Here is a 55,166-nt window from a genome sequence, read left to right as displayed (position 1 = left end):
GTGTTCCAATGCATTGTGACTTCCTCTGAAGATGAGCCGAGCGGATCCGGTGATCCGCTCGGTGTTGGGCTTCAATCGACGCGCGTTAACACCTGCTCCAGGTTTGCAAAGAACCCCTGCCAGCCCGCCCTGGCGCCCCCGTAGGCCTGTTTCTGATCGGGCCGGAAGCCCACCTGCTCCATGCGTAGGAGCGTCCCCGTGCTCGTTGGGGACAAAGTAAAGGTCACGACGCTTCTCAGATCAAAGGCCGGATCGTCGTGCGTGAAATTCCAAGTGTAGGACAGCATGCTGTTTGGCTCGACGGCGACGACCTCGCAATCCAGCACGCCGCCCCAGTCTCCGCGAAGATTAAAGCGGTGGCCCACGGCAGGCGCAAAGTCGTTTTTCATAAGCCACTCTGCGATCAGGTGCGGCTGGGTGAGCGCTCGCCAGATCTTCTCCGCCGGATGAGGGATCTCCCGCTCGACAACGACGGAGCGCGTTTCGGTCACCATTTCGTTCATTGGTCCATCCTTTTTAGCAGGTCTTCAAGGTCGTCGAACCGGCTTTGCCAGAAGCCGGCCATTTGGCTTGTCCAACTGATCAGCGGAGCCAAGGCTCGCGGCTGTGCGCAGTAGTGCGTCTGACGACCTTCGTGGCGGTCACGAACCAACCCGGCCTGCTTCAGGACGCCGAGATGCTTTGAGACGGCCGGCTGCGAAACACCGGCGTGGACCGTCAGGGCCGCCACCGTCTGGTCTCCGTTGCGGCACAGCCGCTCGAAAATGGCTCGCCGCGTCGGATCGGCGAGCGCTTTGAAAAGGACATCCTGGGACGATAGCATCGGAATTCATAACCTCCCGGTTATTGATCTAACCGATAACCGGGGGGTTATGAGTGAGTCAAGCACGAATATGGAGCGGCACCCTCTTGCCATCAGTTGTTGAGGTTCATCAATCCAGCAACGAAGTTCCGCTCAGTCCAGCAGTGCGGAAGCATGGCTAAGGTCAGCCCCGTGCCAACAAGTGACGTTCCGATGCCTCCGTGAGGGTGTTCCGCACCGCGTTCAAAGTCTCCTCCATCGAGCATTCGTCCTGCATGTTCTCCCCCTCGTCGCAGGTCTCGCAACCTGGAGCTGCCGCGCTATGCCTTTGCGTCTGGATTTACACACGCTCCCTCAAGCCCCACATCTTTGGAGAAGGAGATGCAATGGCTGACAAAAAGGATCTCACACGACCACCCACAACTGCTCGCAGTCCGGCCTCAATGGTCGACTTGTTCTTAGCCGAGGCCAAGCGTCTTGGACCATTGGCAGGTAATGGGTCCCGGGCGCGGCTCGTATTTGCTCTCGACGCCACCATGAGCCGGCAGCCCACCTGGGATCTCGCCTGCCAGGTCCAGGGCGAGATGTTTGCCGCAGCCGGCCAAGCTGGTGGCCTCTCAGTGCAGTTGGTCTACTTCCGAGGTTTCGGTGAGTGCCGCGCCTCCCGCTGGGTCGCTGATCCGCGGACCCTCACAGACCTCATGACGAAGATCAACTGCCAGGGTGGTCAAACCCAGATTGGGCGGGTGCTCCGCCATGTCCGCACTGAGGCGAGCCAAACCCCAGTGAAAGTGCTCGTCTACGTTGGCGACGCCATGGAGGAGCCGATCGACGATCTCTGTGCCGTCGCAGGCGAGCTCGGTCTCCTCGGGGTCAAGGCCTTTATGTTCCACGAGGGGCATGACCCTGATGCGGCTCGCGCCTTTCGGGAGATCGCCCGCCTGAGCGGCGGAGCCTATGCCCGGTTCGACGCGGGAGCCCCCCACACACTATCCGAACTCCTGCGAGCCGCAGCCGCCTATGCGACCAGTGGTGTCGAGGGTCTTGCCCGGCTGTCCGCCAGCAACGCACAGGCCCGTGGCCTGCTCACCGCCATCAATGAGCGAAAGCCGTGATGCTGCTGTATGGCATCGCGGCCGTTACGGTCCTATGGTTCTTCCTGAGCAACTTCGCGCATGCGAATCCAGCCGCTCTTGCGAAGCTTCTCAAGGTCGTCAGCGGGGTTCTGGCCTTTGGGATCGCGGGTCTGCTTGCGGTGCGTGGGCGGATCGACGTGGCCCTGCTGATCGGAAGTTTTGGAGCCTGGCTCCTCGGGTGGAGCCGCTTTACCTTCCCTGGTCTTGGCACACGCCCGCAGCGGACCTCCGGCAGTACTTCGCGTGTCCGCTCGCGACTGATTGAGATGACGCTTGATCACGACACCGGCGAGATGGAGGGCTCCGTGCTTGCCGGTGCTTTCGCCGGGCAGCAACTCGGGTCACTGGATGAGGCCTGCCTTCGGGATCTGCTGACGGAGTGCCAAGCCGGCGATCCGGACGGCGTCCGCCTTCTCGAGGCCTACCTCGACCGTCGGTTTTCTCACTGGCGTGAAGATACTCAGAATGAGGAACGGTCGCAGGCAGACGCTCAGCCCAAATCGGGTGTCATGACCCGAGAGGAAGCCTACCAGATCCTGGATCTCCAACCAGGGGCCACCCCCGATCAGATCAGACAGGCGCACCGATCCTTGATGAAGAAGCTCCATCCGGATCAAGGTGGCTCGACCTATCTCGCGGCTCGCGTCAACCAAGCCAAGGACGTCCTCTTGAGCCGGCATCAAGAGTGATCGGTGATGCCGCAGTCACTGCGATTTGTCTTGAATTGCTGATGACTCCATACTTGGTCTCGGCTGCCCAAATTACTCTCGCGTTCAAAGAATTGCTGGCTGACCAGCCATAGTGCTGATGCCGTTGACATCCCGCTGTGGACCAAACCAGGAGATGCCCTGCCCTTCAGAAGCGTGCGGTGCTCCCTCCTTCAGTAGATACTCGGCCTACTGTCTGGGTGCAGCCCAGGGCGAGAGCAGCAGATCTAAACCGCCACGACAATATCGAAGCGCCCGTGGAGTGCGCCGGGCTCAGGGACTTGCCCAGAAGCTAAGGGAACGATCACGCTGCGGCGGGCTTGAGGGTCACGGATGCGGTTGAGAACTCCATCCCGTGCGTTAAGGGGTTCGCCCTCAATATACATCTGGGTAACCAGACGTCCCTGCCCTGGCACATGCACGGCAAAGTGGATGTGGGGCGTCCGTCCGGGATAAGGCACCGGTCGGATCGTACGGAACCGGTATCCGCCCTGTTCGTCCACTTGGGTGCGGCCATAGCCTTGGAAAGCATGGTCGATGCGCCCCTGCCCAGCCGCACGAGGATGGCGATAGATGCCATTGGCGTCACACTGCCAGATCTCGACCACACTGCCGGACTTCGGCTGTCCTCGGGTGTCTAGCACCCGCCCCGACACGTGAACCACCTGTCCCAGAGCCTGAGCGGCCTGACCTGTAACGCGCACTAGGTCATTGTCCATATCAGGAGGAAATTCAACCGGGTAGAAGGGGCCCTCCGTCTGCCCCGGCGTTGGAACAAGCTCGGCCGCGACCAAGCTCCGCGGGATGATAACGGAGGCAGAAGTGATAGCAGCCCTGATCAGCAAAGAGCGGCGATCAAGATGGATGAGAGGATGGTAGCTCATGACGAAGCCCGGGCCTGGGTCACTGAATGGCAGCATAGACCACTAACCCCTACAGACCAGTTCGCCGCATCTCACATCGCATGAACGTGATGAAAGCCATGAGGTTACTGTTTCCGATTCAGGGCTGACGCAAACTGCCCCTGCAAGCGTCCGCGGTCCCATGGTTTTTCAGATCATCACGCAGTATCGGCTCCAGGTTACGAGACGATATTTGGCTTGTAGCCATGGGGATCCAGCACCCGGAGGATACCGTCATTGCCTTTGATGCAAGGGCATGTCGCCGGGCTAGAGCGTTTCAGGTGACCGTCTCAAGCCGGCTGAACCGCACGGGCAGGAGTTCCCGAATTTGCGTCTGACCATCCGCCCCCTTCTCGATGACTGTAAGACGCTGCATCTCTTCCGGACCTATGGGCATCACCAAGCGCCCACTTTGCTTGAGTTGGTCAAGCAGAGCGGCAGGCACCTTGTCTGCCGCAGCCGTCACTAGGATCTTGTCGAAAGGGGCGTGCTCGCGCCAACCGCGGGATCCGTCTCCCTCGCGGATCTTGATATCGGTATAACCGAGCTGTTGAAGGAGTTCACGTGCAACGCCGGCAAACTCCTCGACAATCTCGATACTCCAGACCTGACCCGCAAGCTCCGCCAGGACCGCCGTTTGGTAGCCCAGCCCAGTCCCTACCTCGAGCACCTTCTCGCTGGGCTGTGGAAACAGAAGATCGGTCATGAGCGCTACGATGAACGGCTGCGAAATCGTCTTGTCGAAGCCGATGGGCAGGGGCGTGTCCTGATAGGCATAAGGCGCAAGAGGGGCCGGGACAAACAGATGCCGCGGCACCTTCCGCATCGCGGCCAGCACGCGCTCGTCCAACACGGCTCTGCCAATCTCGTCGCTCGCCAGATCGGCGTGGATGGCAATCATCTCGACCATATGCCGCCGCAGGATTGCTAAGTGGCTTTCGTTCATTGGCTTCATGACGATCAGCTTTCAATCGAACCACTCTCTTGCCATTCTGCCCGCAAGCGATTGGCTCACCTGGAGTAACGCTCAGGATGGCTGTTAGGTCGTCCCGATTGACCGAGCTCCAAATCTCAGTTGGGCATGGGACCTTAGCCGTTGTCGTTAGTCAGCCCCTTAGAGCGCCTCGGCGGAGAGGGGGCGCAGCAAGCGGAGGGGACCATGCGGAGAGTAACTTCGTGGATGGTTGTGCTTATTGCGGCCCTCGCCGGAACGAGCACAGCCGTGGGAGCCGAGGTCCTCATTTCGGTCGACAAGACAACGCAGCGCATGACCGTGACGGTTGATGGCGCTGAGCGGTATTCCTGGCCTGTGTCGACGGCCTTGCCCGACTACAGCACTCCCACCGGGCCCTTCACGCCATTCCGTCTGGTGAAGGACCACTATTCGAAGGAGTGGGACGATGCCCCCATGCCGCACTCGATCTTCTTCACCGATTCAGGGCACGCCATCCACGGGAGCCAGGCCATCCGCCGGTTGGGCTTCCCGGCCTCTCACGGCTGCGTGCGGCTCGCGCCTGAGAATGCCAAGATCCTGTTCAGCCTAGTCATGACCCAAGGGCCTTGCAACACGCGCATCGAAGTGACCGGCGTTGATCGTATTGGGAGCATATCTGGGGGGAGTTATGGCCGCCTGACCAGCTTCGATCCGCTCGCCTCGAATTATGGCTGGCGGGCCTGCCCCTCGCCTACAAACAGAGACTCGCAGGCGCCGATAAAGACGAAGGTGTTGTGGCAGACATCGGCCGCTTAGGGTCAGGTTTTGAAGTTCGCCGACTTCGCAGAATGTCTGGTGTTCCCGGGTGAGCGGACAATTCGCCTACTTCAGGAATGTGCCAAAAGCTGCCATTCTGATTGTCCGCCTCAAACTCAAACTCTCTATTTTATCGAACTTAACGATCTATTTTATTCGACTTTTCTGTTATGCTGCATGATGGCTATTTTACTTCTGTCCACGGCGCCTTTCACAAACCGCGCCCTTTCAGAAGGCTCTACCGCCATGCCAAACTCAGCCGCTGTCCCTCACATCTTTACTCGTAACCCGTTGCCGTCGGCACTTGCTGATGCAGCCCCTCTCACCGGCCGCCTGTTTCTGAGCGCCATCTTTGTTATCTCGGGCGTCTCGAAGATTGCCGCTCCGGCAGCGACGATCGGCTATATCGAATCAGCAGGCCTGCCGCTGGCGCCTCTCGGGTTCGCCCTTGCGGTCGTCGTTGAGATCCTGGGTGGCCTTGCATTGATCGTCGGCTATCGCACGCGGCTCGTTGCGGCAGGGCTCACAGGCTTCACTCTTGCGACAGCGCTTGCATTTCACGGCAATCTTGCGGATCAGAACCAGTTCATCCACTTCTTCAAGAACATCGCCATGGCCGGCGGATTGCTTCAGGTTGTGGCCTTCGGAGCAGGCCGCTTCAGCCTGGATGCCCGCCGTTAACGGCTTGCCTTAAGATCATTCGAAATCACGACGAAAGGCCGCGCTCACTCCGCGGCCTTTATTTGCGGTCTGCCGCCCGCAAGTGAGCGGGCAGCATTTTCGTCGGCCCTTGCCGTCGGGCTCTCGGCTTGCTCCTGAAAGCGCTTGATCAGCCATGAACCGGCAGGCCCAGGCGGCGTATCCGTTCGATAGATCGCCTGCAGCCGGTAGGATCCTCCCCGGCAGTCGGGCATGTCGAGGGGGACGAGCCGGCCGGCAGCCAAATCTTCGCGCACCATCGGTTCCGGCATGTTGCCCCAGCCGATGCCCTCCCTCAGCAGCATGTGCTTTGAGCCGAGATCCGCCAGACGCCACGTCTGCGTTGCCACGACCGCCATATCCTGGCCTTGCGTGAAGGGCGAGCGGTCCGTGAGCACAAGCTGGATGTGATCACGTCCTGCACCCGGCGCATTCTGACCCGCACGGGCCAGCGGATGATTGGGCGCGGCCACAGGCACCAGTTCGACGCCGCCCACGCCGATCCGCTCGATCCCCGCGATTTCCGCATCGAGCGGCAGGCCTACGCCGATCGAGGCGGAGCGGTTGAGAACCATCTGGGTCACGGCCCCGAGCGCCTCGACGTTCAACCGCAGATGAACCGTTGGAAACTCGACGCGGAATTCCTTGAGTGCATCGACCACGCGCCAAGCCGGCAGCATCACGTCGAGCACGAGGTGGATCTCCGCCTCCAATCCCTGCAGCAGCCCCCTGACCTTCGCGCGCAGCCCATCGACTCCGTTGGAGACGGTCCTGGCTTCGGCCAGGACCATCCGGCCAGCTTCGGTCAGCTGAGGCTTGCGGGTGGATTCGCGGTCGAAGAGCGACACCCCGAGCTGCGCCTCCAGGTTGGCGATCGAGTAGCTGATGACGGATGTCGCCCGACCCAGCTTGCGGGCCGCACCTGCAAAACTGCCGACATCCACAATGGTGAGAAAGATCCGCAGCTGATCAAGCGTCGGGATCCCTGGACCGGAAGGCATATCGATTTCCTCGAACGTTACGGTTCATATTATGCCAGTTTTCAGGATACGGGAAATCGCCTTCAATGTCCTCACACAGCGCGCCGTTGCTGGAAAGGACAATGCCATGACCGTTCAGTCCTATGCCGCCGAAGTCGAACAGATCATTCTGCCGGCCGTTCGCGACCTCGGCGATGGCTTTCAGGTGCGCCGCGCTTTGCCGTCCATGCATCGCCGCATGGTCGGACCGTTCATCTTTCTCGACAGCTTCGGCCCTGTTGCCTTTCAGGCGGGCGACGGCCTCGACACCCGGCCTCACCCTCACATCGGGCTTGCAACCCTGACCTACCTCATCGATGGGGAGATCCTGCACCGCGACAGCGAGGGCTATGTGCAGCCCATTCGTCCCGGCGAGGTCAACGTCATGACGGCGGGACGCGGCATCGTGCACTCGGAGCGGAGCAGCGATACAACACGTGCCAGCGGCGGGACAGTGTTCGGCTTCCAGAGCTGGGTGGCGTTGCCCACGGATCAGGAAGAGACATCCCCAGGCTTTCAGCACGCCGATGCTGGCGACCTCCCTCAGATAGAGGGAGAAGGCATAAGCCTCAGATTGATCGCTGGCTCTTTGCATGGGCGCACCGCACCCACACGCACCTACTCCGATCTGTTCAACGCCGATGTGTCTCTCAACGATGGAGCGCGCCTGCGCATCGATGCGGAACATGTCGAGCGGGCGGTTTACATCATCAGCGGAGAGATCGAGATCGCTGGGCAGACCGGGAGCTTCGGCAAGGACAGACTCGTCGTGTTCAAGCCCGGTGCGGAGATCGTGCTGCGTGCAGTCGGTGCCGCTCGCCTGATGCTGCTCGGCGGCGAGCCGCTGCCCGAGAAGCGCTACATCTACTGGAACTTTGTGTCGAGCCGGCGCGAGCGCATCGAGCAGGCTGCGCAGGACTGGCGCGAGCGTCAGTTCCCCGGCGTTCCCGGCGAAACCGAGTTCATCCCATTGCCCGACACCCCGCCCTTCCGGCTGAAGTGACACATCCACGTCACGCTCTGTCCTGAAAAATTCACTGCCTTCCCAACCCTCCAGAAGGATCTCTGTGCCATGACCTATGCCATCATTGGCTCGGGCGCGATCGGCAGCGCTCTCGCCCGCCAGTTCGCCCGCAGCAACATCGACGTTCTGATCGCCAACAGCCGTGGGCCGGGGTCCCTTGCGGGTCTGGTTGCAGAGCTCGGATTGTATGTAACCCCAACAACCCTGGCCGAGGCCATGAAAGCGGATACGGTGATCCTCGCCGTTCCTTTTACGGCCGTCGCTGACGCTGTCCAGGGTTCTGCGCAATGGAACGGCCGGATCGTCGTCGACGCGACGAACGCCATCGACTTTCCGGCCTTCACGCCCAAGGATCTTGGAGGTCGCCCCTCGACCGCAGTCATCGCCGAAATGGTTCCGGGAGCACGGGTCGTCAAAGCCTTCAACACACTGCCGGCGGCCGTGCTGGCCAGCGATCCAACGCAGGATGGCGGACACCGCGTTCTGTTCGTCTCGGGCAATGACGCCGGTGCCAACGCTGACATCGCCAGCCTGATCGAGCGCCTCGGTTTTGCAGCGATCACGTTAGGCGAACTGGATCAGGGCGGCCTGCTCCAGCAGTTCGGCGGGCCGCTGGTCGCCCAGAATCTGACGAAGCACGCATGACATCGCCTTGTGCGTGCTGACAACCCTCCCGAAGAATCTCTCTTGAAAGGATGCTCCAATGATTACGTCAAAGCCTGTCAGAGTCGGACTAGACGCGATGCTCACACCGGACAATTGCGCCCTGATGCTGATCGACCATCAGCCGTTCCAAGTGAGCGGTGTCAAGAACATCGATGCAGCCCTCATGATCAACAATGTGGTGATGCTCGCAAAGGCCGCCAAGGCGTTCAACGTGCCCACATTGCTGACCACCGTGCTCAAGGACCGCGGCGGGAATCTCATCAAACCGCTCCAGGATGTCTTTCCCGAGCAGACGCCTATTGACCGGACGACGATCAACACCTGGGAAGATGAAAGCTGCGTCCGATGGGTGGAGAGCACGGGCCGCAGGAAGATCGTGATTGCCGCGCTGTGGACCGAAATCTGCCTCGCCTTTCCGGTCATTCACGCTCTCGGCGAGGGCTACGAGGTGTATTTCGTCACCGACGCCTCTGGCGGGACCAGCGTGGAGGCCCACGAGATGGGAATTCAGCGGATGATCCAAGCTGGCGCCATTCCGCTCACGGCCGGCGTGTTCATGGCAGAGCTTCAACGGGATTGGGCTCGCGAGGAAACGGCTGGCAAGGTGGCAGAGATCATGCTCGAGCATGGTGGCGCCAGCGCCACGAATCTAGCTTGGGAGCTCCAGCTTCTCGCCGGCCGACCCGGCTCTGGCGTCTGATCGCCCGACAGAGAAGATAGCTCAAAAAGGGGTCTATGCACGGAGCGGAAATCGGAGATCCCGGCTTCCGCTCGAATACCGGATAATAGGAAGCGATTTGATCCGGCATTCGGTGGCAACGACCACCAAACAACAGGTAAGCGCCTGGACGAGCGGTGGAATTTCCCGTTCGTGATCATAGAAAGCTTTGACACGTCGCTGAGCCCGCAGTTTCAGCGGCGCCGATCTGAGAGGGGAGGACGGGCCAGCAGGCTTGGGGGATGATGTGGCAACGGCAGGTGAGGCTGGGACTGCCCACCCCAGCCGGGGTGGGCACCAAATGGTCAGAACTTCAGGACTTCGCCGTCGGCGGGAATTCGCACACGATCCTGCATGCCGTTCTGCTCAACGTATTCCCGCAGGTCCTTGCGGCTTAACGCCATGTGGTTGATCGCATCCATGTGGACGGCCAGGATGGTGGCGTTCGGCGCAGCCTTGTACGCGCGGAGGACATCGTCCTTGCTCATGATGATCGATCCGGCAAAGCCCAGCATGCGGGCCTCGCCGGCGTTCAGGAGGATCACGTCAGGCTTGAACCTGGCCAGGCTCTGATCGACTTCGTTGCGCCAGATGGTGTCTCCGGCGAGGTAGACGGTCGGCGAGTTGGGCGCCTGGAAGACGACACCCATGGCCGCGCCCAGACCTTCCGCCAACTGCCTGTTGGCGTACATCTCGTCCGTGCCGATCGAACCCTCAACAGATCGCGACCATCACCCGGCACTCGCTCAAAACGGTGACAGTCATTCTCGACCGGTATCTCGCCCGCACGAGAGCGCTGGCAGATCAAGCAATCCTCAATTGGGAGAACTCGCCGAGAACAGAATTTGCAAACCGACTGCAAACCAGCACTTCAATGCCAGCAACCCCGAAGGGAAAAACCAATCTCTGACAAGAAGATAAATGGCGCGCCCGAAAGGATTCGAACCTCTGACCCCCAGATTCGTAGTCTGGTGCTCTATCCAGCTGAGCTACGGGCGCTTGGTCGGCAGGTCGTTGCGAGAAGCAGCAACTGCCGAGGCCGGTGATCTAAAGGGTTCTGGCCCGCTTGGCAAGCCTCCTTTGAAGAGATTTTGCACACGGCTCATTTTCAATCCTGGACGCTGGCCCGATCGGGGATCTGGATGCGGAACCGGGTATGGCCATTGCTCTCATCGAGGCTGATCGTGCCGCCGTGGAGCTGGATCAGCTCCGCCGCGATGGTCAGCCCCAGGCCTGTCCCTCCTTTCCTGGCGGAGCTCTGGAACGGCGTGAAAAGGTCGGCCTTCACCCGATCCGGAATCCCCGGGCCGTTGTCTTCGACAAGGATTATAACAAAGTTTCCATGCCGGCTGGCGCTCACGTCGATGCGCGGCACTCCTTCGGGAGAACCTGCCAGGCTCAAGGCCTGTACGGCATTGCGAACAAGGTTGACGAGCACACGAGAGAGCTGGTCCTTATCCGCATCGACCATCAGACCCTCAGGCACATGAGCGTTGAAGGCGATGCCGACCTCCGGGGCGAGGTCCTTGAGATTCGAGAGATCTTCGATAAGCGGCGCCAACGGGATGAGCCGGCGCTGCGGCAGGGGCTCGGTGGCCCGTCCATAGGCCAGCGTCGTTTCGCAGAAGGCGATGGCCCGGTCGAGCGTCGCGACAAGCCGGGGAGCGACCCGCTGGGCCGTCTCGTCGTTCACCCGCTCGAGACGATCCGTGAGAAGCTGGGCCGTCGTGAGCATATTCCGCAGTTCATGGTTGATCTTGCTGACAGCAAGGCCGAGCTGCGCCAGGCGACGCTTCTGACGAAGCTCATCGGCCAGCGTCGTTTCCATGCGCGCCAGGGCCTGCTCGGCCAGTCCGATCTCGTCCGCCCGATCCGTCGGCTGGATGACCCGGGAGGCATCCTCCGGATTGCCGGAAAACTCCGCGATGTTCCCGGTCAGCCGCCGCACCGGCCTCACGATCACCCATTGCAGGGTAAGATAGACGAGGCTTGCGGTGATGATCGAGATGAAGAGCGACAGAAGAAGGATGTTGCGCGAGAAATCGAGCATGGCGGCGCGCAAGGGACGCTGATCGAGGATGATCTCCACGAACTCCACGCCCATCCCATGGCCGATGACCCGAATCGGCTTGTCCGCCGGGCTGAACAGGACGTCGAAGGCATCCATCACCAGGGTGGCCCATTTCGCCTCGCGCAGATCGACGCTCTTGCTCACCTCGGGCGGCACGTCGCTGGTGGTCAGAAGGCTCCTGCGCCCACCTCCGCGAAGGGCGATCGCCTGAGCCCCAACGCCCTGCAGGAGACGCAATTCGAGTTCTTCCGGCAAACCCTCCTCTGGCGCGGCATCGAGGACCATCGCGGCGATCTGAGCCGCAGCAATGCGATCATGCAGCCAAGTCTGCCGGAAATTGGCGATGGAGGGCACATAGATCAGCACCTCCGCGATCATCACGAAGAGAACGGTCAACAGCAGCAGACGCGCGGAAAGCCCGAATTGGCTCAGGATCCGCCACGTCAGCGAATGCGGCTGCTCGACACTCATGCCCGCCCTATCCTCAGCGGCAGGGCAACGATGGCCCACCGCAACCAGGAATTCTGAGCCTTCGGCCTCAGAAACTCCACCATGGCGCCCTTCGTCACCCCGGGGGAGCGAGGCTAGGGATAGCCCAAGCTGGCCAGTTCCGAAACCTTCAATCCTTTCATCGTCGTTCAGGAGAGGCTCGACAATCCACACCGACCCTGGCCGCGGCACCTCCAGGAATCCGCCCTGGCGGCAGACGATCGGTCAGGTTTGCCTCTTCCCTCCCCGGCCCCTTGTTCGCCGATACCGGATCACAACCGGCGCCAATGCCAGGATTCCTAAGATTGAAAGGGCTCCCATCACTTCAGGTTCCAACAGGCTGCTCGGGTCGAAATCGACGACGCAGTTCGCCTGCCCGGCCGCAAGGCATTGCTGACGGGCCTTCTCGTGGCCGGCGATAGCCTTATCGAGGCCCGCCCCGGCGAAGGCAAAGGCGAAACTGACCGGGAGCATGCCGACATAGGTTGCCACGGCGTAGCTCCTCAGCCGCATGCCGAAGAAGGCGGCGGCTAGGTTGGTCAGCCAGAATGGCATGACCGGCATCAGCCGCAGGAAAAGAAGATAGGAGAAGGCTTGCCTCTGGAATCCCGCCGCCAGGCGTTGGACCCGCGTCCCCGCACGTTTCAGGAGGGGCTGCCCCAGGGAGGTCCGGGCGATCATGAAGATGCTCGTTGCCCCCAGGGTCGCCGCCAGGGAGGCGACTACCCCGCCCAGAAGCCAGCCGAACAGATAACCTCCGATGACCGTCAGAATGGCGGACACCGGCAAGGACAGGGTCACGGCGGCCACATAGACCAGGACATACGAGCCAAGCATGGCCAGGCGATGCTCAGCCACCATCCGGCGGAGCTCGGCCTCATGGGAAAGAAAGGTTTCGAAGCTGATCGACCGCTGGAGCCCTGCCCCGAAGAACACCCCGACGACAATGACAAGGATCGCGAGAGGCAGATATCTCCAGAGATTTCGGCCGGCAGGCACTCCTTGAGACTTGTCGCTTCTGTCGGACACGCTTCCTCCTGGTCAGGCGCTTCTATATAGCGCCCGGTATCCTCAAGCCTACCGAGCTTCATCAGGGGCGAAGGATCGGGCCGCCGGATTGCCGCAGAAAGGCCAGAGCGGCGTTGACTTTGCCCTTCTCTTCCGTCATAAGCCCGCAAGCTGACAGCGCTCTTCGTGGGCGCTGATCGTTTTTTCGAGACAGTTTCGGGGGCAACCCCTTACCTAACCAGACGGGCGCGAGCCTTCGAGCACCGCTGCCCCTTTCGACCGGAGATGTGCCGTGAAGAGGACGTATCAACCGAGCAAGCTGGTTCGCAAGCGCCGCCACGGCTTCCGTGCGCGCATGGCGACCAAGGGCGGCCGCAAGGTCATTGCCGCTCGCCGCGCCCATGGCCGCAAGCGCCTTTCGGCGTAAGCAGCCTTAAAGGACACCCGATGCGCGAACCTCGCGCACATGTGGCCATCGGGCGTCTGACCAAAAGACCCGACTTCGTTGCGGCGGCCTCGGGCCGCCGCTTTCATACGGAGCGGATGACCGTGCAGGCGCGCCTGCGCCCAACTGCGGATCCCGGCGGCCCGGGTCTGGGCCTTCGGGTCGGCTTGACCGTTACGAAACGGGTTGGCCATGCGACCGAGCGAAACCGGATCAAGCGTCGGCTCCGAGCTGCCTTTCCCTCGGCAGGGCTGGACTACGCGACCATCAATGCGGACGTCGTCATCATCGGCCGGCGTGACATTCTGACTGCCGACTACGACGTCCTCATCAACGATCTTCGGCGCGCTCTGCGGGTTGTCACAAAGCCGAAAAGCGCCCAAGCCTCCGATCGTCCTCTCCCCTCCTCACCTCCCATCAAAGGCGAGCGTCGCGGACATTCCCATGCGTGAAGACAACAAAAACCTGATCGTTGCCATCGCCCTGTCGCTGGCGGTTCTGCTGGGCTGGCAGTACTTCTTTGCCGCGCCTCAAGCTGAAAGGCAGCGTCAAGCCGCCCTCCAGCAGCAATCCACGCAGGTGAACCCCACCGCACCCAACCCGCCCTCGAGCCCGAGCCAAGCCGGGGGAGCCTCCCCCACCATCCCCGGCACCGTGCCGAGCACCCCGGCGGCTCCGACCATCGTGTCCCGTGAGGCCGCGCTTGCCACGACGAAGCGCGTGGCCATCGACACGCCCGCCATTGCGGGCTCGATCAACCTGCGCGGCGGCCGCATCGACGACGTGGCGCTGAAGAATTATCGCGAGACCGTCGATCCCAGGAGCGCCAATATCGTGCTCCTGTCGCCCGAAGGCACGCAGAACCCGTATTACGCGGAATTCGGCTGGGTCGGCGCTCAGGCCGGCGGCCTGCCCAACGCCGCCACCGAGTGGACCGCCGACCGCGACCGGCTCACCCCTTCCACGCCGGTGACCCTGACCTGGGACAATGGCCAGGGTCTCGTCTTCCGCCGCACGATCTCCGTGGACGACAAGTTCATGTTCACGATCAAGAGCTCGATCGAGAATCGCGGTTCCGGGCCCGTGGCGCTGCATCCCTATGGCCTCGTATCTCGTCATGGAAAGCCGACCACGCTGGGTTACTACGTGCTGCACGAGGGCATGATCGGCGTTCTGGGCGACACTGGCCTCCAGGAGATCACGTACGACACTCTGGACAAGGAGGAGCCCGTCGCAGGCTCCACCGTCTCCGAGAAGAAGTGGGACAACGTGCAGGGCGGGTTCCTCGGCATCACCGACAAGTACTGGGCCACCACCGTCGTTCCCGATCAGGCGACGACCTACCAGGGCGCCTTCACCTCCCAGCAGAGCCAAGCCGGTCGCACCTATCACGCGATCATGCAGGGCGCGGCTCAGACGATCCAGCCCGGCAGCACGGCTGAATCCACCCAGCGCTTCTTCGCAGGCGCCAAGGAGGTGGCGACCGTCGATGCTTATCAGAGCTCGCTCGGGATCAAGAACTTCGATCTCATGATCGATTGGGGCTGGTTCTATTTCATCACCAAGCCGCTCTTCAAGGTGCTGGACTTCTTCTACAGGATGTTCGGCAATTTCGGCATCGCGATCCTGCTCGTGACGGTGGTCCTGAAGATCCTGTTCTTCCCGCTCGCCAACAAATCCTATGCCTCCATGGCGAAGATGAAGGCGGTGCAGCCGGAGATGACCTCCATCCGCGAGCGCTATGCCGACGACAAGATGAAGCAGCAGCAGGCGCTGATGGAGCTTTACCGCAAGGAGAAGATCAATCCGGTCGCAGGCTGCTGGCCGGTGCTGATCCAGATCCCGGTGTTCTTTGCGCTCTATAAGGTGCTCTTCGTCACCATCGAGATGCGCCATGCGCCGTTCTTCGGCTGGATCCGCGACCTCGCGGCGCCCGATCCGACCTCGATCTTCAACCTGTTCGGGCTGCTCCCCTACAACCCGGGTGCCGTGCCGGTACTGGGGCCCTTCCTCATGCTCGGCGTGTGGCCGATCCTCATGGGCATCACCATGTGGCTGCAGATGAAGATGAACCCGGAGCCCCCGGACCCGGTGCAGAAGCAGGTCTTCGCATGGATGCCGGTGATCTTCACCTTCATGCTCGGCTCGTTCCCGGCCGGCCTCGTGATCTACTGGGCCTGGAACAACCTGCTCTCCGTGACGCAGCAGGCCTTCATCATGAAGCGCAACGGGGTGAAGATCGAGCTGTGGGACAATCTGCGCAAGACCTTCGCCCGCAAGAGCAGTCCGGCTTGAAGCTGACGAAATATCGAACAACGCAATCATCCCCGGGCCTGCCCCGGGGATTTTCATTTGCACCACGGCCCTGCTTGAAGAGCAGATCCGAAGCGGCGATAAAGCCATCATGACCGAAACAGACACCGACCCCTTCCTCGAGATCGGCCGCAAGCTCTTCGCAGGCGAGGCGGACTTCATCTGGGCCGCGAGCTCCCTGAAGAACCTGCCGCCCATGAGCAAGGTGGAGATCGCCTTCGCGGGGCGCTCCAACGTGGGCAAATCGAGCCTCGTGAACGCTCTTACCGGGCGCAACACCCTCGCCCGCACCTCGCACACGCCCGGACGTACCCAGCAGCTTAACTTCTTCAAGATCGGCGACCGTCTCCACCTCGTGGACATGCCCGGCTATGGCTATGCGGCCGTCGACAAGGAGAAGGTTCATGCCTGGACGCAGCTGATCCACGATTACCTGCGAGGCCGCGCAAGCCTCGCTCGCGTCTATGTGCTGATCGACGCCAGGCACGGCATCAAGCCCGTCGACGAGGGCGTTCTCGAGACCCTTGGGACCGCTGCCGTCTCCTACCAGGTCGTACTGACCAAGGCGGACGAATTAAAGAAGGGCGAACTTGAGAAGCGGATCGCCACGACGATGGAGCAGATCTCCAAGCGGGCTGCGGCCTATCCCGAGATCCTGGCCACGTCGAGCCGCACGGGCCTCGGCATCCCGGAACTTCGGGCGGGAATCGCCCGGCTCCTTGGCGAGAGAGGCGCCCTATGACCCTGGCAAGCGGCCTCCTGATCGTCGCAGCCGGCTTCTCGGGCGCCCTGGGCGTGGGTCTGTCCGCCGCTGCCGCCCACATCACAGGCGGCAATCTCACCACGGCGGCGCAGTTCCTCCTGTTCCATGCCCCCGGCTTGCTCGCCCTGTCGGCCCTGATCGCGGCCGGAGCGGTTCATCCGACCCTCGCCCAGATTGCGGGATATGTCCTGATCCTGGGCCTTATCTTGTTCTGCGGCGATCTCTCCCGCCGCGCCTTCGCGGGCGTCGCGCTCTTCCCCAGGGCCGCGCCGGCGGGCGGCATTCTCTTGATGCTCGGCTGGGTTCTGGTCGCGGTATCCGCCCTCCCCCGTTTGCGGGGGTGAAGTCCCTGTTTCCGTGAGCCCGTGCTCCAGAGCATCGATGGACCCTAAAAGTGCATTCCACTTTCGGGTCCGATGCTCTAGAACGCAGGCCGCTTCGTCCTCATTCCACCCGCTGGAGCCGCCTATGCCCGATTCCAAACAGCTCCCCGACGTCCATGTGCAGGCCGAGGTGCTTGTGCAGGCCCTGCCGCACATGCAGCGCTATGACCAGCAGGTCGTCGTGATCAAGTATGGCGGCCACGCCATGGGAGACCGGGCGGCGGCCGAGGATTTCGCCGAGGACGTGGTGCTGCTCGAACAATCGGGCATCAAGCCCGTCGTCGTCCATGGGGGCGGCCCCCAGATCGGCAAGATGTTGGAAAAGCTCGGGATCAAGTCCGAGTTCAAGGGCGGCCTGCGGGTGACGGATCAGGCCACGGTCGAAGTCGTGGAGATGGTGCTCGCGGGCTCCATCAACAAGCAGATCGTGGGATGGATCGGTACCGAGGGAGGCAAGGCCGTGGGCCTGTCGGGCAAGGATGGCAACATGGTCATCGCCCGTAAGGCGACCCGCACGGCCGTGGATCCCGAGTCCAATATCGAGAAGGTGGTCGACCTCGGCTTCGTGGGCGAGCCCGAAAAGGTCAACCGCGAGGTTTTGGACCAGGTGCTCAGCGCCGAGCTGATTCCGGTTCTCGCCCCGGTGGCCATCGGCCAGGATGGACAGACCTATAACGTCAATGCCGATACGTTTGCGGGTGCCATCGCCGGCGCCCTGACGGCCAAGCGCCTTCTGCTGCTGACGGACGTTCCAGGGGTTCTGGACAAGAACAAAAACCTGATCCCGGAGATGACGATCGAGGATTGCCGCCGCCTCATTGCGGACGGCACGATCACCGACGGCATGATTCCGAAGATCGAGACCTGCATCTATGCTCTGGAACGGGGTGTCGAAGCGGTGGTCATCCTGGACGGCAAGGTGCCCCACGCCGTTCTTCTCGAACTGTTCACCGACCACGGCGCGGGCACGCTGATCCGGCGGGGCTGAGTCCCCCTTTTCGAGGGCCTGAACAATCCCTATATTGCTTTCAGTGGGGCCGCACGGCCCCATTGTCGTCTTTGGAACTCATGAACGCCAAACCGCCCGTCGAGAACCACCTGTCGTCTCCCGAATCCCGCGCCTTCTCGCATGTGGACACGTGGATCTTCGACCTGGACAATACGCTCTATCCGCATACCTCGCGGGTCTGGCCGCAGATCGACGAGCGCATCACCCTCTATATCGCCGATCTGTTTGGCCTCGACGGCATGTCCTCCAGGGCCCTCCAGAAGTACTTCTATCATAAATACGGTACGACCCTGCGGGCCCTGATCAATGAGTACGACATCGATCCGCACGATTTCCTCGATTTCGCTCATGACATCGACCATACGGACATCGAGCTGAATCCCAGTCTAGGCAAGGCCATAGAGCGCCTGCCGGGCCGCAAGCTGATCCTCACGAACGGCTCGCGCAAGCATGCCGAAAACGTGGCGAAGAAGATCGGAATCCTGGATCATTTCGAGGACGTGTTCGATATCGCCGCATCCAATTTCGTACCGAAACCTGAGCGACGCGCCTACGAGAGCTTTCTCGAGAGGCACGGGGTCGAGCCCTCCCGCTCGGCCATGTTCGAGGATATCGCCAAGAATCTGACCGTTCCACACGAGCTCGGCATGACGACCACGCTGATCGTCCCGAAGACCATCGATCCATTCCGCGAGAGCTTCGAACAGGAAGCGGTGAAAACGCCTGATATCGACTATATCACGAACGACCTGGCGGACTTTCTGCGCCAGTATGCCTTAACGTCGAAGTGACAGGCTCACCGAACAGCCTCTGGCCTCCGGCGAACAAGGCGAGGTTGGCCCTCATAGGGGCCAGCGGGGTTCAAACCCATTCGAAAATGGCCTCCCGCAGGAGGCCATCTTGTTTCCTGAGGAGAGACCTTACGCAGCCTGCGTGTTGATCTTGCTCTCGGCGATTCGGGTGAGTTTCTGATCAGTGGCCTTTTCCTGATCGAGAATCTGATGGAGTACACCCGCGCAATCTTCCCGGCCCAACTGCTTGGCCCATGCCACGAGCGTGCCGTAGCGGGTGATCTCGTAATGCTCGACGGCCTGCGCGGCGGCGAGGAGTGCCGCGTCGAGAACCTGCGGATCTTCGATATCGCCGGCAATCTCCTGCGCCTCATCGATGATGCCGTCGATGGCCGGGCAGGTCACGCCCTTCGGGTCGTGTCCGTGCATGCGGAAAACCTGCTCGACCATCTGAACCTGCTGCTGGGTCTCGCCCAAATGCGTTTGGAAAGCCTGCTTCAGTTGCGGATCAGAAGCTTGCTCGATCATCTGCGGCAGTGCTTTCGTGATCTGCTGCTCGGCGTAGTAGATGTCCTGCAGGGTGTGAACGAAGAGGTCGTCCAACGACTTGATGTCTTTCGACAGAAGGCCCATGGCGCTTATTCCTTCCCGTGTTGTGATTTCGTGCAACATGCAAGCGCCAGCATTCGCTTGGCGCGACGGCTAGAGTTGAGAGAACGTCGCGGGAGAGAGGCGGTTCCAGGCTACTCGACGATGCGGAGATCGCGCCCCTGGAGCCGCAGCGTCTCGGCCCGGGCCTGCGTCCCACTGTCCTCGAATTCTAGGGCCTCGATCCGCTCGCCGCGCTTGGCGATCTTTTCGGTGGAGACGCGGATCTGGGCCACATCGTCCTGGGCCTGCCGGAAATGCGCGTCAAGCTTGGCCACGCGGCTGTCGAGCCGCCCGACATCCTCAAGCAGTTTCTGCACTTCGACCTGGATGACACGCGCCTCTTCCCGGATGCGGGCATCGCGAACGAGCGTCTGCATGACCTGGATTGCGAGCGTCAGGAGCGACGGAGAGACGATGACGACACGGGCGCGATGCGCTTTCTGCACGACATCGTCGAAATGCTCGGCCAGATCCGCATAGATCGATTCCGCCGGCACGAAGAGCATGGCGATGTCCTGCGTCTCGCCGGGAATGAGGTACTTCTCCGCGATGTCCTTCACATGGACGAGCATGTCGCTGCGCACCCTGGCGGCGGCACGGGCGCGCGCCTCCTCGCCGTTCGCTTCGCGGAACGAGGTGAAGCCCTCCAGCGGAAACTTGGCATCGATCACGAGGCCCCGCGCGTCACCGGGCAGCCGCACGAGGCAATCGGGACGCGTGCGGTTCGAGAGCGTCGCCTGGAACTCGAATGCAGTCGCCGGAAGTCCATCGCGGATGATGGCTTCCATCCGGCCCTGGCCATAGGCGCCGCGGCTCTGCTTGTTGGCGAGGATGTCCTTCAGGCCCACGAGCTCGCCGGTCAGCGTGCGGAGATTCTGCTGCGCCGCATCGATGACGGCCAGCCGCTCGTTGAGCTTAGAAAGGTTCTCGCTTTGATGGCGTGTGGAGGCCTCCAGCCCCTGCCCGACCCGGTGCTGGAGACCATCAATCCGCTCCGAGAGCAGGCGCACGAAATCGCTCTGTCGCGAGCCGAAGACTTCCGCCATGGTCCGCATCCGCCCGGTCATCTCCGCCTGAATCCGGGTCAGCTCCGCCACCTTGTCGTCCATCTCCTGAGCGCGCTCTTCGGCAAGGGCGGCCTCAAGGGCCTTGTCGCGGCGGGTCCTCAGGAGCAGCACGGTGACGAGGGTCAAAAGCAGAAGGCTCAAAGCCGCCATTCCGGTCACGACATGACCCAAGGTGAGGGCATAATTGCCGAGGATCAGGACAATATCGTTCATGGCCACGGTTCCGGTTGACGGCGGCATCCGAACATATCACGAACGATTTGACCATCCTCTTGCGAGCCCTTATCTCCCGCGATCATGAGCATCAGACCCCTTGTCATCCTTCCTGATTCCAAGCTCCGCCTGGTTTCCGAACCCATTCAGGAAATCACGCAGGAGATCCGCCAGCTGGCAGACGACATGCTGGAGACCATGTACGACGCCCCCGGCGTAGGCCTTGCCGCGATCCAGATCGGCGTGCCGGTCCGGATGGTGACCATGGACGTGTCCAAGTCCGAAGACGAGCGTCAGCCCATGGTGCTCATCAACCCGGAGATCACCTGGGCTTCGGAGGAGAAGCGGGTTTACGAGGAGGGATGCCTCTCGATTCCCGAATATTACGAGGAGGTCGAACGGCCGGACCGGGTGCGCTTCCGCTACATGAACCTAAAGGGCGAGGTGATCGAGCAGGACGCAGACGGCCTTTTGGCCACCTGCGTCCAGCATGAAATCGACCACCTGAACGGCGTTCTGTTCATCGACTATCTGTCCAAGCTCAAGCGCGACCGGGTGATGACCAAGTTCAAAAAGGCCGCCAAGCGCGAGGCCAGTGCATGAGCCTTCGCGTCGTCTTCATGGGAACGCCCGATTTCGCGGTTCCCACCCTGGCCGAAATCGTCGGGCAAGGCCATGAGGTCGTGGCCGTTTACACCCGTGAACCCGCCGCAGCGGGACGCGGCATGGAGCTGAAACCCTCCCCCGTGCATCGGATGGCGGAGCGGTTCGGCCTCCCGGTCTTCACGCCCAAGACCCTGCGCACGGACGAGGCCGCCGCGACCTTCCGCAGCCTCAATGCGGACGTGGCCGTGGTGGTGGCCTACGGCATGATCCTGCCAAAGGCCGTGCTGGACGCGCCGGAACTCGGCTGTCTCAACCTCCACGCTTCGCTTCTTCCCCGCTGGCGCGGCGCGGCCCCCATCCAGCGGGCCATCATGGCGGGGGACAGGGAAACGGGCGTGGCCGTCATGAAGATGGAGGAAGGGCTCGATACCGGCCCTGTCGCCATGGTCGAGAAGGTGGCGATCGCCCCTGATATGACCGCCGGCGAGCTCCACGACAGGCTGATGGTGCTCGGCGCCGATCTGATGGTCCGTGCCCTGGCCGCTCTCTCCCGGGGAGGCCTGAACTTCACGCCGCAGCCGGAACAGGGCGTGACCTACGCTCACAAGCTCAAGAACGAGGATGCTCGGATCGACTGGACGAAGCCCGCACAGGCGGTGCACGATCAGATCCGCGGCTTGTCTCCCTTTCCGGGAGCCTTCTTCACGGCCGATTTCGGCAAGGGCCAGGAGCGGATCAAGGTCCTGAGGGCTACCTTGGGGAAAGGCTCGGGAGAAGTGGGGACACTTCTCGACAGTGATGGTACGGTATCCTGTAGCGGGGGAGCCGTGCGCCTGATCCAGGTCCAGCGTGCCGGCAAGGGGCCTGTTGCTTTCGACGAGTTCCTGAGAGGCGTGAGGATCGGCCCAGGCGCTCGCTTTATGTGAGGGATCACCATGGGCATCCGCGTAGAGGCCACCGCCGATTGGCCTGCGATCTACACGATTTGCGAGGCAGCCTTTCGACAGCTGATCGAGGCCGATCTCGTGCATCGGATGCATGACGACGGGGATCTGATCCTCTCCCTGATCGCATATGCCGACAAACCCGCCGGGCACGTCGCCTTTTCGCATCTTGCCATTCAGGAGCTCCCCGCCCTCAAAGGTTGTGTGCTCGCTCCGCTCGCCGTGGCCCCCGAGTTTCAACGGCAAGGCATCGGTTCAACCCTCGTGCGGCACGGTCTCGAGAGGCTCAGGGCGGATGGGTACGACCTCGTCCTGGTTCTCGGCGATCCGGATTATTATGCGCGCTTCGGCTTCACGCCTGGGCTGGCGAGCCAGTTGAAAACCCCTTATGACGGGCCCTATCTCCAGGCTCTTGCTCTTTCCGAGAAGGGAAAAGAGGCCCATGGCCCGGTGTCCTACGCCCGGGCCTTTGCAGAATTGAAGTGACATGCCCCGCTATAAGCTCGTCGTGGAATACGACGGCACGCCTTTCACAGGCTGGCAGCATCAGGCGAACGGCCTCTCCGTGCAACAGGCCGTGGAAGATGCCATTGCGCGTTTTACCGGAGAGACCGTCCGCATCCATTGCGCCGGCCGCACGGATTCCGGCGTGCATGCGACTCACCAGGTCGTGCACGTGGACCTTGAGAAGGAATGGCGACCCGACACGGTTCGCGATGCCACGAACGCACACCTGAGGCCCGCACCTGTTGCGGTCGTATCGGCACGGATCGTAGCCGAGACCTTCAACGCCCGCCTCTCCGCCATAAAGCGGCATTACGTCTATCGTATTCTCAACCGCCGTGCGCCACCGACGCTCGACGCGTCGCGTGTCTGGCATGTGGCCTGGCATCTTGACGCAAACATCATGCACGAGGCCGCGCAAACACTGACAGGCCGACACGACTTCACGACCTTCCGGGCCGCCGAGTGCCAGGCGAACAGCCCGATTCGCACCCTCGACCGACTCGATGTCGAGCGCATAGGCGACGAAATCCGGATCTACGCCTCCGCCCGCTCGTTCCTGCACCATCAAGTGCGCTCGATGACGGGAACCCTGGAGCGTGCAGGAGCCGGGCGCTGGTCGGTCGCCGATGTCAGGGCAGCGCTCGATGCCCGCGACCGGACCCGCTGCGGCCCCATGGCGCCGCCGACGGGCCTTTATCTGATCGGCGTCGACTATCCGGATTAGCCGAGAAGGCCGCGGATGATGCTCCCCACGCAGGAATTGAGGACGATTCCAAGCAGCACGATTCCGAAGGCCGGAAGGCTCGATACGCCGAGCGTCGCCTTGGTGGCAAACCACTGCATCCGTACGATGATGACGGCGAAGGCCAAGCTGAAGAGGCTTGCGAGCGCCGGCGTGGCCCAGCCCAGCAGCAGAAGCATGGCAGGCACCGAGAGCACGAGCAGGCCGATGACCGTGATCCAGTTCGTCACGATCACGAAAGGCACGTAGGCTTTCGTGAGATTGAAACCGCGAGCGATCCAGATCATGGCGAGGGGCAGCGCCACGAAGCTCGCAACATGGCCCAACGCCACGACCAAATCGATCCATACGCTGTCGAGGAGCGAGCCATCCGGCTGCAGCAAACCGAGGCGCAGGCGCTCGAAAGCCAGCGAGACGACATAGGCGGGAAGCGTCAGCCAAATCGCCGCGAAGGATCGCCAGAAGCCCCGTTCGCTCATATCGAAGGATTTCAGTCCCTCGGCCCTGCTGTGAAGCAGGTCGAGCGTTCCTCTGAACGAGCGATTGACTTCATCAGCCGTGACGATCATGAGCTGCCTCACACAGATAGGAGTGCTCACGAAAAACAGGCCGGAACGGGAAAACGTTCCGGCCCGCATCAGACTTTAGTTTGATAAAACCTCGCCTCTCCTAGGAAGCAGGCATGAAATAGGCGTTCAACACTTTGCGATAAATGGCGGCAAGCCGATCCAGGTCTTCCACGGCCACTCGCTCGTCGATCTGGTGCATGGTTCGTCCGACGAGGCCGAACTCCAGGACCGGGCAGTCCTTTACGATGAAGCGGGCATCCGAGGTGCCGCCTGTTGTGGAGAGCTTGGGGCGCAAACCGGTCTCGGCTTCGACGGCATCTGCCATGAAGCTCACGAACTGGTTCGGGGGCGTGAGGAACGCGATCGCGTTCGTCGGCTCCATGCGCAGCGTATAGCGAATGCTGTTGCCGGCCGCTTCGCTGAGGCGGCGGGAGACTTCCGCTTCCAGGCTCTCGGGAGTCCAGAGATCGTTGAAGCGGATGTTGAACGTTGCCTTCGCCTCGGCGGGGATCACGTTGGAGGCCGGATTTCCGACATCCACCGTGGTCACCTCAAGATTCGAGGCGTCGAAATGCTCCGTCCCGTGGTCGAGCGGCTCGCGCAGAAGTCCCTCAAGCAGGCGCAGCATGCCGGGAATGGGATTATCCGCAAGATGCGGATAGGCCACATGCCCCTGCTTGCCCTCGACGATGATCCTGCCGGTCAGAGAGCCGCGCCGCCCGATCTTGATCATGTCGCCGAGCTGGTTGGGATTGGTCGGCTCGCCGAGAATGCAATGATCGAAACTCTCGCCGCGGCCCTTTGCCCACTCAAGGAGCTTGACGGTACCATTGATGGCTGGCCCCTCCTCGTCACCGGTGATGAGGAAGCCGATGGAGCCGCCGAAGTCGGGATTTTCTCCAATGAACGCGAGCGCCGCCGCTATCATGCAGGCGATTCCGCCTTTCATGTCGACCGCGCCACGCCCATAGAGTTCACCATCCTCGATCTCAGCGCTGAAAGGATGATGCCGCCATCGGCTCTCATCGCCCGGCGGCACCACATCCGTATGGCCCGCGAAGAGCAGATAGGGCTTGCCCGTGCCGTAGCGGGCGTAAAGGTTCTCAACGTCCGGTGTGCCGGGCTCGGAGAAGACCGGGCGGTGCACCTCGAATCCCGCCCCCTTCAACACACCTTCGATGAAGGAGAGCGCACCGCCCTCCTCGGGCGTCACCGACGGGCAACGAAGGAGCGACCGGGCGAGAGAGAGGGGCGAATGGTCCATGGATCAGTCCCGCAGCAGCTCGTTGATGCCCGTCTTGGCGCGGGTCTGCGCGTCCACGCGCTTGACGATGACCGCGCAGTAGAGTGAAGGACCCGGGGTGCCGTCCGGCAGGGGCCTGCCGGGAAGCGATCCAGGCACGACCACCGAGTAAGGCGGCACGCGGCCCACAAAGACCTCACCCGTGTTTCGGTCGATGATCTTGGTGGAGGCGGAGAGGAACACGCCCATGGAGAGCACGGAGCCCTCGCCCACGATCACGCCTTCCACCACCTCGGAACGGGCGCCGATGAAGCAGTTGTCCTCGATGATGGTGGGATTGGCCTGGAGGGGCTCCAGCACCCCGCCGATGCCGACGCCGCCCGAGAGATGCACGTTCTTGCCGATCTGCGCGCAGGAGCCGACCGTCGCCCAGGTGTCCACCATGGTGCCCTCGCCCACATAGGCGCCGAGATTGACGAAGGACGGCATCAGCACCACGCCGGGTGCGACATAGGCGCCGCGCCGCACAATGCAGTTGGGAACAGCACGGAATGCAGCGGCCTTGAACTCGGCCTCGGTCCAGCCGTCGAACTTGGAGGGAACCTTGTCCCACCAGGTGGCTTCGCCGGGACCGCCCTTGATCACCCACATGTCGTTGAGGCGGAAGGAGAGGAGCACCGCCTTCTTGAGCCATTGGTGCACCTGCCACGTGCCATCGACCTGTTTCTCCGCCACGCGCGCCTGCCCGGCGTCGAGAAGCTGGAGGGCCTGCTCGACGGCGTCGCGGACAGTCCCCCTGGTGGACGCATTCACATTGCCACGGTCTTCCCAGGCGGCATCGATAGTGTGGGCGAGATCGATCAGAGACATGAGCTCAACTCGGAAATTAGGGATGAGTGACGCCCTGCTTAGCAACGGGATTCGGCGCTGTCACCTGCACAAGAGGGCCACTGGCTAGCAGAGTGCTCTGGCGACCCTGGAGCGAGAGACCATCCCGGAGCCGAGTCTGCTTCCCATGATCCCCGTCCGTGACATGCGCGGCGTCCTCTACGCTACGGCGATCTTGTTCGCCATCGCGGTTCTGGTGCTGCGCGGCGCATTCCTCTGGATCGAGTACAGGACCGCGCTCACCCGAGCCGAGGCCATCGAGAACGCCTCGTCGCCGGGCATGAAGCTGATCCGTGCCTTCGCGGCCCAGCTTGGCGGCAGCTTCACGCTGGAGAACGATGGCGGGGCGGTCTACCGGCTCGCGATGCCCGCCTGAAAGCGCCTGCCGTCAGAACGACGTCCGCTGGCGAATGGCGGCGGAGAGCGTTCCCTCGTCGAGGTAATCGAGTTCACCGCCAACGGGGACGCCATGGGCGAGCTTCGTCACCTTGACGGGGAGGTCGCCGAGAAGCTCGGTGATGTAATGGGCCGTGGTCTGCCCGTCGACGGTGGCGTTGAGCGCGAGGATCACCTCGGCCACCCCGGGCTCGGACGCCCGCGCGATGAGCCGGTCGAGGTTCAGGTGCTCGGGACGCACGCCGTCGAGAGGCGAGAGCACGCCACCGAGCACGTGATATTTCGCGTTGACCGCCCCCGACCGCTCGAGTGCCCAGAGATCGGACACGTCCTCCACCACCACCAGGATCGACGGATCGCGCTTGGGATCGCGGCAGATGGTGCAGGGATCGGACGTATCCACGTTGCCGCAGGACGAGCACACGACGATTCGTTCGTTCGCGATGCGCATCGCATCGCTCAACGGGTTGAGCAGCGTGTCGCGCTTCTTGATGAGATGCAGCGCTGCCCGGCGCGCGGAGCGCGGGCCGAGACCCGGCAGGCGCGCGAGCAGCTGGATCAGGCGCTCGATCTCCGGGCCGGCAACGTGCTGAGCCATGCGAGGCCTCAGAACAGCTTCAGTCCGGGCGGAAGGGGCAGGCCTTTCGTGAGGCTTTCCATCCGCTCCTGCGCGGCGCGATCCGCCTTGCCGCGCGCGTCGTTCATGGCAGCGACGACGAGGTCCTCCAGGATCTCCTTCTCGTCAGGATTCAGGAGAGAAGGATCGATGCTGATCGCCTTGAGGTTGCCCTTTCCGGAAACTTTCACGGTGACGACACCGCCGCCGGCGGAGCCCTCGACCTCGAGATTGTCGAGCTCGGCCTGCGCATCCTGCAGCTTCTGCTGCATCGCCTGAGCCTGTTTCATCAGTCCCATGATGTCCTTCATGACCGCGCTCCTTGACTAGAACAGATCGTCGTCGGCTTCCGCCTCATGCGCCGCCAGCGCATCGGCTTCGCCTAAAATTTCCGTTTCCGCATCCTCTCCCGCCTTCTCGGCGCGCTCGATCACGTTGACGATCTGAGCGCCGGGAAACTTGGACAGAACCGCCTGTACGAGCGGATGGTTCGCCGCTCCTTCCTTGCGCTCGCGCTCGGCGGCCATGGCCTGTTCGCGCAGGGTCGGCGCGCCCTCCTCGGAGGAGAGGGACACCATCCAGCGCTGGCCGGTCCATTGCTGGAGTGCGCGCGCCAGATCGTTGGCGATGGTGCGATTGCCGGATTCGGCGAGGCTGAGTTCGATATGACCCTCCTCGAAGCGCACGAGGCGAACGTCGCGCTCCAGGGCCGCTTTCAGCACGATCTCGCGCTTCTCGCCGGCGAGCGCCACCACGTCCTCGAAACGGCGAAGACGCATGGTCGGCTCGGCCGATGCGGCTCGCGGCCGGGGCTGAGGCTGAGACGTGGCGAGCGCCATGTTGCCGGAACTGGACGGCCCGCCGGACGGACGGGACGGCGCAGGACCGCCGGCCGGCAACGGCGCGCCGTCCTTCAGGGCACGCAGCGCCTCGTCGGGCGTCGGCAGGTCCGCCGCATAGGCCAGACGCACGAGCACCATCTCGGCCGCCGCAACCGGACGGCTGGAGGACTGGACTTCGGGAATGCCCTTCAGAAGCATCTGCCACGCCCGCGAAAGCGTGCGCACCGAGAGCTTCTGGGCATAATCGAGACCACGGGTCCTCTCGATCTCGGACAACGCCGGATCCTTCGCCGCTTCGGGGATCAGCTTCAGGCGCGTGACCACATGCGAGAAGGCCGCGAGATCGGACAGGATCACCGCCGGGTCGGCGCCCGCATCGTATTGGGAGCGCAGTCCCGCGAAGGCTGCGGGAACGTCGCCGCGCATCACGGCCTCGAACAGGTCGATGACCTGGGTGCGGTCGGCAAGCCCCAGCATGTCGCGCACGGTCTCCGGCGTCACGACACCGGCCCCATGGGCGATGGCCTGATCGAGCAGGGAGAGGGAATCGCGAACCGACCCCTCGGCCGCGCGGGCGATGGCCGCAAGGGCCCCCTGCTCCGCCTGCACGCCCTCGGCCGCGCAGATGCGGGCGAGATGGCCCACAAGCTTGTCCGCCTCGACGCGGCGCAGGTCGAAGCGCTGGCAGCGGGACAGGATCGTGACGGGGACCTTCCGGATCTCGGTGGTGGCGAAGATGAACTTCGCGTGCGGCGGCGGCTCCTCCAGCGTCTTCAGGAAGGCGTTGAACGCCTTCTCCGAGAGCATGTGAACCTCGTCGATGATATAGACCTTGTAGCGGGCCGAAACCGGCGAATAGCGGATGCCGTCGATGATCTGGCGGACGTCGTCGATGCCGGTATGGGAGGCGGCGTCCATCTCCAGCACGTCCACGTGCCGCGATTCCATGATCGCTTCGCAATGCGCGCCAAGCTCAGGCATGTGGATGGTGGGGCCGCCGGAGCCGTCGGGCTTCTGGTAGTTGAGGCCCCGGGCCAGGATGCGGGCCGTCGTGGTCTTGCCCACGCCGCGGACGCCGGTGAGCATCCAGGCCTGCGGAATGCGGCCGGTCTCGAAGGCGTTCGAGAGGGTCCGGACCATCGCCTCCTGACCGATCAGGTCGTCGAAGGTGCGCGGACGGTATTTACGGGCGAGAACGCGATAGGGAGAGGCAGGCGCGGCCGGAGCCGGCGCGGCGGGGAAACCCGGCAAGGCCGGCTCGTCGTTCAGGGGCGTGCCGGCTGTGGTGTTGTCCATCGGCTGCAAGGCTTTGGGAAACTCGAGGTGGGAGGCTGGACGAAGACCCGTTCGGTCTCGTTAGGGCTGCTTCCTTCCGGACCTGACCCGGTTGGCGAGTGAGACGTCCCTCGCCAACCTCCCAATGGCTATATGGGCGTTTCGCGACAGGAACGCAAGTTGGAAACTTCTCGCCTGTGGGTTCGTCGTCCCCGGGCCCGTGATCCCGCCGCCACGGCCGCTTTCCTCGGAGCGTGATGGCCCTGACGGGCATGGCCACGGGGCGGGTGAGTTGTCAAAGAGCGTGCGGGCAAGCGGGATTGGGCTGCGGGCCATGTGGCGCGCGGCCTTGAGCGGGAGAGGCGATCGAGGGAGGGCGCGAGGAGCGGACCGGCTCGATGCTGTGGGAAGGGAGAAGCCTGTCGGCTCCCCGCGCACGGTTCTTTTAGGCGGACTGTCGACGCGGGCTCCGGGAGATCATGCCTGTGGCGGCGTCGCCTTGGCTGCGGTGAGGCAGCAAGACGGGCGGCTGTGCATGCCCGGGCGCCTGGATCGAGCCAGGGCCTCCCGCCAACCGGCGTGCGAGGCCGGCTGCGGGACCGTGCCCGGCCCCACAACCTGCGACGCCTCGCGAGCGCGCCTCCCGGTGGGCCGGGGTGCCGAACGATATAGCCGAGCTTGAGGCGGGCGTCAAGAACAAAGACGGAACATTCTCCTGCTCCGGCCTCCTGCGGCTCCGTGCCTGCAGCCGCTTGGCTTGATCCGCCGGCTCCCACCTCCCGCCCGTCATGGCCGGCCTTAGCGGGGCATCCACGTCTTTGCCCAGGTGCGGTTCTCAAGACGGAGATGGCCGCACTTGTTGCGGCCATGACCGGAGGTGGTCACGATGGGGAGCACGAGAGCAACGGTGGAGCGGCGGCGATGACCGTGATGCGTGCAGCATGACGGCTGACAGGCAGCCGCGATCTCGGCTAGATAGGGCCATGACATTCCAGCTCGATTCCCGCCTCGAAGCCGATACGCTCCCGATCGGCGACCTTGCCCTCTCGTCGGTCCTGCTCCTGAACGATGCCCGCTTCCCCTGGTTCGTGCTGGTGCCGCGCATTCCGAACGTGAGCGAATTCACCGATCTGTCGGAGGCGGATTACGCCCAACTGACGCAGGAGATTCGCATCGCCACCAAGGTGATGCTGGCGCTGTCCAAGCCCGACAAGGTGAATGTGGGCGCTCTCGGCAACATCGTGACGCAGCTCCACGTGCATGTGATCGGGCGCTTCCGCTCCGATCCGGCCTGGCCCGGACCTGTTTGGGGCCATGGCGCCCGCCAGCCCTATCCGGACCATGCCGCAACCGCCCTCATCGAGCGCGCCGCCGCTCTTTTTGCGGAAGCCTGAACTCCATGACGCGTCCCATCGGCTACATCACCAATCCTCTCGTCCGTCACAGTGCGGAGCGCGACCCCGATGCCCTGGCCCATGCGGCCGCCAACCCGGAAACCGCTCTCGTGCTTCTGGCGGGGGACCTGCCGATCCTGACCTCAGGAGAGCCCGGTTCGGGTCTTTTGCCCGTATCCACCCTGGACCGCCTGCAGGCGCACAAGGAGCAGGTGTTCCTCGGCACCCTGCAGGATCGCCCCGTGATCGCGACCCTGGCCGACGCGGAGACGGCGGAGCGGTTCCGGGACGATCCGGCCTATATGGTCTCGGATCTGCGCTCGATCGCGGTGCGCGGCCTCGTGCCGGCGGAAGAGCTCGGCATCCTCGCCATGGCGAAGTCCATTCTCGATTGGCACAACCGCCATCGCTTCTGCGCCAATTGCGGCGCTCCAACGCAGAGCGCCCAGGCCGGCTTCCGTCGCGATTGCGCATCCTGCGGCGCGCAGCATTTTCCGCGCACCGATCCCGTGGTGATCATGCTGATCACCCGCGGCGACAAATGCCTCATGGGCCGCCAGGCGCGCTTTGCCGAGAAGATGTATTCCTGCCTCGCGGGCTTTCTCGAGCCGGGCGAGACCATCGAGGATGCGGTGCGCCGCGAGACCTTCGAGGAGGCGGGCATTCGCGTCGGCACGGTTCGCTATCTCGCCTCGCAGCCCTGGCCCTTTCCGGCGAACATCATGATCGGCTGCGTCGGCGAGGCCCTCACGGAGGAGATCGATTTCGACCGCGAGGAGCTGGAGGACGCCCGCTGGTTCACCAAGGACGACGTGCGCCGCATGCTGGAGGGCAGGCACGAGGATTTCGCAGCGCCCGTCCCGATCGCCATCGCGAACCTTTTGCTGCAGGAATGGGTGAAGGATTAGCCAAGGCGCGGGATCGGCTCGAACCTGTAGGCGATTTCGATCACCTTCTGTCCATTCATCTCAAAGGAATGCTCGGGACCGGGTTCTCCGCCAAGTGTTTCGTAGAAGCGTCGTGCCGAGATGTTTTCCTTAAGGACCCAGAGCCCGGCCGAGCGGAGGCCCTGGGCGGCAAGATGATCGAACACGCCGGCCATGAGCCTGCGCCCGAGGCCTTGCCGCTTGGCCTTCTCGAGAAGATAAATGGCAAAAATCTCGCTCTCCGCAGCAAGTCGATCGGGCTCTTTGGTCCTGACCGGCCCGCCCCGCGCGAAGCCGAGAATCTCGCCGTCATCCGTGACCGCCACCAGGAACTTGGCGCGGGGATTGGGATGCGTGAACGCCCCCTGCCACATCTGCTTCCGCTCCTCGATGGACAAGCCGGCGAGAGCTTCCGCTGACAGGATGTCCTTGTAGGTTTCCCGCCACCCCTGAACATGAACCCGGGCAATGTTGTCGAGATCGCTCTCGACTGCCTCGCGGATGGCGACCTTCACTCCGCCGCTTCCTGGATGTGCTCGCGGAAGGGCGCCGCCGGATAAGCGCCGAGGATCCGCAGCTCGCGGGAGAAGAATTCGAGCTCTTCCAGAGCGCGCCTGAGATTCGCATCCTCCGGATGACCGTCGACCTCGGCATAGAACTGCGTGGCCTTGAAGTAGCCTTCGACCATGTAGCTCTCGAGCTTGGTCATGTTGATGCCGTTCGTGGCAAAGCCCCCCAGCGCCTTGTAGAGGGCCGCCGGCAGGTTGCGCACGCGGAAGACGAAGGAGGTCACGGTCGGGCCATTGCCGGCCGGCACCCATTGCGGCGTCTTCGACAGAATGACGAAGCGGGTGGTGTTGTGGGATTCGTCCTCCACGTCCTCGGCGAGGATCTTGAGGCCGTAGATGTCGGCGGCCATGCGCGGTGCCAGCGAGGCGCGGGTGGGATCCTTCCACTCGGCGACCTGTCGTGCGGAACCTGCGGTGTCGCCCGCCACATGCGCCTTCAGGCCGAGCTTGCGGATGATCTTGCGGCACTGGCCCAGCGCGTGGACATGGCTGTAAACGCTCTTGATCGTGCCGAGATCGGCCTCGGGCAGCGCCATCAGCTGGAAATGGATGGGCAGGAAATGCTCGCCCACGATGTGCAGGCCCGACGTCGGCAGGAGATGGTGGATATCCGCCACGCGGCCCGCGATCGAGTTCTCGATCGGGATCATGGCAAGCCCCGCCTCGCCCTCGTTCACGGCCGCGAAGGCATCCTCGAAGGTCGGACAGGGCAGCACTTCCCAGCCGGGATACATCTGCGAGCACGCGATGTGGGAATTGGCTCCCGGTTCGCCCTGAAACGAAATAATCTGCTTCATGTTGTTCTCCGGGCCATGATGATCTCGCGAGCTCTGTCCAGATCGTGGGGCGTGTCGACGCCGAGCGGGACATCGTCGACCACCACCGCGTCGATGCGCATGCCTGCCTCCAGGGCCCGCAACTGCTCCAGCTTCTCGCGCTGCTCCAGGGGAGAAGGCGACATGGCGACGAAGCGCTGCAGGGCCGTGCGGCGATAGGCGTACAGTCCGATGTGATGGTAGAGCGGACCATCCCCGTAGGGAGCCGTGGCACGGGTGAAGTAGAGCGCCCGGAAGCGGCCGGGCGCGACCTGGGCGCCCACCATCTTCACCACGTTCGGATTGGTTTTTTCCTCCTCGCGCCCGATGACCGCCACCAGCGTGGCCAGATCGACTTGCGGATCCGAGAGCGGCGCGATGGAGGCGGCGATCGCGGCCGGATCAACCGTCGGCAGGTCGCCCTGGACGTTCACCACCACGTCGTGGCGTCCCCCGGGATCGAGCTTTTCCACAGCCTCGAAGATGCGGTCGGAGCCGGAGGCGTGGTCGGCGCGGGTCATGACCGCCTGCCCGCCGACCCGGCTCACGGCCTCGGCGATTTCGGGGGCGTCGGTCGCGATGGCGACGGGTCCGATGCCCGCCTCCATGGCGCGACGCCAGACATGCACGATCATGGGTTCGCCCGCGATGTCCGCAAGGGGTTTGTTCGGCAGACGGGTCGCCGCGAGACGGGCGGGAATGAGAACCAGAGGGTTGGACATGGGCAATCTTCAAGGAATAAAGCTGCGCGTCCTTAGCAAGGCCAACCGTGTTTGTCATGGGCTCTGCGGCACTTGATCCTTGGACCTGAGAGCTTCATCGCGGCGTTTTGGAACCGAGCTGCGACCAATGGAGCGCCAAAACCTGCAAGAACCCCATTGTCAAAACCCCTTCTCTACGGCTAAGCAACGCCGCGAACCGCGGGCGCCAGCCCGCGCTGCCGTTCTGTTTGCGCTGGGTTCGCCGTGACCAAGGCGAGGAGAGCCTAACCTATGAATATCGAGACCAATAAGATCCTGGGTGCCCTTTTCGGTACGCTTCTCTTCGTGGTCGGCGTCAAAGTCGTTGCCGAAGGCCTGTTCTCGCCTCATGCCCCGGCCGTTCCGGGCTATGACCTTCCGGCCGCCGAAGAGGCTGTAGCTGGCGGCGGCGCTCCGGCCGCTCCGTCCGAGCCCCTTCCCGTTCTTCTGGCCAGCGCCGACCCGGCCAAGGGTCAGGCCGCCGCTAAGAAGTGCGCCTCCTGCCATACCTTCGAGAAAGGCGGCCCGAACAAGGTCGGCCCGAACCTCTACGGCGTCGTCAGCCGGCCGGTCGCCTCGCACGAGGGCTTCAACTATTCCAACGGCTTGAAGGCCCATGGCGGCGAATGGACCTACGAGGCTCTGAACGACTTCATTCACAATCCGAAGAAGGCCGCTCCCGGCACGATCATGGCTTTCGCCGGCATCGCCAACGACAAGGAACGGGCCGATCTGCTGGCCTACCTGCGCAGCCTGTCCGACAATCCGGCTCCGCTGCCCACACCGTAAGGACAGGCAGACATCCGTCGATTTCCGCGAAGCCGGGCCTTGTGCCCGGCTTTTGTTTTGTCCCTCCTCCCTTGCGCTCGCCCCGGTCCGCCCAAAAATGTAACCTGACGACAGACGCCTCGTCCTTCAGGAGACGCCTTGTGATCCGTACCCTTCTGCCCGGCTTCCTGGCCGCCTGCCTCGCCCTGACTCCCCTCGCAGCCCAGGAAGCCCAGTGGCGGCATGGCGCGGCCCTCCTCGGAGAGCCCAAATACGAGCCTGGCTTCTCCCATTTCGACTACGTGAACCCCGATGCCCCCAAGGGCGGAGCGGTCCGGCTCGGGGCGCAGGGCACCTTCGACAGCTTCAACATCGTGGTCGCGGGCGTGAAGGGATCGCCCGAACAGGGTCTCGGCCTCATCTACGAGACGCTGACCACGTCCTCCTTCGACGAGCCGAGCGCCGCCTACGGCCTGCTCGCGGAGGCGTTCTCCTATCCGGAGGATTATTCCTCCGTCAGCTTCCGGTTGCGCCCGGACGCCAAGTGGCATGACGGACAGCCGGTCACGGCGGACGACGTGATCTTCTCCTTCGAGGCCTTCAAGGCCAACAGCCCGACCTATGCCTTCTACTACGCCAACGTGACCACGGCCGAGAAGACGGGCGAGCGCGAGGTGAAGTTCACCTTCAACCAGACGGGCAACCGGGAACTGCCCCAGATCATGGGGCAGCTGATCGTGCTGCCCAAGCACTGGTGGGAAGGCACGGCGCCGGACGGGCGCAAGCGCGACGTCACGCAGACGACCCTGGAGCCGCCGCTGGCTTCGGGGCCCTACCGCCTCAAGAGTTTCGACGCGGGCCGCAGCGCCACCTACGAGCGCGTGCCGGATTACTGGGGCGCGAACCTCAACGTGAATGTGGGCCAGAACAACATCGACGAAATCCGGTACGAATACTACCGCGACGCGACGGTGCTGCTCGAAGCCTTCAAGGCGGACCGGATCGACTTCCGGACGGAGAACAGCGCCCGAAACTGGGCGACGGGCTACGACTTTCCGGCCAGGCAGGAAGGCCGGGTGGTTCTGGAGGAATTCCCCTACGCGGCCACCGGCATCATGCAGGCCTTCGTGCTCAACTTGAGGCGCGACAAGTTCAAGGACGAGCGCGTACGGCGCGCCTTCAATCTCGCGTTCCCCTTCGAGGAGCTCAACAAGACGGTCTTCTACGGCCTCTACGAGCGCGTCGGAAGCTACTTCCACGGTCTCGAGCTCGCTTCCTCGGGTCTGCCGCAGGGCAAGGAGCTGGAGCTTCTCGAATCCCTGCGCGACAAGGTTCCGCCGGAGGTCTTCACGAAACCCTACGAGAACCCCGTCAACGACACGCCGGAACGCATCCGCGGCAACCTGCGCGAAGCGGACCGCCTGCTGCGCGAAGCGGGATGGGACGTGAAGAACGGGCGCCGGGTCAACGCGCGGGGCGAGACGTTGAGCGTGGAGCTTCTCAGCAGCAGTCCCAACGACGAGCGCGTCTTCCTGCCCTACAAGGCGGTGCTCGAGCGTCTCGGAATCGCCGCTGCGGTCCGCACGGTCGACGACGTGCAATACACCAACCGCACCCGCTCCTTCGACTTCGACATCACGTCGACGGTCTGGCCGCAATCCTTGTCGCCAGGCAACGAGCAGCGCGAGTTCTGGGGCTCCCAGTCGGCCCAGCGCGAAGGATCGCGCAATCTGGCGGGCATCTCCGACCCGGCCGTCGATGCGCTGATCGACAGGATCATCTTCGCCAAGGATCGCGATGAGCTCGTGGCTGCCACGAAGGCGCTCGACCGTGTCCTGCTCGCGCACAACTACGTGGTGCCGCAATGGACGTCCCTGAAGCAGCGCACGGCCCGCTGGGATCGCTATAGCCACCCGCAGACCATGCCCCGCTACGCGGGCGCCGCCTTCCCGACCCTATGGTGGTACGACGGAACCAAGGCCGCCAAGACAGGAGCGCCGCGATGAGACCGTTCAATCGTCGTGCCGTCCTCAAGGGCAGCGCAGCCGGCGCGATCGCGAGCCTCCTGCCAAAAGCCGGCTTCGCCCAAGGCGCCGGAGAGACCGCCGGAGAGATGGAAACCTATGGCCTCTCCGCCTTCGGCGAGCTGAAGTATCCGCCCGACTTCAAGCATTTCAATTATGTCAACCCGGCCGCCCCCAAGGGCGGAACGCTGGTGCTTCAGATCAAGCAGACCACCGGCAACCAGAACTTCGACACCTTCAACACGCTGAACATCTACGTGCTGCGCGGCGACGGCGCAGCCGGCATGGGCGCCACCTTCGACTCGTTGATGGCAGGCTCGGGCGACGAGCCGGACGCGCTTTACGGATTGGTGGCGAGACACGTGCGCGTCTCCGAAGACAAGCTGACCTATCGCTTCAGCCTGCGCCCGGAGGCGCGCTTTCACGATGGCTCGCAGCTGACGGCGAAGGACGCGGCGTTCTCCCTGAACATCCTGAAGGAGAAGGGGCACCCGGTTTATCGCGCCCTCCTCGCGCAGATGGCCTCGGCGCAAGCGGAAGCCGATGACGTCCTGCGCGTTCAGTTCACGCCGCAGCGCAGCCGCGATCTGCATCTTGTCGTGGCCGGGCTCCCGATCTTCTCGGAGCGCTACTGGCAGGGCAAGGATTTCGAAGCTTCGACGATGGAGGCGCCGCTCGGCTCCGGACCCTACAGGGTCAAAACGTTCGAGACGGGGCGCTTCATCGAGTTCGAGCGCGTGCCGGATTACTGGGGCAAGGATCTTCCGGTGAATGTGGGCCAGAACAATTTCGACCGCATCCGCTGGGAATACTTCCGCGACAGGACCGTCGCATTCGAAGCCTTCAAGAACGGCACGCTCAACTATCACGAGGAATACACCTCCCGCATCTGGTCGACCGGCTACGACTTCCCGGCCATACGCGAGGGCAAGGTGAAGAAGGAGGAGATCTCCAACGATTCACCCTCCAGCATTCAGGGCTGGTACTTCAACATGCGCCGCGATGCCTTCAAGGATCCGCGCATCCGCGAAGCCATCGGGCTCGCGTTCGATTTCGAATGGACGAACGCCAACATCATGTTCGGCCTGTACAAGCGCACGACCTCCTTCTTCGAGAACAGCGACATGAAGGCGACCGGCATGCCTTCGCCGGAGGAGCTCGCTCTTCTGGAACCGTTCCGCAACCAGCTTCCGGCCACCGTCTTCGGCGAACCGCCCGTGCCGCCCGTGTCCGACGGGTCCGGCCAGGATCGGAAACTGCTGCGCCGCGCCGACGAGTTGCTGCGCGAGGCCGGCTGCAAACGCGAGGGCGGCGTGCTGAAGCTGCCCAATGGACAGCCGTTCCGGATCGAGTTCCTGGACTTCCAGTCCGCGCTGCAGCCGCACACGCAGCCCTTCCAGAGCAACCTGAAGCGGCTCGGCATCGATGCGTTCTCCCGCGTGGTCGACGCCGCGCAGTACCAGCGCCGCATGGAGGAATTCGACTTCGACATGGCGAGCCGGAATCTCTCCGGCGGATCGACCCCGGGCGACAGTCTGCGGGTGGTGTACGGCTCGCAGGCGGCCAAGACGCCCGGCTCCCAGAACATCGCCGGAATCAGCCATCCGGCCGTGGACGCGCTCATCGAGACGCTCGCCAACGCGAAGTCCCGGCAGGAGCTCAACATCGCCTGTCGCGCCCTGGACCGGGTTCTCCGTTCGGGCCATTATTGGGTGCCCATGTGGTATCGAGCCAGCGAATGGATCGCCTATTGGGACCAGTTCTCCCGTCCCGAGCAGAAGCCCCGCTTTGCCTCGGGGGCTCCAGGAACCTGGTGGTACGATGCCGAAAAGGCCAAGCGGATCGGGCGAGGATAAGGTTTGGACACGATCATGACGGCCCCGGCCGTGGCGGGCACGCCCCGCCTGCTCCTGCGTCTGGAAGGCCTGGCGCTGTTCCTCCTCGGCACAGGAGTCTTTTTCCAAACCGGGCTCTCCTGGTGGCTCTATGCCATCCTGTTCTTCAGCCCGGATCTGAGCTTTGCAGGGTATCTGGCAGGGCCTAAAACGGGGGCCGCCATCTACAATGCCACCCACACCATCCTGGGTCCCGCGGCCGTGCTGGGTGTTGGGCTGGCGTTGGACGCCCCTCTCTTCCTCGGGATTGCCGTCATCTGGGCGGCGCATATCGGGTTCGACCGCATGTTGGGATATGGATTGAAATACGCCACCGCTTTCAGCGACACCCATCTCGGCCCCATCGGCCGCAACCGCGCAGGCGCTTGATGCTGGCCTATATCGCACGCCGTATCCTCCTCATGATCCCCACCATCCTCGGGATCATGCTCATCTCCTTCGTGCTCGTGCAGTTCGCCCCCGGCGGCCCTGTCGAGCGCATCATTGCGCAGCTGCAGGGGCAGGATTCCGGTGCGGCCTCGCGCGTCTCCGGCGGCGGAGGCGATTTCTCGGGCGGTAACCAAAGTCCCGGCGGCGGAGGCGACGCGTCCTCGTCCCGCTATCGCGGGGCTCAAGGTCTCGACCCGCAATTCATCAAGCAGCTCGAGGCGCAGTTCGGCTTCGACAAGCCTGCCCACGAGCGCTTCTTCAAGATGCTGTGGGATTATGCGCGCTTCGATTTCGGAAAGAGCTATTTCCGCGACATCTCGGTTCTGGAGCTGATCAAGGAGAAGCTGCCGGTCTCGATCAGCCTAGGTTTATGGATGACGCTCCTGTCCTATGCCATCTCGATCCCGCTCGGGATCAAGAAGGCGGTGCGCGACGGCTCATCCTTCGACATCTGGACGTCGGCCGTCGTCATCATCGGCTATGCGATCCCGGGCTTTCTGTTCGCGATCCTGCTCATCGTGCTGTTCGCCGGCGGCTCGTTCTGGCAGCTCTTCCCCCTGCGCGGCCTGACCTCCGAGAACTGGGCGTTCATGCCCTGGTACATGCAGATTGCCGATTACTTCTGGCATCTGGTGCTGCCGATCACCGCGATGGCGCTCGGCGCTTTCGCCACCTCGACCCTGCTCACGAAGAACTCGTTCCTCGACGAGATCCGCAAGCAATACGTGCTCACCGCGCGCATGAAGGGCCTGTCCGAGAGACAGGTGCTCTACGGCCACGTTTTCCGCAACGCCATGCTGATCGTGATCGCAGGTTTCCCGGGGGCCTTCATCAGCGCCTTCTTCGCAGGCTCGCTCCTCATCGAGACGATCTTCTCCCTCGACGGATTGGGGCTGCTCTCCTTCGAATCCATCGTGAACCGCGATTACCCCGTGGTCTTCGCCAATCTCTACATCTTCTCCCTGCTGGGATTGGTGGTGAACCTGCTCTCCGACCTGACCTATACCTGGATCGATCCGAGGATCGATTTCGAGACACGGGAGGCGTGAGATGAACGAGAACGTGCCCGTCGTCTCTCCGGCTGCCTCCCCTGTCGCGCCGCCGCTGCCGCGCCAGGGTTTCATCAGGCTCTCGCCCCTCAACCGGCGCCGGCTGCAGAATTTCAAGGCGAACCGCCGAGGCTGGTGGTCGTTCTGGATCTTCACGATTCTGTTCGTCCTGAGCCTGTTCGCCGAGCTCCTCGCCAACGACAAGCCGATCCTCGCCTCCTACAAGGGCGAATGGCTCTACCCGGCTTTCGTGGATTACCCGGAGGAAAAATTCGGCGGCTTCCTGGCGCAGACCGATTACCGGGATCCCGTGATCGCGAAGGAGATCCAGGAGAACGGATGGATGCTCTGGGCGCCGGTCCGGTTCTCCTACAACACGCACAACCTCGACCTTCCGGTTCCCGCCCCAGCCCCGCCGACCTGGATGCTCACGGACGAGCAATGCCGCCCCATCGCGGAGCGGAACGGCGGCACGGGCTGCAAGGACATCGAATGGAACTGGCTCGGCACGGACGATCAGGGCCGGGACGTGGTGGCGCGCCTCATCTACGGCTTTCGCATCTCCGTGCTGTTCGGCCTGATCCTCGCGGGCATCTCGTCCGTCATCGGCATCCTCGCGGGCGCGGTGCAGGGCTATTACGGAGGATGGATCGATCTGATCGCGCAGCGCTTCATCGAGATCTGGACCGCCATCCCCTCGCTGTACCTGCTCATCATCATCTCGTCGATCATCACGCCGAGCTTCTTCGTGCTGCTCGGCATCCTGCTGCTCTTCTCCTGGGTGTCTCTGGTGGGCGTCGTGCGCGCCGAGTTCCTGCGGGCGCGAAACTTCGAATATGTGCGCGCCGCGCGCGCCTTGGGGCTGTCGAACGCCACCATCATGTTCAAGCATCTCCTGCCGAACGCGATGGTCGCGACGCTCACCTTCATGCCTTTCATCATCAACGGCTCGATCACGACGCTCACCTCCCTCGACTTCCTCGGCTTCGGCCTCCCACCCGGCTCGCCCTCGCTGGGCGAATTGCTCGCGCAGGGCAAGGCCAATCTCCAGGCACCGTGGCTCGGCCTTGCGGGGTTCTTCGTGATCGCCCTCATGCTCAGCCTTCTCATCTTCATCGGCGAAGCCGTGCGTGACGCCTTCGACCCGAGAAAGACGTTCCGATGACAGAGCCCCTCCTCTCCGTCCAAGATCTCTCCGTCGCCTTCCGCCAGGGCGAGCGCGACATGCTGGCGGTGGACCGCGTCTCCTTCGACATCATGCCCGGCGAGACCGTGGCGCTGGTGGGCGAGTCGGGATCGGGCAAGTCCGTTTCGGCGCTCTCCGTGCTCAAGCTCCTGCCCTACCCGTCCGCGCATCACCCGTCCGGCCGGATCCTGTTCAAGGGCAAGGACCTGATGGGCCTGAGCGAAGACGAGATGCGCCGGGTGCGCGGCGACGACATCACCATGGTGTTCCAGGAGCCGATGACCTCGCTCAACCCGCTCCAAACCATCGACCGGCAGATCGGCGAAATCCTGAGGCTCCATCGCGGCCTCTCGGAGAAGGAGGCGCGCGCCCGCACCCTGGAGCTGCTGCAGCTTGTCGGCATCCGCGACGCGGAAAGCCGCCTGAAAGCCTATCCGCACCAGCTCTCGGGCGGCCAGCGCCAGCGCGTGATGATCGCCATGGCGCTCGCCAACGAGCCCGACCTGTTCATTGCGGATGAACCGACGACCGCGCTCGACGTGACCGTGCAGGCGCAGATTCTCAAGCTGCTCGCCGAGCTGAAGGCCAAGCTCGGCATGTCCATGCTCTTCATCACCCACGATCTCGGCATCGTGCGCAAGATCGCCGACCGGGTGTGCGTCATGCTGGGCGGCCGGATCGTGGAGCATGGCACGACCGCGGAGGTATTCCGCAATCCGCAGCACGCCTACACGCAGCGTCTTCTGGCCGCGGAGCCGAAAGGCCGCGCCAATCCGTTGTCTGCCGACGCGCCGACCATCGTCGAGGCAGGCCCTATCAAGGTGTGGTTCCCGATCAAGCGCGGTTTCTTTCAGAAAACCGTCGGTCACGTGAAGGCTGTCGATGGCGTGTCCGTGCGCGTGCGGCGGGGCGAAACGGTGGGCGTCGTGGGCGAGTCCGGATCGGGCAAGACGACGCTGGGATTGGCGATCCTCCGCCTCGTCCAGTCCGAAGGCCCCATCGTGTTCCTCGGAAACCGCATCGACGGCCTGCGCGGGCGGGAGATCCGCCCGATGCGCAAGGATCTGCAGGTCGTGTTCCAGGACCCTTACGGCTCCCTCTCGCCGCGCATGTCGATCGCGGAGATCGTCGAGGAGGGCCTGCTCGTTCAGGACAAGGGCCTGAACTACCGGCAGCGCCGCGACGTGGTGGCGAAAGCCCTGCACGACGTGGGGCTCGATCCCGCCACCATGGACCGCTATCCGCACGAGTTTTCCGGCGGACAGCGCCAGCGCATCGCCATTGCGCGCGCGATGGCGCTCGAGCCGCAATTCATCATGCTGGACGAGCCTACCTCGGCGCTCGACATGTCCGTGCAGGCGCAGATCGTCGAGCTGCTGCGCGATCTGCAGAAGCGCCGCGACCTCGCCTATATGTTCATCAGCCACGATCTGAAGGTGGTGCGCGCGCTGGCGAACCACGTGATCGTGATGCAGAACGGCAAGGTTGTCGAAGAGGGACCGGCGGAGAGCATCTTCGCCGCTCCCCGCACGGAGTACACACAGGCCCTCTTCGCGGCCGCCTTCAATCTCGAGACGGTGGGTGCAACCGCCGTCCGGCAGTGACGCGTTTCGATCATGCAGGCTCACCATCACCATTCCGCGGGCCATTCCCAGCACGGCCATCACCATACCCATGAGGTCGGCCACGGCCGCGCCTTCGCCATCGGCATCGTGCTGAACCTCGCCTTCGTGGCCGTCGAGGCAGGCTACGGATTCTACGCGGATTCCATGGCGCTCCTGTCGGATGCGGGGCACAACCTCAGCGACGTCCTCGGCCTTGCGGTCGCCTGGGGCGCTGCGATCCTGTCCCGGCGCGAGCCCAACGAGCGCTATACCTATGGCTTGCGCTCGAGCTCCATTCTCGCGGCCCTTCTCAATGCGCTCCTGCTCATGGTGGCCGTCGGCGGGATCGTGTGGGAATCCGTGCAGCGGCTCATCGAGCCCGCGCCCGTCCTGGCCGGAACCATGATGGCGGTGGCCGGCATCGGCATCGTGGTGAACGGCTTCACGGCGTTTCTCTTCATGAGCGGACACCAGGATCTCAACATCCGTGGCGCGTTCCTGCACATGGTCGCGGATGCCGCCGTGTCCCTCGGCGTCGTGCTCGGCGGCCTCGCCATTCTCTGGACGGGCGCGACCTGGATCGACCCGGTCCTCAGCCTCGTGATCGCGGCCGTGATCGTCTGGGGCACCTGGGACCTGCTGCGGCAATCGCTCAGGCTTTCGCTGCAGGGCGTGCCGAGCGGAATTTCCCTGGCGGACGTGCGAGGAATGCTCACGGAGCGCCCTGGCGTTGCCCGCGTCCACCATCTGCACATCTGGGCCATCAGCACCACCCAGACCGCGTTGACGGCGCACCTCGTCATGCCGGAAGGCCATCCGGGCGATCGTTTCCTCGCGGAGACGCAGCATGAGCTCAAGGAGCGGTTCGGGATCGGCCATGCGACCCTGCAGATCGAGGTCCATGCCTCCGGCGGCCACGATCACGGCCACGAATGTCCCCTTGACCATCACGATCATGGGCACGACCATCGCCACGAGGGGCACAATCATGGGGGGCACCCTCACCGGACTGAGGCATCGCATCTTCCGCACTGATGCCGTATCAATCGTGATTCCAACGGCTTGAAGGACCAGCTTCCATGGCTCGCGCTCTCCTCATCGTGCTCGATTCCGTCGGCATCGGCGGAGCGGAAGATGCGGCCGCCTATGGCGATGCCGGATCCGACACCGTGGGCCACATCGCCGAGGCCTGCGCTGAGGGACGGGGCGACCAGCCCGGCCTGCGCCAGGGTCCGCTCCACCTGCCGTTCATGAGCGCCTCGGGACTGGGCTTGGCCTGCGAGGCCTCCACGGGCCGCATGCCGCCGAATCTCGCGCCACGGGAGGCCGTCAGGGGAGCCTGGGGCTACGGCGTCGAAACGTCCAACGGCAAGGACACTCCGTCCGGCCATTGGGAGATCGCCGGCGTTCCGGTCGACTTCGACTGGGGGTATTTCCCCAACACGGTTCCGGCTTTCCCGGAGAAGCTGACGAACGCGCTCATCGAGCGCGGCCACTTGCCCGGGATCCTCGGCAACAAGCACGCCTCCGGAACCGCCATCATCGAGGAATTCGCGGTGGAGCATCTGCGCACCGGAAAGCCGATCTGCTACACGTCCGTGGACAGCGTGCTGCAGATCGCCGCACATGAAGAGTTCTTCGGCCTTCAGCGCCTTTATGATCTCTGCCGGATCGGACGCGAGTTGTGCGACGAGTACAAGATCGGCCGCGTGATCGCGCGGCCGTTCCAGGGCACCCCGGAGACCGGCTTCAAACGCACGGGCAACCGGAAGGATTTCGCGACACCTCCGCCCGCCGCCACCATCCTCGACACGCTGACCGAGGCCGGCCACGCGGTGGTGACCGTCGGCAAGATCGGCGACATCTTCGCCCATCGCAGCACCGGCACGGAGGTGAAGCCCAACGGCAACGATGCCTGCCTGTCCGCCGCCATCGACGCCATGCGGACTCTGCCTGAGGGTGGCTTCGTCTTTGCCAATCTGGTGGATTTCGACAGCGAGTTCGGCCACCGCCGCGACATTCCCGGCTATGCGGCGGCGCTCGAGGCCTTCGACAGGCGCGTGCCCGAAATCGAGGCCGTGCTGAAGGAAGGCGACCTCGTCATCATCACGGCCGACCACGGCAACGACCCGTCCTGGCACGGGACGGACCACACGCGCGAGCATGTGCCGATCCTGTGCTTCGGACCCGGCGTCAAGCCAGGCAGCATCGGAAGACGCGAGAGCTTTGCCGATATCGGGGCGAGCGTCCTGGCCCATCTGGGTGTCGTCAATCCCGGCAAGGGGCGATCCTGGATTTGACCCCTCTCGTCATGGCCGGGCTTGACCCGGCCGTCCACGCCTTGAGAACCGCCACGCCTCAAAGACGTGGATCCCCGGAACAAGTCCGGGGATGACGGGATGATCCGGCTACACGACCGGACAATCTTAAGCCGTTGACGGCACCGCGACTTTGGCCCAGTCTGCCAAGGATCGTAAGGAGACTTTCCTGACGATCGTTGGGGGAGTCTTCCCGTTCTCGCGTGGAAGATCATTCATGAGCACGCCTAACCGCTCGACCCATATTCGGCTCACCTCCCATCCCGAGCCGAATGCAGGCACCATCAAGCATCCGATCAAATGGGGGGCCCAGGACCCCAAAGAACGCGGGCCGATCATCGGCACCGTGACCAATCCCGGCGACCGCAACGTGATCGGCGCGCATGGCGGCTCCTATTCGCTCTACCGGGCCTTGGCGATCTCGGCGCGCGCCCTCAATCCGCTCTCCCGGCCCGATCTGCGCAACACGCATCCCACCGCCGAGATCGGTCCCCATCCGCAATGGTCCGATCCGGGCAGGATCGTGTCCCTCGACCCCTGGGGCCATCTCGTCGGCGACGTCTATGGGGACGACATCGCAGGCGGCCTCGACATCCGCCCCAGCATCGCCGTGACGAAGGCGCGCCTCAACATGCCGGAAATCCTGGCCGCCATGGGTGCGAAGCGCCTGACGGCGGACGGCGGCTTCCTGCATGAATCCGGGGACATCTCGGTGACGAAGATCGCGGTCGATCCCGTCTGGTATCTGCCGGGCATCGCGGAACGCTTCGGCTGCAGCGAGGGCGAGCTCCGCCGCACCCTGTTCGAGCAGACCGGCGGCATGTTCCCGGAACTCGTGACGCGTCCCGACATGAGCGTGTTCCTGCCGCCCATCGGCAACACGACCGTGTATGTCGTCGGCGACGTGACCCGCCTGAGCGATCCGAAAACCCGCATTGCCTGCCGCGTGCACGACGAGTGCAACGGCTCGGACGTGTTCGGCTCCGATATCTGCACGTGCCGGCCCTATCTCGTGCATGGCATCGAGGAATGCGTGAAAGAGGCTCAAAGCGGCGGCGTCGGCGTGATCGCCTATAACCGCAAGGAGGGCCGAGCCCTCGGCGAGGTCACCAAGTTCCTCGTCTACAATGCGCGCAAGCGCCAGGAGGGGGGCGATTCCGCCGCCACCTATTTCGAGCGCACGGAATGCGTAGCGGGCGTGCAGGACGCCCGTTTCCAGCAGCTCATGCCCGATGTGCTGCATTGGCTCGGCATCCGCCGTATCGACCGGCTCATGTCCATGTCCAACATGAAATACGACGCCATCACCGGCTCCGGCATCGAGGTGGTGGAGCGCGTGCCGATCCCGCCGGAACTGGTGCCCCCGGATGCTCAGGTCGAGCTCGAAGCCAAGAAGGCTGCGGGCTATTACACACCGGACGGTGCGCCCGACACGGCGGAACTGGACCGGGTGAAAGGCCGCGACCTCGAGCGGTTTTAACCTTCTCCACAACCGGCTGGGCTTGCAAGTGCTGGCGGCGCTGAGTCTATGCTATCGCTTCTCCACTTGAGAGCCCCGGAGACACGCTTGACGGACCAGCCTGATTTGTCCCCCGAGACCCAAGCCGCCCGCAAGCTCCTGACGGCAGCGGCAGTGCGCGAGCGGTCCCACCAGCTGCTGGAGGCGGGCCTCGAAGGCCGTCTGCAGCATTTCACGGTGAACTTGAGCCGCCTGGAGGCCTGCGCCGACGAGGTGGTGGCGACGATCCGCGAGGCCTATCCGTCCCTGGAGATCCCCTTCCACGCGCGCTGGCGGCATTTCTCGGCCGGCGGCCATGACCGCTGGGGGGCGGTGATGCACGGCGCGCGGTGGTCGAATGCGGGCGAGATGGCGCGCTCCGCCTTCGACCTTGCCATCGTGTCCGTGCTGCTCGATGCGGGCGCGGGCCCGCAATGGCGTTATCAGGAGGGCCGCACGGGGGAGACCTACGCCCGCTCCGAGGGCCTGGCGGTGGCGAGCCTCGACATGTTCGTGAGCGGGGCGTTCTCGAGCAGGCCGGAAGATCCCTTCCGCGTCGACGCGGACGTGCTGATGGCCCTGACGCCTGAGGATCTGGCCGAGGGCTTCCAGGTCTCGGCGGACAATCCGCTCGTCGGGCTGGAGGGGCGCGCCGCCCTTCTGAACCGCCTCGGGCGGGTGGTGGCCACGAACCCGGACATCTTCGGACAGGTGGACGATCCCCGCCCCGGCGGCCTCGTCGATGTGATCGTGGCGGGCGCCGAGGACGAGACGGTCACGGCTCCATCGATCCTCGAGGCGCTTCTCACCCATCTGGGTCCGATCTGGCCCGGCCGGATCACTTTGGGCGGCGTCGATCTCGGGGATACTTGGCGCCACCCCCTGGTCGAGGCGCCCGACGCCACGAAGGGCCTCATCCCCTTCCACAAATTGTCCCAGTGGCTTTCCTATTCGCTGATCGAGCCCCTGGAATGGGCGGGTTACACGGTCACCGACATCAACGGTCTCACCGGCCTGCCGGAATACCGCAATGGCGGCCTGTTTCTCGATACCGGCGTGATCGCCCTGAAAGACTCGGAAGACGCACGCCGCGCACATGCGGTGGATTCCAGCCTCGTCGTGGAATGGCGGGCCTTGACGGTTGCCCTTTTGGACCGCATTGCCGATCCGATCCGCGCCCGGCTCGGGTTTTCCGCTGAGGACTTTCCCCTCGCGAAGGCGCTCGAAGGCGGCACCTGGGCGACAGGGCGCCGGTTGGCCAAGGAGAAACGCGGCGACGGTTCGCCGCCTCTCAGCGTGATCAGTGACGGAACGGTGTTTTGATGATTGAGCCTATGACGACCGAGGGAGGAATGAGCATGGAAGGCGTGACGGTGGTCGGTCATCCGCTGGTTCAGCACAAGCTGACCCTGATGCGCGACAAGCAGCGTTCCACCAAAGGGTTCCGCCAGCTCCTCAACGAGATCGGCATGCTCCTCTGCTACGAGGTCACCCGCGACCTGCCCATGGAGCGCATCGAGATCGACACGCCGCTCACCAGGATGGAAGGCGTGCAGATCGCCGGCAAGAAGCTCGTCTTCGCCCCCATCCTGCGGGCGGGCGTCGGCTTCCTCGACGGCATGCTCACCCTCGTTCCCGCAGCGCGCGTGGCGCATATCGGCCTCTACCGCGATCCGGAATCGCTCCAGGCCGTGGAATACTACTTCAAGGCTCCGTCGGATCTCGCCGACCGCATGGTGCTGGTGCTCGATCCGATGCTCGCCACCGCCAACTCGGCCGTGGCCGCCATCGAGCGCCTGAAGGAGCGCGGCGCAAAGGACCTTCGCTTCGTCTGCCTGCTGGCGGCGCCCGAGGGTATCGAGCGGCTGCGCAGCGCCCATCCGGACGTGCATATCTGGACCGCCTCCATCGACGAGCGCCTCAATGACCACGGCTATATCGTGCCGGGTCTGGGCGATGCCGGCGACCGCATGTATGGAACGCGCTGAAGCCCCGCTCTGTTAGCTGTTGACGGGGTGAAACAAGGATCGACGCCGTGCGCTTCATCGTGGCCGACTGGGGAACGACCCGCTTTCGTGGCTACCTGATCGAGAACGAAACCATTCTCGACCAGGTCTCGTCGGACGAGGGCGTCTCCGCTCTCCAGAAGGGACAGCACCGCGACGTGTTCCTGCGGCAATGCGGGCGCTGGCTCGAGGCCGAGCCGAATGCGCCCGTGCTGCTCGTCGGCATGGTCGGAAGCCGCGAGGGATGGCAGGAAGCGCCTTATGCCTCCTGCCCTGCGGGCCCCGCCGAGATCGCGCGGGCACTGATTCCGGTCGACCTCTCCAATGGACGCAAAGCCCATATCGTTCCAGGCCTCTTCTGCGAGCCCGCTCCCGGGGCGGCGGACGTGATGCGCGGCGAGGAAACGCTGGCACTCGGCGCGGGCGTCGAGAACGGCCTCGTGTGCTCGGCCGGGACGCATCCCAAATGGATTCTGATGCGCGGCGGGCGCATCGAGCGTTTCGCCACCTCCATGACCGGCGAGATGTATGCGCTCCTGCGCGAGCATTCCATGATCGGACGCCCGGCGACGGAGCCCTCCGACCAGAAGGGCTTCGACATGGGCCTCGATGCGGCGGAGCGCAATGGCGGCGCACAGGGCGCTGCCCGCGTGGGGCTTCTTCACCTTCTGTTCGGCGCACGGGCCGCCGTGGTATCCGGGCGCATGGCGAGCAATCTGCTCGCACCCTATCTCTCCGGCCTTCTCACGGGCGACGAAATCAACGGGGCGCTCGCACAATTCGGCCGCCCCTCCTCGGTCACCATCCTGGCCGACCGCGCCCGCGCGGATCTTTATGCCCATGCCCTCGGCCGTCTTGGCATCACGACCGAACTGAAGAACCCGCAGCAGGCTCTTCTGGCCGGTCTCACGCGCATCGTGCACCAGCATTTTCAACGCTGAACGCTCACACTTCTCGCAGGTCAAAGCCATGCCCCATCCTCTTCTGGCCACGTCCGCCGACAACTCGCTTCCGATCTGGCTCGTGACGGAGAGCACGTGGAGCGGCATCTCCGCGCAACTCCCGAAGGTGGCGCAGGGTTTCGCGAGGGCTCAAGGGTTCGAGGGCAAGGCGGGCAGCCATTGCCTGCTCCCGGATGCGGACGGCAACCTGTTCGGCGTGGCCTTCGGCCTTGCGAATGACGATGCCAGGCATCGCGATCCTTTTGCCGTCGGCAAGCTCCCGACGATTCTGCCGGAGGGCGTCTATCGCTTTGAAACCGCAGCGCCGGACGCGGCGCTCGCCGCGCTCGCATGGATCCTCGGCTCCTATGGCTTCACCCGCTACCGCAAGCGCTCGGAGAAATCCGTGCGTCTCGTCGTGCCGCAAGGCGTGGACGCGGACGAGGTGACGCGGATCGCCAACGCGGTGTTCCGCAGCCGCGATCTCGTCAACACGCCGACGAACGATCTCGGCCCCGACGGAATCGAGGCGGCCGCCCGGGAGGTTGCGGACGCACATGGCGCGCAATTCACCAGCATCGTCGGCGACGATCTCCTGAAGCAGAACTTCCCGATGATCCACGCCGTCGGCCGTGCGTCGGAGACGGCGCCGCGCCTCATCGACTTCACCTGGGGCGACGCGGATGCGCCACGCATCACCCTGGTCGGCAAGGGCGTGGCCTTCGACACGGGCGGGCTCGACATCAAGCCCGCCTCGTCCATGCTGCTGATGCGCAAGGACATGGGCGGTGCGGCCGCGGCGCTTGCTCTCGCCGACATGATCATGGGCGCCAAACTTCCTGTGCGCCTGCGCGTGCTCATTCCCGCCGTCGAGAACGCGATCTCCAGCAACGCCTTCCGCCCGGGCGACATTCTGAAAAGCCGCAAGGGGATCACGGTCGAGATCGGCAACACGGATGCGGAGGGCCGCCTCATCCTCGCCGATGCGCTGGCGCTGGCCGATGAGGAGAAGCCGGAACTCATCGTCGATTTCGCGACGCTCACGGGCGCCGCTCGCGTGGCCCTCGGCCCCGAGCTTCCGCCCTTCTACACGGACGACGAGGAACTCGCGCTCGAGATCGCCCGCACCGGAATGGAGGTGAACGATCCGGTATGGCGCCTGCCGCTCTGGGCCCCCTACCAGAGCCAGCTCGATTCCAAGTATGCCGACATCAACAACACGGGCGGCCCGATGGGCGGGTCGATCACCGCGGCCCTGTTCCTGCGCCGGTTCGTGTCCGACGCCAAGGCGCATGTGCATTTCGACATCTTCGCCTGGAACAGCGCGACCCGTCCGGCCCGTCCGGAAGGCGGAGAGGTCCAGGCCGCGCGCCTCATGTATGCGCTTTTCAAGCGGCGCTACGCGTCCTGAGAGACGCACGGTCGCTGGCGCTTTCGCGCCGGAAGCGATAGGAAACAGCATCATCGCCTCTGAAGGAGCCGTCTCGATGAGTTTCGACCGCCGCATCACCCCCGTTCGCGCCGATCTCGCCGACGAGAGGCTTCGCGGGCAGGTGGAGGCCGAGCGCTATACGGCGGGCACGGTGAGGCGCGTCACAGCCTCCTTCGCGCCTCTCCATCGCCATCCCTCGCGGGAGGCGCCGGTCGATACGCAGGCGATCTTCGGGGAAGCCGTGAGCGTCTATGACGAGCACGAGGGCTGGGCCTGGGTGCAACTGCACGAGGACGGCTATGTCGGCTATCTGCCGAGCGACGCTCTGGGGAACCCGGGGCCGGCGCCGACGCACAAGGTCGCGGCCATCCGCACCTTCGTCTATCCGGGTCCCAACCTGAAGCTGCCCTACCAGGACTACCTGACCCTCAACGCCAGGCTCGCCGTCACCGGCACCGAGGGCGACTATGCCCGCCTCGCCGATGGAGGCTGGGTCTACGCTCCCCATCTTGCCCCTCTCGACGCGCGGGAGCCGGATTACGTGAGCGTCGCCGAACGCTTCCTGCACACGCCCTATCTCTGGGGCGGCAAGACAAGCCTCGGCATCGATTGCTCAGGCCTTGCCCAGATCGCGCTGACGGCCGCCGGCATCAAGGCCCCGCGCGACAGCGACATGCAGGAAAGCGAACTCGGCACCGCCGTGGAGGTCAAGCCCGATCTCAGCGGCCTCCGGCGCGGCGATCTGGTGTTCTGGAAAGGCCATGTCGGCCTGATGCTCGACGGGACGAACTTCATCCACGCCACCGGCCACAGCATGACCGTGATGATCGAGCCGCTCGCGGTGGCCGAGGAACGCATCCGCAGGACCAGCTACGGGCCGATCAGCTCCATCAAGCGCCTGTAAGCAACCGCCGTGCCCGACCCGTTCGTTTTTCTCGTCGCGGCCTTCGGGGTCTTCCTCATCGCCTTCATGAAGGGAGCATTCGGCGGCGGACTTGCCATCATCGGCATTCCGGTTTTGTCCCTCGTCATGGACCCGATCACCGCCGGCGCGCTTCTTGCGCCGCTCTTCGTGCTGATGGATGCCTTCGCGCTTTATTACTGGCGGCCGCAGACCTGGTCGAGGATCGATCTGGCGCTGCTGGTGCCCGCCCTCGGCCTCGGCACAGCGATCGGGTTCATGCTCATGACGGTAGTGGACCGGTCCACCTTCGCGATCCTCATCGCGCTGATCACGCTGATCTTCACGGGCCTGTGGTTTCGCGGCGGCGGCAGGATCGTTCAGCGGCCGCGCTCGAAGCTGAAGGCTTTGATCGCCGGAACGGCATCGGGCATCACATCCATGGTGGCTCATTCCGGCGGTCCGCCCGTCGCCATGTATCTTCTCCCCCTCGGGCTTCCGAAGGCGGTCTATGCGGGAACGAGCAGCAGCTTCTTCGCCGCGGGAAACCTGATGAAAGCCGTGCCGTGGCTGATGCTGGCGAAGCCCGGACCGCAGCTCTGGATCCTCATGGCGTTGTGCCTGCCCCTCATCCCGCTCGGAGTCTGGACCGGTTACCGGCTGCACGAGCGCCTCGATCAGAATCAGCTCTACCGCCTCTGCTATACGTTGCTCACGCTGACGGCATTGAAGCTTCTGTGGGACGGATTGAAAGGTTACGGGGTGCTCTGACACCCCATAACCTCAATAGCCTCGTGCGCGATCCACGATGTTCTGGAATAGCTCGCCCGCCTCGTGGCGGTGGATCTGATCCGCGATGTAGCGCGCCGTCGCCTCGGGCTCGCTCACGGCTGCGTTATGCGGCGTGATCGTCACGCGCGGATGCTCCCAGAGCGGGGAATCCTCCGGCAGCGGCTCCGCCTCGAACACGTCGAGGGTTGCGGCCTTGAGCGTTCCGTCGTCGAGACAGGCGAGGATGTCTCTCTCCACCTGAAGGCCGCCGCGGCCGGCATTGATGAGAATGGGGCCGCCGAGCCTGCCGTCCCGTGCGAGCTTTTCGAACAGGGTGCGGTTGAGAATGCCGCGCGTGTCAGGCGTGAGCGGAACGAGGCTGATCAGGATGTCCGTGCGCGCCAGGAACTCGGACAATCCGCCCTCGCCCGAATAGACCGTGAAGCCGTCCACGCTTTTCGGCGTGCGGCTCCAGCCCGCCACGTCGAAGCCCATCATCTTGAGTTTCCTGGCAGCATCCTGCCCCAGCACGCCGAAGCCCATGATCCCGACGCGAACATCCGCCGCGATCGGCGGCGAACGGTCCTCTTCCCAGCGCTTGGCGCGCTGCGCGGCAGCGAAGCGTGCGTGGTCGCGCAGATACATGAGGCAATGCATGACCATGTATTCGCTCATGCGATGGGTGAGATCATCCTGCGCCACGCGCACGACCGGCACGTCGGGAAGGCCGGGATAGCCCATGAGATGATCGACGCCCGCGCCGAGCGAGAAGATCGCTTCCAGGTTCGGCAGACGATCAAGGCTCCCCGGCTTCGGCCCCCAGGTCGCCACGTAGCGGATCTTGCTCCGGTCGAACTCCTCGCCCAGCACGACGATTGCGCGGCCGGGGAGATAGCGCGCGAAGCGCTCGACCCACGGCTGTGTTTCCCAGGTGACGGCGACGAGAAGGCTCAAGACTTTGCTCCGATACGTTCGAGAATCATGGCTCCGGGTTCCGCCTTCGCATCACCCAGAGTGTAGGCGGCGCGCACCATGCGCGCGGCGGCCTCGGCCGCCTCCTCGCTGCGCGCATGCACGATGGCGAGCGGACGATTGCCGTCGACCATGGCGCCGATCCCAGCAAGTTCGGTCAGGCCGACCGCATGATCGACCGGATCCTGCGGGCGTGTGCGTCCGCCGCCCAGAGCCACCACGGCCACACCAACCTCGCGCGTCGCGATGCGCTGCACGATGCCGGAGCGCTCCGCACGAACCGGGCGGATCACGGGAGCAGCCTGCAGGTGCTTCTCGTGCCTCTCCACGAAATCCGCGGGACCACCCAGGGCCTTCACCATGCGCTGAAAGACCTCGGCCGCCTTGCCGGAGGAAATCGCATGCTCGATCTTCGTTCGGGCCTCTTGGATATCGGCAGCGATCCTGCCCAGCACGAGCATCTCGGCGGACAACTCCACCGTCACCTCGTGGAAGCGCTTCTCACGACGGCGTCCCGTCAGATAATCGACCGCATAGGCCATCTCCACCGCGTTTCCGGCGGCGGACGCGAGGGGCTGATCCATGTCGGTCAGCAAGGCGCTCGTCGGCAGACCGGCGCCATTGGCGACGAGCACGAGGCTTTCGGCCAGGGCGCGCGCATCCTTTGCATTGTTCATGAACGCGCCGGAGCCGAACTTCACGTCCATCACGAGGCCCTGAAGGCCTGCCGACAGCTTCTTCGACAGAATGGACGCAGTGATGAGATCGATGGATTCCACCGTCGCCGTCACGTCGCGAATGGCGTAGAGACGCTTGTCGGCCGGCGCGAGATCCGCCGTCTGGCCGATGATGGCGCAGCCCACCTCGTGCGTGACACGCCGGAAGGTGTCGATGTCGGGCTGCGTGACATAGCCCGGAATGGAATCGAACTTGTCGAGGGTGCCGCCCGTGTGTCCGAGCCCGCGACCGGAGATCATCGGCACGTAGCCGCCGCAGGCTGCGACGGCCGGGCCGAGCGCAAGGCTCACCGTGTCGCCCACGCCGCCGGTGGAATGCTTGTCGAGAACAGGGCCCGGCAGGTCCCATGTCAGCACTTCGCCCGAATGCATCATGGCGCGGGTCAGTGCGACGCGCTCGGGCACGGACAGGCCACGGAAGAAGATCGCCATGGCGAAGGAGGCCGCCTGGCCCTCCGAGACGGCGCCCGAGGTCAGCCCATGAATGAAGTGCTCGATCTCGTCGGCCTCGAGCGTGCCGCCGTCGCGCTTGCGGCGGATGATTTCCTGCGGAAGAGGCGCCATGTCAGTAAGCTCCGGTCGCGGCAGGATCGTCCCGTCCTTCGATCGCGGCGATCAGCGTATCGTAGACGCTGCTCGCGCCGATGCGGAATCGCTGCGGTGTCGCCCAGCCGGGCCCCATGATGCGCTCGGCAAGATCGAGATAGATCCTCGCATCGGCAACGGTGCGGATGCCGCCGGAGGGCTTGAGGCCCACATCGCGTCCCGATGCCTTGATGGCGTCGAGCATGATCTCCGCCGCCTCCGGCGTTGCGGAAACGGGTGTCTTGCCGGTCGACGTCTTGATGAAGTCGGCGCCTGCCGCAATCGACAAGCGGCTCGCGGTCGCGATGAGTTGTGCATCCCTCAGCTCTCCGGTCTCCAGAATGACCTTGAG

Annotated in this window: 60 protein-coding genes, 1 tRNA gene and 1 other RNA gene (2 of these 62 cut by a window edge); 37 read left to right on the top strand and 25 right to left on the bottom strand. The window is 63.9% G+C overall.

The annotated features are described in order from the left end of the window. The 3 genes in view from E4K09_RS11695 to E4K09_RS11685 are tightly spaced (at most 57 nt apart) and all read right to left on the bottom strand, a layout consistent with a single transcriptional unit that may run on beyond the window. Nucleotides 1-14, bottom strand: partial view of a hypothetical protein gene (locus E4K09_RS11695; protein ID WP_134497130.1) — the 5' end (the start) only. Its footprint begins 214 nt before the window's first position; only the first 14 of its 228 coding nucleotides appear in the window; it begins with the start codon at nt 12-14; its stop codon lies off the left edge, out of view. Nucleotides 15-71: 57 nt separating this feature from the next. After that, a complete protein-coding gene (locus tag E4K09_RS11690) occupies nt 72-503 on the bottom strand; it encodes an SRPBCC family protein (protein WP_134497129.1) in 432 nt (143 codons plus the stop codon). Then, nucleotides 500-823, bottom strand: a complete 324-nt coding sequence (locus E4K09_RS11685; protein ID WP_134497127.1) for an ArsR/SmtB family transcription factor — start codon at nt 821-823, stop codon at nt 500-502. Before E4K09_RS11685 ends, E4K09_RS11690 begins: the two co-directional genes overlap by 4 nt. 365 nt (nt 824-1,188) lie before the next feature. Here E4K09_RS11685 and E4K09_RS11680 point away from each other — a divergent pair, with 365 nt between their 5' ends. Further along, nucleotides 1,189-1,917 carry a vWA domain-containing protein gene (locus E4K09_RS11680; RefSeq protein WP_134497125.1) on the top strand — a complete coding sequence of 243 codons (729 nt, stop codon included), beginning with the start codon at nt 1,189-1,191 and terminating at the stop codon, nt 1,915-1,917. Further along, entirely contained in the window at nt 1,917-2,627 is a 711-nt protein-coding gene (locus tag E4K09_RS11675; RefSeq protein WP_193557277.1) for a DnaJ domain-containing protein, read from the top strand. Before E4K09_RS11680 ends, E4K09_RS11675 begins: the two co-directional genes overlap by 1 nt. A 245-nt stretch (nt 2,628-2,872) precedes the next feature. Here E4K09_RS11675 and E4K09_RS11670 read toward each other — a convergent pair whose 3' ends face one another. Together E4K09_RS11670 and E4K09_RS11665 are read right to left on the bottom strand one after the other, a co-directional pair. Beyond that, complete coding sequence (locus E4K09_RS11670; protein WP_134497121.1) at nt 2,873-3,529, bottom strand: dioxygenase family protein; 657 nt, start codon at nt 3,527-3,529, stop codon at nt 2,873-2,875. Nucleotides 3,530-3,824: 295 nt separating this feature from the next. Next, nucleotides 3,825-4,502 carry a protein-L-isoaspartate(D-aspartate) O-methyltransferase gene (locus E4K09_RS11665; RefSeq protein ID WP_134497119.1) on the bottom strand — a complete coding sequence of 226 codons (678 nt, stop codon included), beginning with the start codon at nt 4,500-4,502 and terminating at the stop codon, nt 3,825-3,827. 225 nt (nt 4,503-4,727) lie between these two features. On the opposite strand from E4K09_RS11665, the gene E4K09_RS11660 reads away from it, so the two are divergent. Both E4K09_RS11660 and E4K09_RS11655 read left to right on the top strand, forming a co-directional pair. After that, on the top strand, nt 4,728-5,297 hold the full coding sequence (locus E4K09_RS11660) for a L,D-transpeptidase (RefSeq protein WP_244610453.1): 570 nt from the start codon (nt 4,728-4,730) through the stop codon (nt 5,295-5,297). Nucleotides 5,298-5,543: 246 nt separating this feature from the next. Continuing rightward, nucleotides 5,544-5,978 (top strand): DoxX family protein, encoded by a 435-nt coding sequence (locus E4K09_RS11655; protein WP_134497177.1) that lies wholly within the window; start codon nt 5,544-5,546, stop codon nt 5,976-5,978. Between the two features lie 44 nt (nt 5,979-6,022). Here E4K09_RS11655 and E4K09_RS11650 read toward each other — a convergent pair whose 3' ends face one another. Next, on the bottom strand, nt 6,023-6,997 hold the full coding sequence (locus E4K09_RS11650; RefSeq protein WP_134497115.1) for a LysR family transcriptional regulator: 975 nt from the start codon (nt 6,995-6,997) through the stop codon (nt 6,023-6,025). A 106-nt stretch (nt 6,998-7,103) separates the two neighbouring features. On the opposite strand from E4K09_RS11650, the gene E4K09_RS11645 reads away from it, so the two are divergent. From E4K09_RS11645 to E4K09_RS11635, 3 genes are all read left to right on the top strand, one after another. Continuing rightward, a complete protein-coding gene (locus E4K09_RS11645; protein ID WP_134497113.1) occupies nt 7,104-8,018 on the top strand; it encodes a pirin family protein in 915 nt (304 codons plus the stop codon). A gap of 69 nt (nt 8,019-8,087) precedes the next feature. Beyond that, nucleotides 8,088-8,684, top strand: coding sequence for an NADPH-dependent F420 reductase (locus tag E4K09_RS11640; RefSeq protein ID WP_134497111.1), 597 nt, complete (start codon nt 8,088-8,090; stop codon nt 8,682-8,684). A gap of 58 nt (nt 8,685-8,742) precedes the next feature. After that, nucleotides 8,743-9,405 (top strand): hydrolase, encoded by a 663-nt coding sequence (locus tag E4K09_RS11635; RefSeq protein ID WP_134497109.1) that lies wholly within the window; start codon nt 8,743-8,745, stop codon nt 9,403-9,405. Between the two features lie 323 nt (nt 9,406-9,728). On the opposite strand, the gene E4K09_RS11630 is transcribed toward E4K09_RS11635, so the two are convergent. The 4 genes from E4K09_RS11630 to E4K09_RS11610 form a co-directional block, all read right to left on the bottom strand. After that, entirely contained in the window at nt 9,729-10,115 is a 387-nt protein-coding gene (locus tag E4K09_RS11630) for an MBL fold metallo-hydrolase (RefSeq protein WP_204985713.1), read from the bottom strand. A 230-nt stretch (nt 10,116-10,345) separates the two neighbouring features. Continuing rightward, nucleotides 10,346-10,422: transfer RNA gene (locus tag E4K09_RS11620), tRNA-Arg, on the bottom strand. A 109-nt stretch (nt 10,423-10,531) separates the two neighbouring features. Further along, nucleotides 10,532-11,965: a sensor histidine kinase gene (locus E4K09_RS11615; protein ID WP_134497107.1), complete on the bottom strand. Its 1,434-nt coding sequence runs from the start codon at nt 11,963-11,965 to the stop codon at nt 10,532-10,534. Between the two features lie 243 nt (nt 11,966-12,208). Then, nucleotides 12,209-13,012, bottom strand: a complete 804-nt coding sequence (locus tag E4K09_RS11610; RefSeq protein ID WP_134497105.1) for a TVP38/TMEM64 family protein — start codon at nt 13,010-13,012, stop codon at nt 12,209-12,211. A gap of 271 nt (nt 13,013-13,283) precedes the next feature. Between E4K09_RS11610 and rpmH the strand changes: the two genes are divergently transcribed. The 7 genes from rpmH to E4K09_RS11575 all read left to right on the top strand — a co-directional run bounded on the left by rpmH (nt 13,284) and on the right by E4K09_RS11575 (nt 18,695). Beyond that, nucleotides 13,284-13,418 carry a 50S ribosomal protein L34 gene (gene rpmH, locus E4K09_RS11605; RefSeq protein ID WP_027314822.1) on the top strand — a complete coding sequence of 45 codons (135 nt, stop codon included), beginning with the start codon at nt 13,284-13,286 and terminating at the stop codon, nt 13,416-13,418. Between the two features lie 20 nt (nt 13,419-13,438). Further along, a complete protein-coding gene (gene rnpA / locus E4K09_RS11600; protein ID WP_134497103.1) occupies nt 13,439-13,888 on the top strand; it encodes a ribonuclease P protein component in 450 nt (149 codons plus the stop codon). Continuing rightward, nucleotides 13,881-15,731: a membrane protein insertase YidC gene (gene yidC / locus E4K09_RS11595; RefSeq protein WP_134497101.1), complete on the top strand. Its 1,851-nt coding sequence runs from the start codon at nt 13,881-13,883 to the stop codon at nt 15,729-15,731. Before rnpA ends, yidC begins: the two co-directional genes overlap by 8 nt. Before the next feature lie 109 nt (nt 15,732-15,840). After that, nucleotides 15,841-16,491, top strand: a complete 651-nt coding sequence (gene yihA, locus E4K09_RS11590) for a ribosome biogenesis GTP-binding protein YihA/YsxC (RefSeq protein ID WP_134497099.1) — start codon at nt 15,841-15,843, stop codon at nt 16,489-16,491. Beyond that, the gene (locus E4K09_RS11585; RefSeq protein ID WP_134497097.1) at nt 16,488-16,856 is read left to right on the top strand and encodes a DUF423 domain-containing protein; all 369 of its coding nucleotides are present in this window, start codon (nt 16,488-16,490) and stop codon (nt 16,854-16,856) included. The genes yihA and E4K09_RS11585 overlap by 4 nt, the downstream gene beginning before the upstream one ends. Before the next feature lie 124 nt (nt 16,857-16,980). Further along, the gene (argB, locus tag E4K09_RS11580; protein ID WP_134497095.1) at nt 16,981-17,883 is read left to right on the top strand and encodes an acetylglutamate kinase; all 903 of its coding nucleotides are present in this window, start codon (nt 16,981-16,983) and stop codon (nt 17,881-17,883) included. A gap of 80 nt (nt 17,884-17,963) precedes the next feature. Next, complete coding sequence (locus E4K09_RS11575; protein ID WP_134497093.1) at nt 17,964-18,695, top strand: pyrimidine 5'-nucleotidase; 732 nt, start codon at nt 17,964-17,966, stop codon at nt 18,693-18,695. Nucleotides 18,696-18,824: 129 nt separating this feature from the next. On the opposite strand, the gene E4K09_RS11570 is transcribed toward E4K09_RS11575, so the two are convergent. Both E4K09_RS11570 and E4K09_RS11565 read right to left on the bottom strand, forming a co-directional pair. Then, a complete protein-coding gene (locus E4K09_RS11570; protein ID WP_134497091.1) occupies nt 18,825-19,328 on the bottom strand; it encodes a YciE/YciF ferroxidase family protein in 504 nt (167 codons plus the stop codon). A 110-nt stretch (nt 19,329-19,438) separates the two neighbouring features. Further along, nucleotides 19,439-20,626: a DNA recombination protein RmuC gene (locus E4K09_RS11565; protein ID WP_134497089.1), complete on the bottom strand. Its 1,188-nt coding sequence runs from the start codon at nt 20,624-20,626 to the stop codon at nt 19,439-19,441. 84 nt (nt 20,627-20,710) lie between these two features. Between E4K09_RS11565 and def the strand changes: the two genes are divergently transcribed. Genes def through truA form a run of 4 tightly spaced genes read left to right on the top strand, consistent with a single transcriptional unit; the run spans nt 20,711 to nt 23,407 of the window. Next, entirely contained in the window at nt 20,711-21,229 is a 519-nt protein-coding gene (gene def / locus E4K09_RS11560) for a peptide deformylase (RefSeq protein WP_134497087.1), read from the top strand. Next, the gene (fmt, locus tag E4K09_RS11555) at nt 21,226-22,158 is read left to right on the top strand and encodes a methionyl-tRNA formyltransferase (protein ID WP_134497086.1); all 933 of its coding nucleotides are present in this window, start codon (nt 21,226-21,228) and stop codon (nt 22,156-22,158) included. Before def ends, fmt begins: the two co-directional genes overlap by 4 nt. A 9-nt stretch (nt 22,159-22,167) precedes the next feature. Next, nucleotides 22,168-22,662, top strand: coding sequence for a GNAT family N-acetyltransferase (locus E4K09_RS11550; RefSeq protein WP_134497084.1), 495 nt, complete (start codon nt 22,168-22,170; stop codon nt 22,660-22,662). A gap of 1 nt (nt 22,663) precedes the next feature. Then, nucleotides 22,664-23,407 (top strand): tRNA pseudouridine(38-40) synthase TruA, encoded by a 744-nt coding sequence (truA, locus tag E4K09_RS11545; RefSeq protein ID WP_134497082.1) that lies wholly within the window; start codon nt 22,664-22,666, stop codon nt 23,405-23,407. Here the strand turns inward: truA and E4K09_RS11540 are convergent. The 3 genes from E4K09_RS11540 to dapD form a co-directional block, all read right to left on the bottom strand. After that, nucleotides 23,404-23,994 (bottom strand): hypothetical protein, encoded by a 591-nt coding sequence (locus E4K09_RS11540; RefSeq protein ID WP_134497080.1) that lies wholly within the window; start codon nt 23,992-23,994, stop codon nt 23,404-23,406. The two genes, truA and E4K09_RS11540, sit on opposite strands and share 4 nt — an antisense overlap. Before the next feature lie 100 nt (nt 23,995-24,094). Beyond that, on the bottom strand, nt 24,095-25,258 hold the full coding sequence (gene dapE, locus E4K09_RS11535) for a succinyl-diaminopimelate desuccinylase (protein WP_134497078.1): 1,164 nt from the start codon (nt 25,256-25,258) through the stop codon (nt 24,095-24,097). 3 nt (nt 25,259-25,261) lie between these two features. Then, a complete protein-coding gene (dapD, locus tag E4K09_RS11530; RefSeq protein WP_134497076.1) occupies nt 25,262-26,107 on the bottom strand; it encodes a 2,3,4,5-tetrahydropyridine-2,6-dicarboxylate N-succinyltransferase in 846 nt (281 codons plus the stop codon). Between the two features lie 145 nt (nt 26,108-26,252). Between dapD and E4K09_RS11525 the strand changes: the two genes are divergently transcribed. Further along, nucleotides 26,253-26,501, top strand: coding sequence for a hypothetical protein (locus tag E4K09_RS11525; protein ID WP_134497074.1), 249 nt, complete (start codon nt 26,253-26,255; stop codon nt 26,499-26,501). 12 nt (nt 26,502-26,513) lie between these two features. Here the strand turns inward: E4K09_RS11525 and recR are convergent, their stop codons facing one another. The 4 genes from recR to ffs all read right to left on the bottom strand — a co-directional run bounded on the left by recR (nt 26,514) and on the right by ffs (nt 29,398). Beyond that, nucleotides 26,514-27,119: a recombination mediator RecR gene (gene recR / locus E4K09_RS11520; protein WP_134497072.1), complete on the bottom strand. Its 606-nt coding sequence runs from the start codon at nt 27,117-27,119 to the stop codon at nt 26,514-26,516. Nucleotides 27,120-27,127: 8 nt separating this feature from the next. Further along, the gene (locus tag E4K09_RS11515; RefSeq protein WP_134497070.1) at nt 27,128-27,448 is read right to left on the bottom strand and encodes a YbaB/EbfC family nucleoid-associated protein; all 321 of its coding nucleotides are present in this window, start codon (nt 27,446-27,448) and stop codon (nt 27,128-27,130) included. Between the two features lie 15 nt (nt 27,449-27,463). Next, on the bottom strand, nt 27,464-29,275 hold the full coding sequence (locus E4K09_RS11510) for a DNA polymerase III subunit gamma/tau (protein WP_134497068.1): 1,812 nt from the start codon (nt 29,273-29,275) through the stop codon (nt 27,464-27,466). Nucleotides 29,276-29,301: 26 nt separating this feature from the next. Beyond that, nucleotides 29,302-29,398, bottom strand: an RNA gene (ffs, locus tag E4K09_RS11505) — signal recognition particle sRNA small type. An 839-nt stretch (nt 29,399-30,237) separates the two neighbouring features. Between ffs and E4K09_RS11500 the strand changes: the two genes are divergently transcribed. Both E4K09_RS11500 and nudC read left to right on the top strand, forming a co-directional pair. After that, nucleotides 30,238-30,648, top strand: coding sequence for an HIT domain-containing protein (locus E4K09_RS11500; RefSeq protein WP_134497066.1), 411 nt, complete (start codon nt 30,238-30,240; stop codon nt 30,646-30,648). Nucleotides 30,649-30,653: 5 nt separating this feature from the next. Next, nucleotides 30,654-31,556, top strand: coding sequence for an NAD(+) diphosphatase (gene nudC, locus E4K09_RS11495; protein ID WP_134497064.1), 903 nt, complete (start codon nt 30,654-30,656; stop codon nt 31,554-31,556). Here the strand turns inward: nudC and E4K09_RS11490 are convergent. Genes E4K09_RS11490 through E4K09_RS11480 form a run of 3 tightly spaced genes read right to left on the bottom strand, consistent with a single transcriptional unit; the run spans nt 31,553 to nt 33,680 of the window. Next, nucleotides 31,553-32,089 carry a GNAT family N-acetyltransferase gene (locus tag E4K09_RS11490; RefSeq protein WP_134497062.1) on the bottom strand — a complete coding sequence of 179 codons (537 nt, stop codon included), beginning with the start codon at nt 32,087-32,089 and terminating at the stop codon, nt 31,553-31,555. The two genes, nudC and E4K09_RS11490, sit on opposite strands and share 4 nt — an antisense overlap. Further along, a complete protein-coding gene (locus E4K09_RS11485; RefSeq protein ID WP_134497060.1) occupies nt 32,086-32,940 on the bottom strand; it encodes a prephenate dehydratase in 855 nt (284 codons plus the stop codon). Before E4K09_RS11485 ends, E4K09_RS11490 begins: the two co-directional genes overlap by 4 nt. Further along, nucleotides 32,937-33,680: a 3-deoxy-manno-octulosonate cytidylyltransferase gene (locus tag E4K09_RS11480; protein WP_134497058.1), complete on the bottom strand. Its 744-nt coding sequence runs from the start codon at nt 33,678-33,680 to the stop codon at nt 32,937-32,939. The genes E4K09_RS11485 and E4K09_RS11480 overlap by 4 nt, the downstream gene beginning before the upstream one ends. 270 nt (nt 33,681-33,950) lie before the next feature. Here E4K09_RS11480 and E4K09_RS11475 point away from each other — a divergent pair, with 270 nt between their 5' ends. From E4K09_RS11475 to E4K09_RS11400, 16 genes are all read left to right on the top strand, one after another. Continuing rightward, nucleotides 33,951-34,487, top strand: a complete 537-nt coding sequence (locus E4K09_RS11475) for a c-type cytochrome (RefSeq protein WP_134497056.1) — start codon at nt 33,951-33,953, stop codon at nt 34,485-34,487. A gap of 140 nt (nt 34,488-34,627) precedes the next feature. Further along, a complete protein-coding gene (locus E4K09_RS11470) occupies nt 34,628-36,472 on the top strand; it encodes an extracellular solute-binding protein (protein ID WP_134497054.1) in 1,845 nt (614 codons plus the stop codon). Beyond that, nucleotides 36,469-38,346, top strand: coding sequence for an extracellular solute-binding protein (locus tag E4K09_RS11465; RefSeq protein WP_134497052.1), 1,878 nt, complete (start codon nt 36,469-36,471; stop codon nt 38,344-38,346). Before E4K09_RS11470 ends, E4K09_RS11465 begins: the two co-directional genes overlap by 4 nt. Nucleotides 38,347-38,361: 15 nt before the next feature. Then, complete coding sequence (locus tag E4K09_RS11460; protein WP_134497050.1) at nt 38,362-38,754, top strand: DUF4260 domain-containing protein; 393 nt, start codon at nt 38,362-38,364, stop codon at nt 38,752-38,754. Beyond that, nucleotides 38,754-39,863 carry a microcin C ABC transporter permease YejB gene (locus E4K09_RS11455; RefSeq protein ID WP_134497048.1) on the top strand — a complete coding sequence of 370 codons (1,110 nt, stop codon included), beginning with the start codon at nt 38,754-38,756 and terminating at the stop codon, nt 39,861-39,863. Before E4K09_RS11460 ends, E4K09_RS11455 begins: the two co-directional genes overlap by 1 nt. 1 nt (nt 39,864) lies before the next feature. Next, nucleotides 39,865-41,028 carry an ABC transporter permease gene (locus tag E4K09_RS11450; RefSeq protein WP_134497046.1) on the top strand — a complete coding sequence of 388 codons (1,164 nt, stop codon included), beginning with the start codon at nt 39,865-39,867 and terminating at the stop codon, nt 41,026-41,028. Then, nucleotides 41,025-42,653 (top strand): ABC transporter ATP-binding protein, encoded by a 1,629-nt coding sequence (locus E4K09_RS11445; RefSeq protein ID WP_134497044.1) that lies wholly within the window; start codon nt 41,025-41,027, stop codon nt 42,651-42,653. Before E4K09_RS11450 ends, E4K09_RS11445 begins: the two co-directional genes overlap by 4 nt. Before the next feature lie 12 nt (nt 42,654-42,665). Beyond that, nucleotides 42,666-43,688 carry a cation diffusion facilitator family transporter gene (locus E4K09_RS11440; protein WP_134497042.1) on the top strand — a complete coding sequence of 341 codons (1,023 nt, stop codon included), beginning with the start codon at nt 42,666-42,668 and terminating at the stop codon, nt 43,686-43,688. Between the two features lie 44 nt (nt 43,689-43,732). Further along, complete coding sequence (locus tag E4K09_RS11435; RefSeq protein ID WP_134497040.1) at nt 43,733-44,953, top strand: phosphopentomutase; 1,221 nt, start codon at nt 43,733-43,735, stop codon at nt 44,951-44,953. Between the two features lie 235 nt (nt 44,954-45,188). Continuing rightward, a complete protein-coding gene (locus E4K09_RS11430; protein ID WP_134497038.1) occupies nt 45,189-46,451 on the top strand; it encodes a GTP cyclohydrolase II in 1,263 nt (420 codons plus the stop codon). Between the two features lie 87 nt (nt 46,452-46,538). Next, nucleotides 46,539-47,792, top strand: a complete 1,254-nt coding sequence (locus E4K09_RS11425; RefSeq protein WP_244610452.1) for a URC4/urg3 family protein — start codon at nt 46,539-46,541, stop codon at nt 47,790-47,792. Nucleotides 47,793-47,821: 29 nt separating this feature from the next. After that, complete coding sequence (upp, locus tag E4K09_RS11420; RefSeq protein ID WP_134497034.1) at nt 47,822-48,457, top strand: uracil phosphoribosyltransferase; 636 nt, start codon at nt 47,822-47,824, stop codon at nt 48,455-48,457. Between the two features lie 47 nt (nt 48,458-48,504). Beyond that, nucleotides 48,505-49,416, top strand: coding sequence for a 2-dehydro-3-deoxygalactonokinase (locus E4K09_RS11415; RefSeq protein ID WP_166802269.1), 912 nt, complete (start codon nt 48,505-48,507; stop codon nt 49,414-49,416). Nucleotides 49,417-49,444: 28 nt separating this feature from the next. Continuing rightward, nucleotides 49,445-50,827, top strand: a complete 1,383-nt coding sequence (locus tag E4K09_RS11410) for a leucyl aminopeptidase family protein (RefSeq protein ID WP_134497030.1) — start codon at nt 49,445-49,447, stop codon at nt 50,825-50,827. 76 nt (nt 50,828-50,903) lie between these two features. Further along, nucleotides 50,904-51,752, top strand: a complete 849-nt coding sequence (locus E4K09_RS11405) for a C40 family peptidase (protein ID WP_134497028.1) — start codon at nt 50,904-50,906, stop codon at nt 51,750-51,752. 66 nt (nt 51,753-51,818) lie between these two features. After that, nucleotides 51,819-52,520: a sulfite exporter TauE/SafE family protein gene (locus E4K09_RS11400; protein ID WP_134497173.1), complete on the top strand. Its 702-nt coding sequence runs from the start codon at nt 51,819-51,821 to the stop codon at nt 52,518-52,520. A gap of 12 nt (nt 52,521-52,532) precedes the next feature. On the opposite strand, the gene E4K09_RS11395 is transcribed toward E4K09_RS11400, so the two are convergent. The 3 genes in view from E4K09_RS11395 to deoC are tightly spaced (at most 1 nt apart) and all read right to left on the bottom strand, a layout consistent with a single transcriptional unit that may run on beyond the window. Continuing rightward, a complete protein-coding gene (locus E4K09_RS11395; RefSeq protein WP_134497026.1) occupies nt 52,533-53,474 on the bottom strand; it encodes a 2-hydroxyacid dehydrogenase in 942 nt (313 codons plus the stop codon). Beyond that, complete coding sequence (gene deoA / locus E4K09_RS11390; protein ID WP_134497024.1) at nt 53,471-54,793, bottom strand: thymidine phosphorylase; 1,323 nt, start codon at nt 54,791-54,793, stop codon at nt 53,471-53,473. Before deoA ends, E4K09_RS11395 begins: the two co-directional genes overlap by 4 nt. A gap of 1 nt (nt 54,794) precedes the next feature. Continuing rightward, nucleotides 54,795-55,166, bottom strand: the end of a protein-coding gene (gene deoC, locus E4K09_RS11385) for a deoxyribose-phosphate aldolase (protein WP_134497022.1). The gene runs 390 nt beyond the window's last position; only the last 372 of its 762 coding nucleotides appear in the window; the start codon falls outside the window, past its right edge; it ends in the stop codon at nt 54,795-54,797.

It is taken from the genome of Microvirga pakistanensis (assembly GCF_004458765.1).
Taxonomy (GTDB): domain Bacteria; phylum Pseudomonadota; class Alphaproteobacteria; order Rhizobiales; family Beijerinckiaceae; genus Microvirga; species Microvirga pakistanensis.
This window is presented reverse-complemented; position numbering and strand designations above follow the sequence as displayed.

Coding starts and splice junctions, on each gene's coding strand:
- E4K09_RS11430 (WP_134497038.1), top strand. CDS start 45,189: ATGAGCACGCCTAACCGCTCGACCCATATTCGGCTCACCTCCCATCCC.
- E4K09_RS11575 (WP_134497093.1), top strand. CDS start 17,964: ATGAACGCCAAACCGCCCGTCGAGAACCACCTGTCGTCTCCCGAATCC.
- E4K09_RS11465 (WP_134497052.1), top strand. CDS start 36,469: ATGAGACCGTTCAATCGTCGTGCCGTCCTCAAGGGCAGCGCAGCCGGC.
- dapE (WP_134497078.1), bottom strand. CDS start 25,258: ATGGACCATTCGCCCCTCTCTCTCGCCCGGTCGCTCCTTCGTTGCCCG.
- E4K09_RS11615 (WP_134497107.1), bottom strand. CDS start 11,965: ATGAGTGTCGAGCAGCCGCATTCGCTGACGTGGCGGATCCTGAGCCAA.
- E4K09_RS11660 (WP_244610453.1), top strand. CDS start 4,728: ATGGTTGTGCTTATTGCGGCCCTCGCCGGAACGAGCACAGCCGTGGGA.
- fmt (WP_134497086.1), top strand. CDS start 21,226: ATGAGCCTTCGCGTCGTCTTCATGGGAACGCCCGATTTCGCGGTTCCC.
- truA (WP_134497082.1), top strand. CDS start 22,664: ATGCCCCGCTATAAGCTCGTCGTGGAATACGACGGCACGCCTTTCACA.
- E4K09_RS11435 (WP_134497040.1), top strand. CDS start 43,733: ATGGCTCGCGCTCTCCTCATCGTGCTCGATTCCGTCGGCATCGGCGGA.
- E4K09_RS11640 (WP_134497111.1), top strand. CDS start 8,088: ATGACCTATGCCATCATTGGCTCGGGCGCGATCGGCAGCGCTCTCGCC.
- E4K09_RS11460 (WP_134497050.1), top strand. CDS start 38,362: ATGACGGCCCCGGCCGTGGCGGGCACGCCCCGCCTGCTCCTGCGTCTG.
- E4K09_RS11675 (WP_193557277.1), top strand. CDS start 1,917: ATGCTGCTGTATGGCATCGCGGCCGTTACGGTCCTATGGTTCTTCCTG.
- argB (WP_134497095.1), top strand. CDS start 16,981: ATGCCCGATTCCAAACAGCTCCCCGACGTCCATGTGCAGGCCGAGGTG.
- yihA (WP_134497099.1), top strand. CDS start 15,841: ATGACCGAAACAGACACCGACCCCTTCCTCGAGATCGGCCGCAAGCTC.
- E4K09_RS11685 (WP_134497127.1), bottom strand. CDS start 823: ATGCTATCGTCCCAGGATGTCCTTTTCAAAGCGCTCGCCGATCCGACG.
- rnpA (WP_134497103.1), top strand. CDS start 13,439: ATGCGCGAACCTCGCGCACATGTGGCCATCGGGCGTCTGACCAAAAGA.
- E4K09_RS11570 (WP_134497091.1), bottom strand. CDS start 19,328: ATGGGCCTTCTGTCGAAAGACATCAAGTCGTTGGACGACCTCTTCGTT.
- E4K09_RS11515 (WP_134497070.1), bottom strand. CDS start 27,448: ATGAAGGACATCATGGGACTGATGAAACAGGCTCAGGCGATGCAGCAG.
- E4K09_RS11455 (WP_134497048.1), top strand. CDS start 38,754: ATGCTGGCCTATATCGCACGCCGTATCCTCCTCATGATCCCCACCATC.
- E4K09_RS11475 (WP_134497056.1), top strand. CDS start 33,951: ATGAATATCGAGACCAATAAGATCCTGGGTGCCCTTTTCGGTACGCTT.
- E4K09_RS11690 (WP_134497129.1), bottom strand. CDS start 503: ATGAACGAAATGGTGACCGAAACGCGCTCCGTCGTTGTCGAGCGGGAG.
- E4K09_RS11635 (WP_134497109.1), top strand. CDS start 8,743: ATGATTACGTCAAAGCCTGTCAGAGTCGGACTAGACGCGATGCTCACA.
- E4K09_RS11670 (WP_134497121.1), bottom strand. CDS start 3,529: ATGAGCTACCATCCTCTCATCCATCTTGATCGCCGCTCTTTGCTGATC.
- E4K09_RS11550 (WP_134497084.1), top strand. CDS start 22,168: ATGGGCATCCGCGTAGAGGCCACCGCCGATTGGCCTGCGATCTACACG.
- deoA (WP_134497024.1), bottom strand. CDS start 54,793: ATGGCGCCTCTTCCGCAGGAAATCATCCGCCGCAAGCGCGACGGCGGC.
- E4K09_RS11450 (WP_134497046.1), top strand. CDS start 39,865: ATGAACGAGAACGTGCCCGTCGTCTCTCCGGCTGCCTCCCCTGTCGCG.
- E4K09_RS11525 (WP_134497074.1), top strand. CDS start 26,253: ATGATCCCCGTCCGTGACATGCGCGGCGTCCTCTACGCTACGGCGATC.
- E4K09_RS11665 (WP_134497119.1), bottom strand. CDS start 4,502: ATGAAGCCAATGAACGAAAGCCACTTAGCAATCCTGCGGCGGCATATG.
- E4K09_RS11445 (WP_134497044.1), top strand. CDS start 41,025: ATGACAGAGCCCCTCCTCTCCGTCCAAGATCTCTCCGTCGCCTTCCGC.
- E4K09_RS11630 (WP_204985713.1), bottom strand. CDS start 10,115: ATGTACGCCAACAGGCAGTTGGCGGAAGGTCTGGGCGCGGCCATGGGT.
- E4K09_RS11655 (WP_134497177.1), top strand. CDS start 5,544: ATGCCAAACTCAGCCGCTGTCCCTCACATCTTTACTCGTAACCCGTTG.
- recR (WP_134497072.1), bottom strand. CDS start 27,119: ATGGCTCAGCACGTTGCCGGCCCGGAGATCGAGCGCCTGATCCAGCTG.
- upp (WP_134497034.1), top strand. CDS start 47,822: ATGAGCATGGAAGGCGTGACGGTGGTCGGTCATCCGCTGGTTCAGCAC.
- E4K09_RS11480 (WP_134497058.1), bottom strand. CDS start 33,680: ATGTCCAACCCTCTGGTTCTCATTCCCGCCCGTCTCGCGGCGACCCGT.
- E4K09_RS11645 (WP_134497113.1), top strand. CDS start 7,104: ATGACCGTTCAGTCCTATGCCGCCGAAGTCGAACAGATCATTCTGCCG.
- E4K09_RS11565 (WP_134497089.1), bottom strand. CDS start 20,626: ATGAACGATATTGTCCTGATCCTCGGCAATTATGCCCTCACCTTGGGT.
- def (WP_134497087.1), top strand. CDS start 20,711: ATGAGCATCAGACCCCTTGTCATCCTTCCTGATTCCAAGCTCCGCCTG.
- nudC (WP_134497064.1), top strand. CDS start 30,654: ATGACGCGTCCCATCGGCTACATCACCAATCCTCTCGTCCGTCACAGT.
- E4K09_RS11440 (WP_134497042.1), top strand. CDS start 42,666: ATGCAGGCTCACCATCACCATTCCGCGGGCCATTCCCAGCACGGCCAT.
- dapD (WP_134497076.1), bottom strand. CDS start 26,107: ATGTCTCTGATCGATCTCGCCCACACTATCGATGCCGCCTGGGAAGAC.
- E4K09_RS11400 (WP_134497173.1), top strand. CDS start 51,819: ATGAAGGGAGCATTCGGCGGCGGACTTGCCATCATCGGCATTCCGGTT.
- yidC (WP_134497101.1), top strand. CDS start 13,881: ATGCGTGAAGACAACAAAAACCTGATCGTTGCCATCGCCCTGTCGCTG.
- E4K09_RS11410 (WP_134497030.1), top strand. CDS start 49,445: ATGCCCCATCCTCTTCTGGCCACGTCCGCCGACAACTCGCTTCCGATC.
- E4K09_RS11510 (WP_134497068.1), bottom strand. CDS start 29,275: ATGGACAACACCACAGCCGGCACGCCCCTGAACGACGAGCCGGCCTTG.
- E4K09_RS11540 (WP_134497080.1), bottom strand. CDS start 23,994: ATGATCGTCACGGCTGATGAAGTCAATCGCTCGTTCAGAGGAACGCTC.
- E4K09_RS11650 (WP_134497115.1), bottom strand. CDS start 6,997: ATGCCTTCCGGTCCAGGGATCCCGACGCTTGATCAGCTGCGGATCTTT.
- E4K09_RS11585 (WP_134497097.1), top strand. CDS start 16,488: ATGACCCTGGCAAGCGGCCTCCTGATCGTCGCAGCCGGCTTCTCGGGC.
- E4K09_RS11680 (WP_134497125.1), top strand. CDS start 1,189: ATGGCTGACAAAAAGGATCTCACACGACCACCCACAACTGCTCGCAGT.
- E4K09_RS11485 (WP_134497060.1), bottom strand. CDS start 32,940: ATGAAGCAGATTATTTCGTTTCAGGGCGAACCGGGAGCCAATTCCCAC.
- E4K09_RS11500 (WP_134497066.1), top strand. CDS start 30,238: ATGACATTCCAGCTCGATTCCCGCCTCGAAGCCGATACGCTCCCGATC.
- E4K09_RS11405 (WP_134497028.1), top strand. CDS start 50,904: ATGAGTTTCGACCGCCGCATCACCCCCGTTCGCGCCGATCTCGCCGAC.